The organism is Massilia solisilvae (assembly GCF_024753215.1).
Lineage (GTDB): Bacteria > Pseudomonadota > Gammaproteobacteria > Burkholderiales > Burkholderiaceae_D > Telluria > Telluria solisilvae.
In genome coordinates, this window is sequence record NZ_JANUGV010000001.1 from 1761640 (window position 1) to 1818318 (window position 56679).

The window sequence follows — 56679 nt, forward strand, 5'->3', positions numbered from 1 at the left end:
CCGACAGGTCGGGCAGCGCGTCCACAGGCGTGCGCCCGAGAGACCACGCGCCCCACCCGGCCAGCGCCACAGCGGCCAGCAGGACGAGCAGGCGGTTGATAATCGACCAGCGGATGATGCGGGCGATCATTGGTGCGCTCCGTGGTCATGGGGCGCATCTTCAAGCATGGCGTGTGCCCCATGCTCGCCGTGCGTGGCATCGCCCTGGCCGGTGGCGTGATCCACGCCGTGTTCGCTGCCGTGCCGCGCAGGTTCATGGGCAGGAGGCGGCGTTGCCTTCGCTTTGCGTTCGATCCCCGTGATCTGGTAGCGCCCATCGGGGCGGGCCTGCAGATCGAACGCTACGCTGTCGCCCACCCGGATCCCTGCCGGCAGGCCACCGGCCGGCGGCACGAAGCCCATCGTCATCGGCCCCCATCCGAGCGTTTGAATGGGTCCGTGCGAGATGGTGACTTCATCCGGGCCGATCTTTTCGATCTTGCCGATGCCATGGTGCGTGACCGGGGCAACCGTCGCGGGCCTGGTTTGCGTGGCCCCTTCCAGGCGCCGCACGGCGCCGCGCAAGCTGGCTTCGGAGTCGATCAGGAACTGGCCGGAAGCCACCACCCGCTGCCCTGCGGAGAGACCCGACAGGATTTCCGTGTCGCCGTTGGCCTCTGTGCCGACGCTCACTTCCATCGGCATGAATTTGCCGTCGCCCTGCGCCACGATGACGACGGTGCGGGTGCCGGTCTGGATTGCCGCCTCGGACGGAACGACCAGTGCCTGCCGGCGCCCGGCGCCGATCACGCCGATGTTGGCGAACATGCCGGGACTGAGCTTTCCGGCTGGGTTGGCGATCTCGATCCGTGCGACCAGGGTGCGCGTGCCTGGATCGACCTGAGGCAGCAAGGATTCGACCTTGCCGCTGAAACGCTCGCCGGGATATGCCGGCGTCGTGGCCTCGACCGCCGTACCGGGCCGCACCTGGGCCGCGGCGCTTTCGGGCACTTCGGCGTTGACCCAGACGCTGGCCAGTCCGCTGATCGTCATCATCGGCGCGCCGGCACTGACCGTCATGCCCTCGCGCGCCGGCAGTTCGCTCACCACGCCGGTTGCGGGGGCCGTGACGGTCACCCGCTTGATCACCTGGCCGCGCGCGGCCACCTGGCGGATCTGCTCGTCCGTCATGCCGGCCAGGCGCATGCGCTGCTGCGCCGCGTCCAGCAGGCCCGCGGACTGCGCGGCGCCCATGCGGCGGATCGACAGGTATTCCTCCTGCGCCGCCACCCAGTCCGGCACGTAGAGGTCCAGCAGCGCCTGCCCCTTGCGCACCCGCTCGAGCGGTGCACGCACAAACAGCCGCTCGACGAAGCCGCTGCTGCGCGCCTGCACCAGCACGCGTTCGCGCTCGTTGAACGCGATATTGCCGACCAGCCGAAGTCCGCCGCCCAGCTGGCCCTGGCGCACCTCGACCAGGCGGATGCCCAGGTTCTGCTGCACGTCGGGACTGACCTTGACCGTGCCTTCGGCGCCCTGCTCGTCCGCGTACACGGGCACGAGATCCATGTCCATGTACGGCGATTTGCCGGGCTTGTCGAAGCGTTTGCCAGGAGCCATGGGGTCCTGCCAGTACAGGACCTTGCGTCCCGATTCCGGCACGGCGGCCGGCACATGCGCGGCTGAACGCTGACCAAGGCGGTATGCGCCAAAGCTGGCGCCGGCCAGCACGAGTGCCGCGGCCGCGGCTGCAATCACGCGGCGATTCATGGCGCCTCCGGTTTGTTGAGGTTCGAAACGGTGTTCATCTGGCTGGTCGGGAATAGAAAGTTCAGGCGGGCCCACAGGCGCGCGGTGTCGGCCTCGAGCTGCAAGGACTGCAGGCGGGTTTCCAGTTCGTCGCGGCGCGCGGCGATGACGTCGGCCAGCGCGGCCTTGCCGCCCCGGTAGGCGGCGAGCAGCGCATCTGCCCGTTCGCGCGCGAGCGGCAGCAGTTCGGTGCGGTAGCGTTCCAGGCGTTCCAGGCCGGTGCGCCACTCGCCGACCTGGTTCGCGGTTTCGGCGGTGTGCATGCGCAGCGCCTCGTCGCGCTCGTCGCGCGCCTGGTCGGCTAGCGCCAGGCGCGCCGCGATTTCGCGGTCCTGGCGGTGCTTGCGGTCCCATTGCAGCGGCACCGCAACGCCGAACGAGACCATGTTCGGATAATCCGGGCCGCGCTGCTGGAACGCCAGTTCGACGCGCCAGTCCGGGCGGCTCTCTGCGTCCGCCAGGCGCGCCTCTGTGCTGGCCAGGTCCGCAGCGCGGTTCAGCACGCTCACCTCAGGATGGTGTTCGAGCTCGTGCGGCAGGGTGTCCGGGTTGTGGCGAATCTGCGTGAGGTCCGGGCTGCCCGTGAGCGCAAGACCAGGCAACTCACCAACCCAGCGCACCAGCGTCGTGCGGGCGCTCTGGCGCTGGCGCTCGATCGCGCTCGCGCGGTCGTGCACCATGGCCAGCGCGCTGCGGGCGGCCAGCAGGTCCGCGCGGCTGGAGCGCCCACCGCGATAGGCCGCGTCCACAGCCACCACGAGCGCCTCGGCCTGGTCGGCCTGCTCGGCCACCACCTGCGCCATCTGCTCGAAGTAATACTGGTCCAGCCAGGCCAGCGCCGTGTCGCGCTCGACCGCGCCGGCGGCGGCAACCTGCTCGGCGCGCGTCTTGTTGGCCAGATGCTCGTAGCGCCGGGCGCGCAGGTCGCGCTTGTCGCTACGTGTAAGCTCCTGTTCGATGCCGATGCGCCGCATCGTCATCGAGTCCCGGCCCAGCGAATACCTGTCGGGACCGCTCAGCGGGACATTCTCGACGCCCGCCTTGAGCATGGGGTCGGGCAGCTGGCGCGCGGCGGCTGCCAGCTCCTGCGACGCCTTCACCGCCGCGTCCTGCGCGCGCAGCTGCAGCGAGCGACCGAGCGCGCGCTGCTGCGCCTCGGGGAGCGTCAGGCCGGTGCCTGAGGCCATGGCTGGGCCGGCGAACGCCAACGCCAGCAGCGCCGGCGCAAGCATCGCCGGCGTAGTGCGGCGCCGCAGCGCCGCGAGTCGAATTCGGGAAAACATGACATCTCCAACTTGCAATGAACGACCGCAGTCCCGGTATCAGCGGGACCATGGGCTAGCGAGCAAGCCGGGATCTAATTGCGCAGGCAGCAGTTCCGGATCGGAATCGGAGGCGAACTGCTGGCGGTCTCCAGGAACGAAGCTGGCGCCTCGAGGTTGAGCGGGAGCGGCGTCTCGACAGCGGAGATGGCAAGGACGAGGGATGTGGGAACGAACGGCGCCACCGGCGGCTGCGCCGGCAGGTCGAGCGACTGCGCCTTGGACTGGCCATGCGCCTCGCACAGGTTGGGACTTTGCTGGTCGTGCGGGGTGCAGCAGTTGGAATGGGCGACTTGCATTGCCACCGGTTGTTCGAGCGCGCGCGCCACCTGCGGGCAGTCGTAGCCCGCCAGGGCCAGCTGCGTGAACAGCAGGCTCACCAGGGCCACCAGGGCGGCCAGGAAGCGAATGCGTCGTGTATATCTCATGGCGTTTACCGGCGCCACCTTAGCACTGTTGCAGCCTGCTGTCGAGCAGATTGCTGTTTCATTTACTCGCCGCAGTGCCGCGCAAGCGCAGCGCATTGGTTACGACCGAGACGGAGCTCAGGCTCATCGCAAGCGCGGCCAGCATTGGCGACAGCAACTGGCCGGTGACCGGATACAGCAGGCCCGCCGCGACCGGAATGCCCAGCGCGTTGTACACGAAAGCGAAGCCAAGGTTCTGGTGCATGTTGCGCACGGTGGCCACCGAAATGGCGCGCGCCCTGGCGATCGCCCTCAGGTCGCCCTTGACCAACGTGACGTGCGCGCTGTTGATCGCCACGTCGGTGCCGGTGCCCATGGCGATACCCACGTTGGCCTTGGCCAGCGCCGGCGCGTCATTGATGCCGTCGCCCGCCATGGCCACCACCCTGCCCTCCGCCTGGTAGCGCTCGACGAGGGTGAGCTTGTCCTGCGGCTTGACTTCGCCATAGACCTCGTCAATGCCAAGCCGCTCGCCCACCGAGCGCGCGGTGGTCAGGCCATCGCCGGTCGCCATCACGACCTTCATGCCTGCTTCGCGCAGGGCGGCGAGTGCTTCGGGCGTGGTGAACTTGATCGGGTCGGCCACCGCCAGCAGCCCGGCCAATTGGCCGTCGCGCGCCAGGTACATGACGCTTGCGCCTTCGTGGCGCAGACGCTCGGCCTGTTCGCGCAGCGGCTGCCAGGCCACGCCGGCGCTGTCCATCAGCACGGTATTGCCGAGCACGACAGCCGCGCCATCGACACTGCCGCGCACGCCGATGCCGCTGGACGACTCGAACGATCCCGGTTTCGACAGCGGCAGGTTGCGGCGCCGCGCCTCTGCCACGATCGCGTGCGCCAACGGGTGCTCGCTGCCCTGGTCGATGCTGGCGGCCAGGGCCAGCACCTGGTCCTCGGTCCAGCCGGGTGCGCCCACCACGGCCGAAAATGCCGGTTTGCCTTCTGTGAGCGTGCCGGTCTTGTCGACGATGAGTGTATCGACCTTGCGCAGCGCTTCGATGGCTGCCGCGTCCCGGAACAGCACGCCCTGGGTGGCCGCCTGCCCGGTCGCGGCCATGATCGACATCGGCGTGGCCAGGCCCAGCGCGCACGGGCACGCGATGATGAGGACCGAGACCGCGTTGACGAAGCCGAAGACCCAGCTCGGCTGCGGGCCGTAGATGCCCCAGACCAGCAGCGTCAGCACGGCCAGCGCCACCACGATCACGACGAAATAGCCGGCCACCACGTCGGCCAGCCGCTGCATCGGCGCGCGGGAGCGCTGTGCCTGCGCGACCATTTGTACAATCTGCGACAGCATGGTCTGGCCGCCCACCTTCTCGGCGCGCATGATAAGGCTCCCGCTGGCGTTGATGGTGGCGCCGATGACGCGGTCGCCCGGGCGCTTGGTCACCGGAACCGGCTCGCCGGTCAGCATCGACTCGTCCAGCGCGCTCTCGCCCTCCAGCACCACGCCGTCGACCGGCACCTTTTCGCCGGGCCGGATCCGCAGCGTGTCGCCGATGTGAACGTGGGCCAGCGGCACGTCCTCTTCGCTGCCGTCGGTGCGAATGCGGCGCGCGGTCTTGGGCGCCAGGCCGAGCAGGGACTTGATCGCGGCCGAGGTCTGCGAGCGGGCCTTGAGCTCAAGGATCTGCCCCAGCAGCGTGAGCGAAATGATGACCGCGGCGGCCTCGAAGTACACCGCCACGCGGCCGTGCATGACAAACGATGCCGGGAACAGGTGCGGTGCAAACGTGGCCACTACGCTGTAGCCATAGGCGGCCGTCACGCCGGTTCCGATCAGTGTCCACATGTTCGGGCTGCGCTGCGCGACCGAGGCGGCGCCGCGCCGCAGGAACGGCCAGCCGGCCCACAGCACCACCGGGGTGCCGAGCGCGAACTCGATGTAGCTTTGCCCGGCCAGGCCGCCGGGGAACAGGCGGTGCCCGGCCATTGCCAGCACGGCCACAATGATCGTGAGCGGCAAGGTCCACCAGAACCGGCGGCGAAAGTCGACCAGCTCGGGATTCGGCCCTTCCTCCAGTGTCGGCAGCTCCGGCTCGAGCGTCATGCCGCAGATCGGGCAGTTGCCGGGCATCGGCTGGCGCACCTGCGGGTGCATCGGGCAGGTGTAGATGGTGCCGGGCGGGGCCGGCGCCAGCTCCGGCGCCTGGGCCGCGGCACCCTGGTGATGGTGGTGGTGCTCAGCATGGGCGGGCGCGCTTGCTGTCGTCTGCTCGCCGGCGTGGTTGTGGTGGTGATGCTCGTGCTCGTTCATCGATCGGCTCGCCCAAGGGAGGTGATTGTGCAGATACTGTAAGCCAGATTGCCCTGTGATTGGGCGCGGCGGCACGGCTCAACTTTGCAGGTCGCATGGCTATGGTCTGCAATCCTATTGACCCAAGGAAACAAGTTCCTTGACTTGCATCAACCCCTGCCCAGCTTTTACGGGCGTGCCGGTGCCATGCTAGAATCAAATTGTGAACGTAATCGTCAAGGCATTTTTCGTTTGGCTGATGTTGCTCGCAGTGCCATTCCAAGGCTTTGCGGCGGCATCTGCGCTGCTGTGCGCGCCGCTTCCGGCGGCCGCAGTGCATGACATGGCCAAACCCGACACGGACCAGCATGGGACCGAGGCTGCCGGCGCCGCGAAAGCAGGCGCGGGCGTGCACGCGCACCACCATGCCGACGGCAAATGCGGCGCCTGCGCCAACTGCTGCACCGGCGCTGCCATCACACCGTCTTTCGTGCCGGCGCTGCCGGTCCACCCTGCCCGGCTGGTGTCCACACCGATGGCCGCGCACCGCCTCGTCTCTGTCGACCTCGCCCTGCCCGAGCGACCTCCCCGCGCCTGACCGTTCCCTCGGCACGATGCCGCAGCCGGGACAATTGGTCCCGCCGCGTCTGTTCGTCGTGCCGACATCTCCCGCAACACGGTCGCGTCGCCGCGGCCGTGAACCACGAACGTACCAAGCAAGGAGCTTCACATGACTCGTCTCTTTACCGTCGCCGTCGCCGCCGGCGGCCTCGTACTCGCCTCTGCCCAGGCCGGCGCCCGGATGCAGGACCACGCGCAGATGCATGCGCAGATGCACGCACAGCATCAGGCCGCGCCTGAACAAGCCGCGGCCGAGCTGTCGTCCGGCGAAGTGCAAAAAGTGGACAAGGATACCGGCACGCTGACCATCCAGCACGGGCCGCTCGTCAACCTGGGCATGCCGGGCATGACCATGGTTTTCAAGGCCAGGGACGCGGCGATGCTCGGCCAGGTCAAGGTTGGCGACAAGATCCGCTTTCGCGCCGAACAGGTGAACGGCGCGTTCACCGTCACCAGACTGGAACCGGTGCGCTGACGGGCTTGCGCGGCCCCGGTGGTGTTCTGTACGCTGCCGGGGTTGATCTGCGTTTTATCGATTTTGGTCCGGAGAAAAGATGTCCCTGAAACGACTGTCCATTGCTGCCGGCATTGCCGCCAGCGCCTTTGCTGCCACGGCCGCGCACGCCCACGCGAAGCTCGAATCGTCCGAGCCGCTGGCCGGCAGCGTCCTTGCCATTGCCCCGAAGCAGCTGCGGCTGGGCTTCAACGAAGCGCTCGAGCCTGCATTCAGCAAGATCCGGCTCGTCGACGCCAGGAATGCCGAAATCGCGCTGCCGCGCGCCCAGGTCGATAAGGCCGATCCGACCGCGATGATTGCGCCGCTGCCGGCGCTGCCGGCTGGCACCTACCGCGTGCAGTGGACGACCATGACCCATGACGGCCACAAGACCAAGGGAGACTTCACCTTCCAGGTCAAGTAACGACATGGGCGTTGACATCGCAATACTGCTGAAGGTGGTGACGGTCCTGCTGTACCTGTTTGCCGCGGTTGCCGCCGGCGCCAACATGGCCGTGTTCTGGCTGGCAGATGCGCGGTCGCCGTGGGCGCTCGCGCAGTTGCCGTCGCTGCGGCGCTGGGCCGCGGGCGGTGCGCTGCTGGCGCTGTCGGCGTCTTTTGCGGTGCTGTGCGCGGAAGCGGCCGAAATGGCCGAGCTGCCGTTGTCGGACGCCATGCCGGCGGTTGCGACAATGCTCGCGTCGACCCATTACGGGCTGGCGTGGTCCATTGGCGCGGGTGCGCTCGCGGCCGCTGTCGTGCTGCCGATCCTGCTGCGCGCCCGCGGCGGCGCCACCCTCGCTTTCGGCGCACTGGCGGTCTTCTGGTACAGCCGCAGCATGGTCAGCCACGCATCGGGCAATGGGGATGCCAGCCTGGCTGTGATGGCGGACTGGATGCACCTGGTCCTCGTCGGCCTCTGGCTGGGCGCGGTCGTCATCGCGGCCCTGGTCGCATTGGCGAACCGGCGCGACGTGCAGGAGACAGACAGGCGCGAACGGGCCGCGTATGTAGCCGCGCTGAGCGCCTGCGCCACGATCGCGCTCGTCGGCATCGTCATCACCGGGCTGGCCAGCGCCTGGCACAACCTGCGCAGCTTCCATGATTTGCTGGGCACCCCTTACGGCAACGCCCTGCTCGCCAAGCTGGCGCTGGTCGCGGTTGCCGTGGTGCTCGGCGGCGTGAACCGATTCGTCGTCATGCCGCCCTGGCTCCTGTCCGAAGGCGCGGGACGCCCGGTGGCGGCGACCTTGCCGTGCCGGTTCCGGCTCGTCTTGCAGATCGAAACCGTGATATTGATCGCCGCGCTGGTCATGGCGGTGATCCTTGCTGCTACGCCACCGCCGGGCGCGGCGACGTAGCCACACACATACACTTTAGGAGAAGGAAAATGTTTGCACGAACAATTCGCAAGACCCTGCTCGCAGCCCTGGTTGGCCTGCCGGTCCTGGCCTATGCCGCAACGCCGGTGATCGATGTGTACAAGAGCGCTTACTGCGGCTGCTGCGAGGCCTGGGCCAAGCACCTGCGCGACAGCGGCCTGAAGGTCGAGGTGCACACCGTCGCCAACCCGTCGGACGTGCGCGAGAAGATGGGCATCCCGAATAACCTCGGCTCCTGCCACACCGCGATCGTGGCCGGATACGCGATCGAAGGGCACGTGCCGGCGCAGGAGATCAAGCGCCTGCTGGCCACGCACCCGAAGGCGAAGGGGCTGGCGGTTCCCGCGATGCCGGCCGGCTCTCCTGGCATGGAAGGCCCGCGCAAGGACCCGTTCGACGTCCTGCTCGTGCAAAACGACGGGCGCACGACGGTGTACAAGCACTACAACTAGCACGCCGCCTGCTGCCCGCCCTGCCCGGCATTATCACAACTCATCCGGAGACTTCATGAAATTGGCGCTCACGATGCTTGCCCTGTCCATCCTTTCGACCACGGCGTCGGCCGCCGCGCTGCCCGAGCCGCAGGCTGCCGGCCTGACGCGCCAGTTGCAGGCCATCGTGAGCGATCCGGCGATGCCGCTGGCCAGCCTGTCCGTCGTGGCGATCCGTCACGGCGAAATCGTGTATGCCCAGCAGCTGGGCAGCAAGCGCCTGGCCACCGCGACGTCGCCCGCGCAGCCAGCGGATGCCAACACCATGTACCGGATCGCGTCGGTGTCCAAATTCGTCACGGCGCTGGGCACCATGAAGATGGTCGAGCAAGGCCGCCTGTCGCTCGACGCGGACATCAGCGACTACCTCGGCTACCGCCTGCGCAACCCGCACTTCCCGGACCGGCCGATCACCTTGCGCATGCTGCTCACGCATACCTCGTCTCTGCGCGACGAAGGCGGCTTCAAATGGGCGCCCGACGTGAACCTGAAGGACGTGCTGGTGCCCGGCGGGCGCTTCTACGGCAAGGGCGACATGTGGTCGGCCACGCAGGCGCCCGGCACCTATTTCGAATACGTGAACTTCAACTGGGGCGTCATCGCGACCGTCATGGAACGCGCCGGCGGCGAACGGTTCGACCGCCTGATGCGGCGCCTGGTGTTCGACCCGATGCGGCTCAAGGCCGGCTTCTACCTGGACGATTTCGCCCCGGCCAGCGTCAAGGATGTCGCAACGCTGTACCGCAAGCGCGAAAAGGATGGCAATGAGCTCTGGGACCCGAACGGCCCGTGGATCGCGCAGGCCGACGATTTCGGCAACGAGGCCCCGGCCGCGCCCGCGGGCCTGGACCGCTACGTGGTGGGCAGCAACGGCTCGATCTTCGGGCCGCAGGGCAGCCTGCGCATCTCCGCCAACGAGCTGGCGCAAATCATGCTGATGCTGATGAACGGCGGCCGCGACAAGGACACGCAAGTGCTCAAGCCAGACACCGTGGACCTGATGTTCAGCCGCCAGTGGACGCTGGGCGGCGCCGGCAACAAGGGCAACGGCGACAGCGACTACTTCCACGGCCTGTACCACGCCTGGGGCCTGGGCAACCAGCATTTCATCGACGTGAGCGAAGTGAAGAACGGCCGCGCGAGCGGGGACCGGCTGGTCGAAGGCGGCGGCTTTACGGGTGTGGGCCACCTCGGCTGGTCGTGGGGGCTGAACGCCTTGTTCGTGTTCGACCGGCAGGCGAAGAACGGCATGATCTACGTGAGCAGCGGCGTGGGCGCCAATCCCGAACTCCAGCCGGGCAAGTTCTCGTCGGAGGCACGCTTCCAGGAGCGCATCACCGACGTGCTTTATCGCGGTGCGATCATGGCGCGATAAGCGGCAGCGACGGGGCGCTAGCTCTGGCGCTGCGCGATCAGCGCCTGCAGCGACTCCTGCAGCCAGTCCACGCACACCCTGAGCTTGGCCGAGTTGCCCAGCTTTGACGGGTACACCGCCCACACGTTGGCCTCCTGCGTGAACTCCGGCAGCACGCGCACCAGCTTGCCCGATTCCAGCAGCGGCGCAATGTCCCACATCGACCGCAGGGCGATGCCGCGCCCGCCCACGGCCCACTGCACCACCACCTCGCCGTTGTTCGACGACAGCGGACCGGTTACCTTGATCACCTCCTCGCGCGTGCCGTCGCGCAGGCGCCAGACGCCGAACGGGTGGTCGCGCTCCTTGATGATCAGGCAGTCGTGGCTCGCCAGTTCGCCCAGGGTGCGCGGCGTGCCGCGCCGGGCCAGGTAGCCCGGGGCCGCGCACAGCACGCGGTGGTTCGGGGCCAGCCGCCGCGCGATCAGGTGCGGCGCGATCTCGTCGCCCACGCGCACGTCCAGGTCGAAGCCTTCGTTGGTGATATCGACCAGCCGGTCGAACACCTCGAAGCGGATCTTCAATTGCGGATAACGCGCCGACAGCTGCGAGATCGCCGGCGCGACGATGTTGCGTCCAAAGCCAAAGCTGCTGCAGATGCGCAGCGCGCCGCGTGGCTCGGCACGGCCGACGCTCACCTCCGCCACCATGCCGTCCACCGCATCGAGGATCTGCTGCGCCCACTGGTAGATGCGCTCCCCCTCTTCCGTCACCACCACCTTGCGGGTGCTGCGGTGGAACAGCTTGACCCCGAGGTTCTGCTCGAGCACCTGGATGCGCTTGGTGACGTAGGCCGCGGACGCGTCGAGGGCTTCGGCCGCACGCGTAAAGTTGGCACGGCGCGCCGTTTCGACAAAGACCCGGAGGTCCACAAGATCGGGCAGATTATTCACGTTACGTTGACGGTGGATTCACGGATGGACTGATTGTACACGCGCGATCGGGCGTATGATCTGCTGGTCGTTTTTGAAAGGTAAGCCATGACACGTAAATTCAAGATTGCCGCGATCGCCGGCGACGGCATCGGCAAGGAAGTCCTGCCGGAAGGCCTCAAGGTGCTGGAAGTGGCCGCGCGCCGCTTTGGCCTGGATCTCGAGTTCACCCATTTCGAATGGGCGAGCTGCGACTACTACCTGAAGACCGGCACCATGATGCCGGACAACTGGAAGGAGCAGCTGTCCGGCATGGACGCGATCTATTTCGGCGCGGTCGGCTGGCCGGCCACGGTGCCGGACCACATTTCGCTGTGGGGTTCGCTGCTCAAGTTCCGCCGCGAATTCGACCAGTACATCAACCTGCGCCCGGTGCGCCTGTTCGACGGAGTACCCTGCCCGCTGGCCAACCGCAAGCCGGGCGACATCGACTTCTACGTGGTGCGCGAGAACACCGAAGGCGAATACACCAACCTGGGCGGCATCATGTTCCCGGGTACCGAGCGCGAGATGGTGATCCAGGAGTCGGTCTTCACGCGCACCGGTACCGACCGCGTGCTCAAGTACGCCTTCGAGCTGGCCAATTCGCGCAAGCGCAAGCACCTGACGGTGGCCACCAAGTCGAACGGCATCGCGATCAGCATGCCGTGGTGGGACGGCCGTGCCGATGCCATCGGCAAGGACTACCCCGACGTGGCGACCGACAAGCAGCACATCGACATTTTGACCGCGCGCTTCGTGCTGCAGCCAACGCGCTTTGACGTGGTGGTGGCATCGAACCTGTTCGGCGACATCCTGTCCGACCTGGGCCCGGCCTGCACCGGCACCATCGGCCTGGCGCCGTCGGGCAACCTGAACCCGGACCGCAACTTCCCATCGCTGTTCGAGCCGGTCCATGGCTCGGCGCCGGACATTGCTGGCAAGGGCATCGCCAACCCGATCGCGCAGATCTGGTCGGGCGCGATGATGCTGTCCTTCCTCGCCGATACGCCGGGCGTGGACGGCCAGCGTTACCGCGAAGCGCATGACGCCATCCTCGCGGCGATCGAGCAATCGCTCAAGGACGGACCGCGCACCGCGGACCTGGGCGGCAACGCCAACACCGTGCAAGTCGGTGACGCGATCGCGCAACTGCTGCAAGGCTAAGCCAGCGGCCAGCCGTCCCGCAGCGCGGGGCGGCATCAAGGACACCAACGGCCCGGGACACGAGAAGCGCCGTGCGGTATGTATGTTGCCATGTTGAAAATGCGTTGCTAGGATGCCAGCCTCTTACAACACGAGGAGACGATATGCCCAGCATCCGCAACACCCTGGTATTGCTCGCCGCGCTTTGCGTTGGCGCCGCCGCGCACGCTGCCGACAAGGTCCCCGCGCCAACGGAAGACCTGATGGGCGCCAACGATGCGGCGTTCACCGCGCAGTTTCGCGACATGTACGCCACCACTTGGGGCGAAGGCGCGATCCCGAAAAAGTACAAGGAACTGTCCGGCGTCTCGATCTCGGTGGTGGAGCGCTGCGAGACCTGCTTGCGCTTTCATGTGCGCAACGCAAAGAACGCCGGCGCCTCGGGCAAGGAAGTGATCGAGGCGCTGCGCATCGGTCTGCTCACCGGCGGCTCCATCACGCTGCCGACGGTGCGGGCGGGCTATGACGAGCTCAAGGCGCTCGGCGCCATCTGAGCCGTCCACCACATGGCGGTTGCGCAGCTGCCACTGACATTAAGTGGTTGATTTCGCTATAATTCCGCGCTTCTCCCGAGGAACCCGCCATGTCACTGCTCGACCACCAGCTAGAACTCCTGTCGCCCGCCAAAACCGCTGAGATCGGCCGCGAGGCGATCCTGCACGGCGCCGACGCGGTGTACATCGGCGGGCCGGCGTTCGGCGCGCGCCACAATGCAAGCAATACGCTGGAGGATATCGCCAGCCTGGTCGAGTTCGCGCACCGCTACCGCGCCCGCATCTTCGTCACCCTGAACACGATCCTGCACGACGCCGAGCTCGAAGCGGCGCGCAAGCAGATCTGGCAGCTGTACGAGGCTGGCGTGGACGCGCTGATCGTGCAGGACATGGGCCTGCTGGAGATGGACCTGCCGCCGATCCAGCTGCACGCCAGCACCCAGTGCGACATCCGTACCGTGGACAAGGCGCGCTTTTTGGGCCAGGTCGGCTTTTCGCAGCTGGTGCTGGCGCGCGAACTGTCGCTGGAACAGATCCGCAAGGTGCGCGAGGCGGTGGACACGCCGCTCGAATACTTCATCCACGGCGCGCTGTGCGTGGCGTTCTCGGGCCAGTGCTACATTTCGCACGCCGACACCGGGCGCAGCGCCAACCGCGGCGACTGCTCCCAAGCCTGCCGCCTGCCCTACACCCTCACCGACGCTCAGGGCCGCGTGGTGGCTTACGAAAAGCATCTGCTGTCGATGAAGGACAATGACCAGAGCCGCAACCTGGAAGCCCTGGTCGATGCGGGCATCCGCTCGTTCAAGATCGAGGGGCGCTACAAGGACATGGGCTATGTGAAGAACATCACGGCCCACTACCGGCTGCTGCTGGACGAGATCCTGGAGCGCCGTCCCGAATTTGCGCGCGCATCGAGTGGCCGCACGCGTGTGCTGTTCACACCGGATGTGGACAAGAACTTCCACCGCGGGCATACCGACTACTTCGCCAACGGCCGCCAGGACGATATCGGCGCTTTCGATTCGCCCAAGTACGTAGGCGTGCTGCTGGGGACGGTGAGCCGCACCGGCGCCGATCATTTCGAGCTCGTCACCAACGCGCCGATGGCCAATGGCGATGGCCTGAACTACATGCACAAGCGCGCCACCGTCGGCATCCAGGCCAACAGCGTGGAGCTGCTCGGCGACAGCGAGGAAGGCCAGCGCTGGCGCGTGTACCCGAACGAGCCGATGGCGACGCTCGCGGGCCTGAAGGGCGGGACCGAGGTGCACCGCAACCGCGACCACCAGTGGGAAGGCGCGCTGCAGAAGAAGTCGTCCGAGCGGCGCGTGGCGCTGGACCTGGTCTTGTCCGAGCACGCGGGCGGCCTGTCCCTTGCGCTCGTTGACGAGGACGGCATCGAGACGGTGACGCATGCCGCCATCGAGCTGCAGCCGGCGCGCGAGGCCGTCCAGGCCGAGTCCGCGCTGCGCGCGAGCCTGGGCAAGCTGGGCAACACGATGTTCGAGGCTCGGCAGGTCGAGCTGGCGCTGTCGCAGCCATGGTTTGTGCCGGCGGGCGTGATCAACGCGCTGCGCCGCGACGCGATCGCGGCCCACGAGGCGGCGCGGCTGGCCGCCTGGGAGCGCCCGCAGCGCAAGGCGCCGGCCGAGCCGCGCGCGGTGTACCCGGAGACCCAGCTGAGCTACCTGGCCAACGTGTACAACGAGAAGGCGCGCGCGTTCTACCACAAGCACGGGGTGCAGCTGATCGACGCCGCCTATGAGGCGCACGAGGAGCCGGGCGAGGTGTCGCTGATGATCACCAAGCACTGCCTGCGCTTCGCGTTCAACCTGTGTCCCAAGCAGGCTAAGGGTGTGCAGGGCGTGCAGGGACAGGTGCGCGCCGAGCCGATGACGCTGGTGAACGGCGGCGAACGCTACACGCTGCGCTTCGATTGCAAGCCTTGCGAAATGCACGTGGTCGGCGCGATGAAGCCTGGCATCCTCAATTCCCCTCCCCCGTCCGCGATACCGTACAGCCCGCTGGTGTTCCATCGCCAGCGTCCACGCTGACGGCCTGGTCGTCGTGAACGCGTGGGCGGGAGACCCGCCTACGCGTTCAGCTACAGCGCGCGTCCGCCCGCCGCTCCCTCTCTGCGGCCGAGCGAGGGCGCGACTTTGAGCGCAATCAAGCCCCCCTCGGCGGGTGGCGCGAGACTGTTCGTCGATGCCGCCGCCCGCCCGTCGCCGCGCGGTGGCGGCGGGCCGCCTGTGCGGCATGGATAATCGAGGAGCCATCATGTTCAAGCAAATCCTGTTACCCACGGACGGTTCCGACCTGTCCGAGCGCGCCGTGCTGGCTGGGATCAGCTTCGCCAAGGAGATCGGGGCGCAGGTGGTCGGCCTGACCGTGCGGCCAGAGTTCCACACGTTCACGTACAAGACCGAGATGCTCGAGGACACCGAACCCGAGTTCGAGGCCGCCACCGGCAAGCAGGCCGACAAGTACCTGTCCTTTGTCACCGATGCCGCGCGTACGGCCGGCGTGCCGTGCACCGTGGTGCAGGTGGTCTCGGACGATCCGTACGAAGCGATCCTGCAGACAGCCAAGGAACGCAAGTGCGACCTGATCATCATGGCCTCGCACGGCCGGCGCGGCCTCAAGGGCGTGCTGCTGGGCAGCGAGACGCAGAAGGTGCTGGTGCACAGCGACATCCCGGTGCTGGTCTATCGCTAGTGCCGGGCGCAACCGGTTCGCGCCCGCCGGCCATCTGCTAAACTGGCATCCAACTCAGGCATTGGAGGCGTGGCGCGACGGCCAGATGGAAAGCACAGAATACGAAGAAGGGCTGAGCCCGGACGAAGCTGGCCAGCGCCTGGCCACGGAAGGACCAAACGCATTGCCGGCAAGCGCGCGGGGCGGCGCCTGGGCGCTGGTGCGCGAGGCTGTTACGCAGCCGATGTTCCTGTTGCTCACGGGCGGCGCCCTGCTCTACCTGCTGCTTGGCGACGCGCGCGAAGGCGCGCTGCTGGCGACCATGGTGCTGCTGACCGTCGCCATCGACCTGTACCAGGAAGGCAAGTCCGAACGTGCGCTGGAAGCGCTGCGCGAGCTGTCGAGCCCCAAGGCCACCGTGCTGCGCAATGGCCAATGGGAACTCATCGACAGCCGCGAGGTCGTGCGCGGCGACCTGTGCCTGCTGCGCGAGGGCGACCGCGTGCCGGCGGACGGTGTGCTGGTGCGCGCCGAAGGCATGGCCGTGGACGAATCGCTGCTCACGGGTGAGTCGGAAACCGTGGCCAAGTCCACGCAACCCTGCACGGCGGTGCAGGCGCTGCTGCAAGGCGCGGTCGGTCCCGCCGGTGGCCAGGATACGCCGTACGCCTTTTCGGGCACCACGGTCGTGCAAGGCCACGGCCTGCTGCGCGTAACGGCGATCGGTCCGGCAAGCCACATCGGGCGCATCGGCGCGGCACTGAGCGATGTCGGGCGCGGCCGCTCGCCGCTGGAGCGCCAGGTCGGGCGCCTGATCACCGTGTTTGCGACCGCCGGCGCCGCGGTCAGCGTGTTCCTGGTCGCCTATTACCGCGGAACCGGCGGCAGCTGGCTCGATTCCCTGCTGGCCGGCATCGCGCTGGCGCTGTCGCTGCTGCCAGAGGAATTTGCCCTGGTGCTGGCCGTGTTCCCTGCGCTCGGTGCGTGGCGCCTGGCCCGCGTGAATGTGCTCACGCGGCGCCTGTCGGCCATCGAAACGCTGGGCACCACCTCGGTGCTGTGCGTCGACAAGACCGGCACGCTCACCGAGAACCGGATGAGCGTTGCCGCCCTCTTGGCCGATGGCGAGATGCTCCGGGTGAACGAGGCCACCGACGCGCTGCCGGAGCCCTACCATCGCCTGCTCGAATTCGCCCTGCTGGCCAGCCCCGCCGACTCGGCCGAGCCGATGGACAAGGCGGTGCAGCGGCTCGGCCAGCGCGCGCTGCGCGCCACCGAACACCTGCACCCGGAATGGACCCAGGCGGCGGAATTCGGCATGACGGCCGGCATGCGCGCGGTGTCGCACGCCTGGGTCGGCGACCCGGAGGGCAGCGCGGCGGTCGGAGCCAAGGGTGCGCCGGAAGCCATCATCGACCTGTGCCACCTGCCCGCCGACGAACGCGACCGCGTGCTGGCGCAAGTGGATGCGCTCGCGGCCGAGGGGCTGCGGGTGCTGGCGGTGGCGACCGCGGCCTACGATGGCCCGCCGTGGCCGAGCGAGGCGCACGCCTTCGACTTTTCGTTGCTGGGGCTGGTCGGGTTTGCCGACCCGCTGCGTCCGGGCATTGCCGCCGCCACCGCCGAGTGCCAGCGAGCCGGCATCCGCGTGGTGATGATTACCGGCGACTATCCGGCCACGGCGCGCCACATCGCCCGTGACGCCGGCCTTGGCGACAGCGAACCGGTCACCGGGGACGAACTCGCCGCGCTGGCCCCCGCCGCCCTGGCCGAACGTTTGCGCACAACCAACGTGTGCGCCCGCGTCGCGCCCGAGCAGAAGCTGGCCATCGTGCAGTCCTTGCGTGCCAGCGGCGAGGTGGTGACCATGACCGGTGACGGCGTGAACGACGCGCCGGCCCTGCGCGCGGCGCATGTCGGCGTGGCGATGGGCCAGCGCGGCACCGACGTGGCGCGCCAGGCGGCCTCGCTGGTCCTGCTGGACGACCAGTTCTCGTCCATCGTGGCGGGCGTGCGCCTGGGCCGCCATATCTTCGCGAACATGCGCAAGGCGATGATCTACATCGTCTCGGTCCACGTGCCTACCGCCGGCATGGCGCTGCTGCCCGTGCTGCTGGGCTGGCCGATCTTCCTGTACCCGGTGCACATCGTCTTCCTGGAGCTGCTGATTGCGCCCACCTGCGCGCTCGCGTTCGAAAACGAGCCGCCGGAACGCGACCTGATGCGCGAAAAGCCGCGCCGGCCCGACGCGCCCCTGCTCGGGCCGGGCGCGCTGGCCTACGGCTTTGCCCAGGGCGTGGTGGTGCTGCTCACGGTGCTGCTTGCCTACGGCTGGGCGGTGCGGCACCTGGAGCCGTCGCAGGCGCGCGCATTCGGCTTTTGCGCGCTGGTGCTGGCCGATGTGGGGCTGATCTTTTCCAACCGTTCGCGCAGCCGTACCAGCATCGGCGCCATGTTCACGCCCAACCCGATCGCCTGGGCGGTGTGCGTGGCCGCCTGCGCGATCCTGGCGCTGGCGGTGCTGGTGCCCTTCCTTGCCGAACTGTTCTACTTCGGCCCGGTGCCGCTGGCGGCGCTGGGCACGGCCTGCGCGATCGGCGCCAGCAGCGTGCTCTGGTTCGATTTGCTCAAGCTGGCACGGCGGGGCGCGCGACGCCTGGGCCTTGCAGGTTGAGGCACATGCTGACGATTTCCTCGCCGGGCAGCTGGGTCTTGTGGAAACCCAGCCGCGCCGCGAGGCGCAGGATCGCCACGTTCTCGGCCAGCGCCTCGCCAACCAGTTCGCGGATCCCCTTGTCGCGACAGTAGTCGACCAGCACCTGCATCAGGAGCGTGCCCAGCCCCTGCCCTTTCAGGTCCGAGCGTATCGTCACCGCAAACTCCGCCTTCACGTTGTCGGGGTCGGCCACGGCGCGCGACACGCCCAGCGTTTCCGGTTCGCCGTCCGGGCCCACGCGGGTGGCGATGAACGCCATCTCGCGGTCGTAATCGATCTGGGTGAAGCGCGCCAGCTGCGCGGGCGACAACTCGCGCAGGCGCACGAACATGCGCAGGCGCACGTCCTCGGGCGTGAGGCGGTTGAAGAACGCGACGTGGGCCGGTGCGTCTTCCGGCCGCACGGGGCGGATCGTCAGCGGCTGTCCCTGCCAGGTTACGGTCCGTTCCAGCTCCTGCGGATAGGGCCGGATCGCCAGCCGGCTGTACGGGTCGACGTCCGGCGCCGGGGCCACCCGCACGCGCGCATCGAGCGCAATGACGCCATTGTGATCCACCAGCAGCGGATTGATGTCCAGCTCCAGCACCTCGGGTATGTCGGTCACCAGGTGCGACAGGCGAATCAGCACGGCGCACACGGCTTCGGTGTCCACCGCCGGGCGGTTGCGGTAGCCGCCCAGCAGGCGCGACACCCGGGTGCGGCGCAGCAGGTCGTGCGCCAGCACCATGTCCAGCGGCGGCAAGGCGAGCGCGCGGTCGGCCGTGATGTCCACCGTAATGCCGCCCTGGCCGAACACGATCACCGGCCCGAACACGGGATCGGTCGCGGTGCCCGCCAGCAGCTCGAGGGCGTCGGGCCGCCGTGCCATCGCCTGCACGGTGTAGCCCAGCAGGCGTGCACCGGGCTTGAAATGCGCCAGGCGATCGGCCATTGCCTGCGCGGCCGCCTGCACCGCGGCGGCGTCCGGCAGGTCGAGCTCCACGCCGCCGACGTCGGTCTTGTGGGTCACGTCGGGCGACAGAATCTTGAGCGCTACCGGAAAGCCGATCGCATGCGCTGCCTCGACGGCGCCGGCGACGGTTTCCACGCTGCGCGTGTCGACCACCGGGATGCCGTAGGCCGCCAGCAGCGCTTTTGACTCCGGCTCGGTCAGCATCTGGCGCCCCGACGCGAGCGCGGCGCGCACCAGGGCGCGGGCGACACCGGGCTCGGGCTGCTGGCCGGCGGGCGCTGCCGGCGGCACTTGCATCAGCAATTGCTGGTTGTGCCGGTAACGCACGATCTGCAGGAAGGCATGGATGGCGTCCTCCGGCGTATCGTAGGCAGGCAGCCTGGCGCTCGCCCATATCCGCCGCGCGTCCGCCAGCGCGTCCCCGCCCAGCCAGCAGCCGAACACGTTCCTGGACGTGTTCCTGGTCAGCGGCACGACGGCGCGCGCGATCTCTGCGCTGGACACAATCGCGGTGGGACAATGGATCAGCAGCACGGCATCGACCTCGGGCGCTTCGAGCAGTACCTGCAGCGCGTCGCGGTAGCGCTCGGGCGGGGCGTCGCCGATGATGTCGATCGGGTTTGCGCGCGGCCACGATGGCGGCAGCAGCGCATCCAGCCGCGCGAGCGTGTCGGTGGACAAGGTGGCGAGCGTGCCGCCGCCGCATACCAGCTCGTCCGTCGCCATCACGCCCGGGCCGCCGCCGTTGGTCAGGATCGCCAGCCGCTCGCCGTGGCCGCGGCGCGCATGGGCCAGCGTTTCGGTGGCGTCAAACAATTCCTCGGTGCTCATCACGCGCAGCATGCCGGCGCGGCGGAAGGCGGCCTCGTACACGGCGTCGCTGCCCGCCAGCGCGCCGCTGTGCGAGGCTGCGGCGCGCGCCCCTTCGGCCACCCGGCCGGCCTTGAGCACGACGGTGGGCTTGCTGCGCCCGGCCGCGCGCGCGGCCGACATGAACTTGCGCGCGTGGCGCACGTCCTCGATGTACAGCAGGATCGACTGGGTGAGCGGGTCGCCGGCGAGGTAATCGAGCACGTCGCCAAAATCGACGTCCGCCCCCTCGCCCAGCGAAATGAAGCGCGAAAAGCCGATGCCGCGCGACTTGGCCCAGTCGAGCACGCCGGTCACGAGCGCGCCCGATTGCGAGACGAAGGCCGTGCGGCCGGACAAGGCGTTGGTATGGGCAAAGCTCGCGTTCAGCCCGATCGCCGGCACGATCAGGCCGATGCAGTTGGGGCCGAGGATGCGCAGCAGCCTGGGCCGCGCCGCGGCGAGCGCCGCCTGCAGCCAGGTGACGCCAGGCGTTCCCGACGCGGCGCCAAGCCCGGCCGAGATGATGATGGCTGCCCGCGTGCCGCGCGCGGCCAGCGCCGCAATAATGCCGGGCACCGTGGGCGCGGGGGTGCAGATGACGGCCAGTTCGGGCGCGGCCGGCAGCGCCGCCACGTCGGGATAGGCCTGGCGGCCGGCGACGGTGCGGTGCCTGGGGTTGACCGCGTACACCGGCCCGCGGAACGAACCGGCCAGCAGGTTACGAAACACGGTGGCGCCGACGCTGTGCGGCCGATCGGAAGCGCCGATGACGGCCACCGAGTGCGGGTCGAACAGGTACTGCAGGTTGCGTACACTCATGCATTCTCCTCCGTCCGGCCGAAGCTGACAGCGTAAGGGCGCAGGCCGGCGCGCCAATGAGCTACATCAAACGGCGCATCGCGCCCGGAGCGATCATCTTACCCGCTCAGTGAATGCGGAAGGAAGCCTCATGCGCTACAAAACCATCGCTGTGCACGCCGACACGTCCGTGCACGCGCCAGCCCGGGTTCTGCTGGCGTGCGCGCTGGCCCGCGCGGAGGGCGCGCACCTGGTCGGCGTGGCGGCCACCGGGGTGTCGCGCTTCATCTATCCCGCTTCCACGGCGGCGCTTGCCCGTAACGTCGTGTCGCCGTACGCGGCGTCGCTGCACGAGCACGCGCACCGCGCGCTGGACGAGTTCGAGGCAATCGCTGCCGCCGAGGGCGTCGCCTCGCGCGAGCCGCGCCTGGTCGCGGACGACCCCGAGGGCGCGCTGGTGCTGATGTCGCGCTACGCCGACCTGCTGGTCCTGAGCCAGACCGCCCCCGCGCACGAGGTGGCCGGCGCCGTGCGCGAGTTGCCGGAATTCGTCATGCTCAACACTGCGCGGCCGTTGTTGCTGGCGCCGTACGTCGACCGGCCGTGGTCGCCGGGCGGCAAGGCGCTGGTGGCGTGGGACGAAAGCATCGAGGCAACGCGCGCGCTGGGCCATGCGCTACCGCTGTTGTGCCTGGCCGCTGCAGTCACCGTGGTGCAGTTCGGGCGCGGCGCTGCGGGCAGCCTGGCCGCGCATGCCACCGACCTGGTCGCCTGGCTCGGCCGGCACGGCGTGCGCGCCAACGTGCTCGAGGAACGCCTGGACATCGGCGACGGCAATGCCTTGCTGTCGCTGGCTGCCGACCAGCAAGCCGGCCTGCTGGTGATGGGGGGCTACGGCCACGCACGCTTTCGCGAACTGCTGCTGGGCGGCGTCACCCGCACCGTGCTCGATGCAATGACCGTGCCGGTGCTGATGGCCCATTAGGCGTCGGGTCACACGATTGATGGCCGTCAAACGTGCTCCTTGCGGCGAGGGTGCACACTGGTCGGAGTTCTCGGGCAAAAGGAAAAACCGTGTTCAAGCACATCCTCTTTCCGACAGACGGGTCCCCGGCATCGGTGGTGGCGGCCGCTCACTGCGTCCGCTTCGCCGCCGACATCGGCGCGCGCCTGACCATCCTCCATTCCAGCGCGCCCTTGCACCTGTTCAGCTACGAACCCATCGTGGTGGACGAGGCGTACGAGGAATACCGGCGCAGCCGCGACCGGCTTTGCGCCGAATGCCTGGCGCCGGTGGAAGAGCTGGCGCGCAATGCCGGCATCCCCTTTGACAGCGTCACGGTGGAAGCGGACGAACCCTACACCGCCATCATCACCACCGCGAACAACAAGGGATGCGACCTGGTCGCTATGGCCTCGCACGGGCGCAAGGGCATCAAGGGCGTGCTGCTCGGCAGCCAAACCCAAAAGGTGCTCACGCACAGCGCCTTGCCCGTTCTGGTCTTCCGTTAGCGGCCGGGGCGAACAGCGCGGTCCAGGCACGCGCCTGGGGCTGCAGCCTGAGCGCGTGAATCCTTGCGCAACCAGGTGCCCGCCGACGGCCCGCCGGCGGCGTCCTGAACCCGCTGGCTAACCCGGCACGAGCACGGCGGCACCGTCGAAGCGGCCCGCGCGCAAGTCCTCCAGTGCCTGGTTCGCCTGGGCCAACGGATACACGACGGGCGCGGTCCGGATGGGCACCTGCGCGGCGAGCGCCATGAAGGCCGTCCCGTCCGCGCGCGTCAGGTTGGCGACCGAGCGCACACAGCGTTCGCCCCACAGCAAAGAATACGGAAACGACGGGATATCGCTCATGTGGATGCCCGCGCAGACCACCGTGGCGCCCTTGTTGCTCGCGGCAAGCGCCTGTGGCACCAGCTCACCGGTGGGCGCGAACAAAATGGCCGCGTCCAGCGGTTTCGGCGGTGCATCCCCCGACGCCCCCGCCCAGCTTGCGCCTAGCGAGCGGGCAAACTGCTGCGAGTGCTCGTCGCCAGGCCGGGTAAAGGCAAACACCTCCCGGCCCTGCCCGACCGCGAGCTGGGCGATGATGTGCGCGGCCGCCCCGAAGCCGTACAGGCCCAGCCGCCGTCCCTGCCCTGCCATCGCATACGCCCGGTACCCGATCAGCCCGGCGCACAGCAGCGGCGCCGCGTGGCGGTCGTCGTAGAGGCCGGGCAGCAACAGGCAAAAGTCGGCCCGGGCGACCGTGTACTCGGCGTAGCCGCCATCGCGGTCGTAGCCGGTGAAGCTGGCCGACTCGCACAGGTTCTCGCGCCCGCTCGTGCACCACTCGCACTGGCCGCAGGCGCCGCCCAGCCACGGAATGCCGACGCGCTGGCCCACGCGCAAGTCTTGCACCTGCGCACCCGCCGCTGCAACGATGCCGACGATCTCGTGCCCGGGAACCAGCGGCAGCCGGTGCGGCGGCAGCTCGCCGTCAACGATATGCAGGTCGGTCCGGCACACGCCACAGGCCAGCACGCGCACCAGCACCTCGTCCGGGCCGGGCGCGGGAATCGGCAGCCTGGTTGCCTTCAAGGGCGCCCCGGGCCGCTCCAGCACCATGGCCAGCATGGTCGAGTCCGTATCGCGTGTGTCGCTCATGCGCGCACCGTGGCCAGCGTCAGGTCGTGCGTGCGCGCGGTGACGTCGAGGATGAAGTTCTTGTGAGCGTGGTCCATACCCGCCTTTCGGAAAATCGTCGGAGCCGAAGCCACGAACCGGCTGCGTTGGCTCCGGCGCAGCGGCCGATGGACCATTCTACCCGTCGCCGCGCGCGGGATGTCCCGCGCCGGGGTTCAGATCCAGTAGATAAGGGCGGCCAGGCCGACGATGAGGGCGACTTTGGTCAGCTTGTACGCGGTCTTGTTCCAGGCCTTGTAGCGGCGGCGGTACTGGCCCATCACGTAGGAGATGCGGAACAGCTTGCTGACCAGGCCCGTCTGGTCGCCGCTTTCGTTGGGCGAGGCGGCAGCCGTCATCATCGTGCGGCCGAGCCAGCGGTTGATCGCCTGCATCCAGCCAAAGCGCATCGGACGCTCGACGTCGCAGAACAGGATGATGCGGTCGCGCTCGCTGCCGTTGATTGCCCAGTGGATGAAGGTTTCGTCGAAGATCACCCCCTGGCCGTCGCGCCAGCTGTACGGCTGGCCATCGACGTCGATGAAGCAACGGTCGTCGTTGGGCGTGGCCAGGCCCAGGTGGTAGCGCAGCGATCCGGCGAACGGGTCGCGGTGCGGATTGAGCTTGCCGCCGGGCGGCAGCTCGGCAAACATCGCCGCCTTGACCGACGGAATGCTCTGCAGCAGCTTGTAGGTCTCCGGGCACAGACGCTCGGCAGACGGGTGGCTGGCGTCGTACCACTTCAGGTAGAAGCGCTTCCAGCCGTTCTTGAAGAAGGAGTTGAAGCCGGCGTCATCGTTCTTTTCGGCGGCCTTGATCTTTTGCAGCGCGACCAGGTTCTCGGCCTCGGCGCGGATCACTTGCCAGTTCTGCTGCAGCGGCGCCAGCTCGGGAAACTCGGAAACGGGAATGAACGGCGTGTTCGGCACCCGGGAGAACAGGTGCATCCAGATATTGATTGGCGCCATGAACGACGAATGGTCGAACAGCTGCCGGCCGAACGGCAGGCGCACCCTGCCGCGAAAGTGAATGTGCAGGATCGAGAGAATGAGAAAACCTACTACCGCCCACTTCATCGCGCCCCCAATTGCAGCCCGCCAGGTACGGCTGGCCTCTTCATTAATCGAGGCGCAAGGATACCACAACCGCCTGCGCCCAAGCGGGGCCGGGGGCCGTTCCGGCGGGAGCCGTACGGCGCGCCGCCGGCCGCGTCGGGCCGGCGCAACAGGCGCGGGGGCGCGAGTCGGGTCAGTGGAAGGTCGAGGTGACGGCGTAGCCTTTCTCGCGGATCTGGCCGTTGAGGTTGTCGATATCGTAATCGGGAATCTGGTCCGCGTTGTCATCCACTTCGATGGCGCGCGCCTCCACCTCCCAGTCGGTGTTGGTGGCCTCTTCGGGGATGTTGCGCGCTTCCGGCACTGCCAGATACGAGAATTTGCCGTCCTGTTCGGCCCTGCGGTAAATGTCCAGTCGCATTGTCGGTTCCTGTGTTAAAGGAGAGAACGATCACAGTAGGCGATCGCGACCCGACCGTCTGTTAATTGGACCACACTGCTGGGAGGCACTACTTAGCGGACAGAACCGCCACCCAGCACGCGCGCCGGCAGCATCACGATCGAGCGCAGCAAGGCGAACACAGCCTCGACGCCGATGCCGACCAGGCGAAACGGCAGGCAGACCAGCCAAGCCACAGGATACAGCACGAGCGCCAGCAGCGCGATCGGCCAGCACAGGAACAGCAACAGCAGCCACACGAGGAAACCCAGCATCATTCGCTCCCTGACTTGATCAACATCGGTAGCGTGACTGTACGGGCGCGGCCGACGCGTTTCAATCGCGGTGCGACGAATGGCGTCCCGGGCCGACCGGCGGTGGAAAACGGGGGGCGAACGGGAGCGCTCGCCCCGCCTGCTTAAGCGAAGGCCACCTGCGGCAGACAAGCGGCCGAATGCACCACCTCGGCGCGGATCGATGCCTGCAGCGACGGGATCGAGCCCCCGGCGCGGTAGCGGAACGAGAGCTGGACGATGTCGCCCTCTTCCACCCGCAGCGGCTGCGCCAGCGGCAGGCACATGTAGTGGTTGAGCCAGTCGATGGTGCTGCCGCGCTCCTGCACCACGGACAACACGTTCTTGGTGATGAAGCGCAGCGCGTTCAGCTCGCCGGCCTGCTCGATCAGCAACTGGCCGTCGAAACCGATCATCGGGTCCACCGCCGTCGTAAAGTCCAGCACGCTGTAGATGACCGGCTGGCCCAGCTGCACGGTGCCCGACTGGAACACGGTCGTTTCCTCGAACTGGATGATGGGCGCGACGTAGCCTTCGAAGTTGTAGTCTTTCTGCAGCGGCTGCACGGCCATCAGCACCGCTTCGGGGATGAACATCGGCAGCGGGCCGCCGAAGCGTTCGAAATAGCGCTGCTTGAAGGCCTCGATCACGTCCACCTGCTTCTCGCGCAGCATGCCCACGTGGATCATCTCGCAGATCACCACATCCACCGGCTCCGGCGGCAGGTAGTCGAACGCGTCGGCGTGGATCACCTCCACGCGGTCGCCGCGCGCGTTCTGTGCCAGGAAGCGCCGGGCTTCCTGCACCAGGTCGGGATTGAACTCGACGCAGTACACCTTGTCCGCCTTTTGGGCAGCGAAGAACGACAGCACGCCGGTGCCGCCGCCCAGTTCCAGGACCTTGGCGCCGGGGAATACCACATGGTCGATGGCGCACTTGAATGCGTGCATGCGGTTCTGGTCCATCAGCATGTTGTGATGGTAGTGCACCGGGATGAACTGCCCCAGGTAGCAGCTCTCGATCTCTCGCTCATTGAGCATTGGCTTCCCCTTTGTCTGCGCGTCATGCGCTTGTGTGTTTGCTATCTTGGATTATCCAAGGCAATGCACGCGGGGTATGCGCCGAGGTGGCACGGTTTTCCGTGCCATTTCCTCGATTGGCGGCGACGGCCGCTTTTCAGTGGTGCGCGGCGCGCGCGGTGATGGCGGCAGCCACCTGGGTCTTGCCGGCGCGCTCGGCCAGCTGGGCAGGCGTCAGGCCTTCGGAATTGGTCAGGCCCGGGTTGGCCCCGCTGTCGATCAGGAGCAGCGCGGTACTGTCGTGGCCTTCGCGCGCGGCCATCATCAACGGGGTGTAGGCGCCGCTCGCTCGCGGCGAGAGCGCATCGACCTTCGCGCCGTGATCGAGCAGCAGGCGGGCGATCTCGTTGTCGCCGCCGGCCGCCGCGTAGTGCAGCGGGGTCCAGCCGTCGCGGTTGACGGCGGCGCCCTTGGCCAGCAGCGCCTGCGCCGCCGGCATGTTGTGCTTGAAGGCCGCCATCATCAGGGCGGTATTGCCGTTGACGGCGGGCGTATCGATCCTGGTGCCAGGATGGGCCAGCAAGGTGTCGAGCACCTGCATCGAGCCCTCGCGCGCCGCCAGCACCAGCGCCGGCTCGCCGCCGATCGGGTTCAGGCTGTTGGCGTCGAAGCCGCCGGCCAGCATCGACTTGACGGTACGCGCATCGTCCGTCTGCACCGCCCGGAAGAACTCCGCCACCTGGGCACTGGTGGCGGCCTGCGCCGCGCCGACAAGCATGCAGACCGAGAACAGGAAGCTGCGGAAGATCGCGCGGCGCGGTGTGGTCATGGTCAGTCCCTTGGCACGTTGAACAGCTTGAAGAAGTTATCCGTCGTCTGCCGCGCCACCTCGCGCAGCGGCACGTCCTTGAGCGTGGCGATGAACTCGGCCACATGCGGCACGAAGCCGGGCTCGTTCATTTTGCCACGGTACGGCACCGGCGCGAGATACGGCGAGTCGGTTTCGATCAACATCCGTTCAAGCGGAACGGCTCTGGCGACCGCCTGCAGCTCCTTGGCGCTCTTGAAGGTGACGATGCCGGAAAAGGAGATGTAGAAGCCCATCTGCATGGCCGCCTGGGCCACTTCCAGCGACTCGGTAAAGCAGTGCATCACGCCGGCCACGCCGCCCTTGTCCGGCGCCGCGCCCTCTTCCTGCAGGATGCGGATCGTGTCGCTGCTTGCCGATCGGGTATGGATGATCAGTGGTTTCCTGGCGATGCGCGAGGCCCGGATGTGAGTGCGAAAGCGCTCGCGCTGCCATTCCAGGTCGCCTTCCAGCCGGTAGTAGTCCAGGCCGGTCTCGCCGATGGCGACGATGCGCGGGTGTTTGGCCAGCTCGACCAGTTGCTCGACCGTAGGCTCGGGCGTGTCCTCGTAGTCCGGGTGCACGCCGACCGAGGCGTAGATGTGGGGATATTGCTCGGCCAGCGCGAGCACCTGCGGGAAATCCGGCAAGTCCACCGAGACGCACAGCGCGTGGCTGACCTTGTTCTCGGCCATTTTGGCCAGCACCTCGGGCATGCGCGCGGCGAGCTCGGGGAAATTGATGTGGCAGTGGGAATCGATGTACATCCGCACATTGTACGGCGCGGGGGCAAACCGCGCCAAACGCTGCCAGGACAACGTAGGGTGGGCAGCTTGCTGCCCACGCGTTCAACCAGCCCCAGCACTGCCTGCCGCCCACGCGTGAGGCACTTTGACGCTGGCTGAACGCGTGGGCAGGAGAACCTGCCCACCCTACGATCGGTCAGGCCACCCGCTTGCCGAGGATGTCCAGGTCGCGCTCGATGCCGTCCAGGTTGGCCACGCGCGGGAAATGCGCCCAGGTCTCGAAGCCGAACTTTCGGAACAGTTCCAGGCTCGGCTTGTTGTGCCCGAAGATGAATCCCAGCAAGGTGTGCACCTTGACCTGCGGCGCGAACGCAATCGCCTCTTCCAGGCAATAGCGGCCCACGCCCTTGCCGCGCCATTTCTCCGCGACATAGATCGACAGCTCGGCCGTGCCCGAATACGCCGGCCGGCCATAGAAGTTCGAGTACGACAGCCAGCCCACGATTTCCGGCTCCGCCGCGGTATCGTCGGCACGATGGATGACCCACAGCGGGCGCCGGTCCGGCGTGTGGTCGGCAAACCAGCCCTCGCGCGACTGCACGGTGATCGGCTCGGTATCGGCGGTCACTTCACGCGAAGCAATGGTGGAATTGTAAATATCGACGATGACAGGCAGGTCTTCGATGCGGGCGGTGCGGTGAACGTAGGACGGCATAAAGCGAAAAGACTAGAGGGTATGCGTGGCGCGCGACGAACGCAGCGCGGCGCCGAGGATTTCTTCGATGCGCAGGCGGGCACGCTGACCCGATTCGTCGGCCGGGAAATGTACCCCGACGCCCTGCGCCTTGTTATTGTTGGCTCCCGCCGGCGTGATCCAGGCGACGCGGCCGGCAATCGGGAACTTGGTCGGGTCCTCCATCAGCGTCAGGATCAGGTAGATCTCGTCGCCGATCTTGTACGGCTTGTTGGTCGGCACGAAGATGCCGCCATTCTTCAAGAACGGCATATAGGCCGCGTACAGCGCCGCTTTTTCCTTGATGGCAAGCGACAACACCGACGGCCGTGGCTGGTTGGCTGGGCTGCTGGTGTCGTTCCGGTTGCCGCTCATCGGTATCCTTTCATGTGCAGCAGAGAGTGTACTCAAGCAGCATATCTTCGACAAACAATTTTGGCGACAGCGGGTGGTCCGCCACGGCCCGGCGCTCGGTAACGCCCTTGATCGCCTTGAGCACGCCGGCAGTGTGCACGCTGGCGGCCAGGGCCGCAAGCTCCCTCTGATAACGGGGATAGTAGCGCACGGTGCCCGAAAGTTTACAAGAGAGCAAGTCATACAGCCAGCGCTGCTCCCACGCCACCAGCGAGGCCAGCGGCGCCTTGGACAGCCGTTCGGCGGCCTTCAGGGCGGCGTCCGCGCTCGGACGGGCCAGCAGGTGCAGCAGCACGTCCAGTTCCTCGCGGTTGCCGGACTCGGCCTGGGCCAGCGCAAGCAGCGGCGCCCCGCCCTGCTCGCGCAGCCAGCTGTCGGCGTCCTGCACGCCCTGCGCCTGCAGCCATGCCAGCGCTTCGTCGTGCGCCGGCATCGGCAGCGCAAACTTGCGGCAGCGCGACAGGATGGTCGGCAACAGCCGGTCGATGCTGTTGGACGAGAGCAGGAACACGGTGCCGGGGGGCGGCTCTTCCAGCGTCTTGAGCAGCGCGTTGGAGGCCGGCATGTTGAGCGCCTCGGCCGGGTACAGCACGACCACGCGCAAGCCCTGCCGGTGGGTCGAGATGTTCATGAAGTCGGCCAGCGAGCGGATCTGCTCGATCCTGATCTCTTTCGATGCGCTCTTGGCGGACTTCTTCTTGTCGCCGTCCGCGTCCTCGCCCTCGGCGGCGGCCGCCTCGTCTTCCAGCGCCTCGGGGCGCACGCGCCGGTAGTCGGGATGATTCTGCTGCGCGAACCAGCCGCACGAGGCGCATTCGCCGCAGGCGTGCCCATCCGGCCGCACGTTCTCGCACAACAGCGACTGGGCGAAGGCCTCGATGAAGCCGGTCTTGCCGGTGCCTTCGGCGCCGTAGAACAGGATCGCGTGCGGCAGCCGCTCGCGCATGTGCTGCAGCTGCTCCCACGCGGCCTGCTGCCACGGATGGATCGCGGTCACAGCAGCCGCTCCAGCGCCGCGGCAATGGCGGCGCGCGTCTCGTCGATGCTCCTGGTCGAATCGATCACGACGATGCGGCCGGGATGCTCGCCGGCCAGCCGCAGGTACTCGTTGCGGCAGCGCGAGAAGAAGTCGGCCTTCTCCTGTTCGAACTTGTCGAGCGTGCGCTCGGCGTCAAGACGCTGGCGCGCCACCTCGACCGGCACGTCGAACAGCAGCGTCAGGTCGGGCCAGCGCCTTGCGTGCACCCACTGCGCCAGCGCCATGATCTTGTCGCGGTCCATGCCGCCCGCCGCCGACTGGTAGGCGAAACTGGCATCGGTGAAGCGGTCCGACAGCACCCAGTCGCCACGCTCGATGCCCGGCTCGATCACCTGCGCCAGGTGCTCGCGGCGGCTGGCGAACATCAGGAGCGCCTCGGTCTCCACGTGCATCTTCTCGTGCAGCAGCAGCTCGCGCAGCTGTTCGCCCAGGCGCGTGCCGCCCGGCTCGCGCGAGGACACGACGGTCTTGCCGCGCGCGGCCAAAAAGTCGACGACAAAGCCGATGTGTGTCGACTTGCCTGCGCCGTCAATGCCTTCGAAAGTGATGAATTTGCCCGGCACTGCCGTGGTCTGCTGCGTCATGGGGCCTGCCGCTGGTATCGGTTGACGGCCTTGTTGTGGTCCGTCAGGTTGTCGGAAAACTTGCTGGTGCCATCGCCGCGCGAGACGAAGTACAGCGCTTCGGTGCGGGCCGGCGACAGCGCCGCCTGCAGCGACTGCACGCCCGGCAGCGCGATCGGCGTGGGCGGCAGGCCGGCACGCACGTAGGTATTGTAAGGGGTGTCCGTTTCCAGGTCCTTCTTGCGGATTTTACCCTCGTACTTCTCGCCCATGCCGTAGATGACGGTGGGGTCGGTCTGCAGCAGCATGCCGGCCTTCAGGCGGTTCACGAACACGCCCGCGATCATCGGGCGCTCCGACTTCTGCCCGGTCTCCTTCTCGACGATCGAGGCCATGATCAGCGCTTCGTACGGATTCGCATACGGGAGGTTGGGGTCGCGCTTTTCCCACGCCGCTTTCAGCCGGTCCATCATCGCCTGGTGTGCCTGGCGGAAGATCTGCAGCTCGCTCGAGCCTTTCGCGAACAGGTAGGTATCCGGGAAGAACAGCCCTTCGGGCGACTTGTACGACAGTTGCGGCGCGATCTTTTGCAGCAGTTCCTTGTCCGACAGGTCGGCCGCGTCATGTTTGAGACTGGGCGCGGCGGCGATCACCTGGCGCATCTGGCGGAAGGTCCAGCCTTCGATGATCGTGACCGATTCCTGCGCGAACTCGCCGCGCACCAGTTGGGTGAGCAGCGTGCGGGGCGAGGTGTTGGGCTTGAGCTCGTAGCTGCCGGCCTTGATGCGCGAGCTCTTGCCCGAGATGCGCGCCAGCGTCGCAAACAGGAAAGGGTTGATCGGCACGCCTGCCTTGGCGATCTGCTGCGCCGCAGCACCCGCGCCGCTGCCTGGTTCGACGGCGAAGGGAATCACCGCATCGGCCGTGCTGATCGGCTGCTTGGCCCACCAGGAAAAGCCCGCGGCCGCCGCGACCGACACGATCACGCCGGTCACGATGAGTTTTTTTATTAGTGCCATTCGGGTAGTAGGGGTATTACGCCGGGTCCGGCGCGAAATTCTCGACAACTCTATAATGAGGCCGTAATGATAAAGCCTAAACGCAAAAATAACCGAGTTTATGAGTAACTGGACAGAATACCTTGCGTCCCACGGCGCCCGCTTCCATATCGACGAAGCCACTCAGGTCGAAGACTTTGGCCGCGCCCTCGGCGCCGCCGAGCTGGCCGATGGTTTCGTGGCATCGGTCACCGACCTGGGACTCATCTCCGTTGCCGGCCTTGATGCCGCCAGCTTCCTCCACAACCAGCTGACCAACGACGTCGAACACCTGGCGCCTGGCGAGGCGCGCCTGGCCGGCTACTGTACGCCCAAGGGCCGCCTGCTGGGCAGCTTCCTGATGTGGCGCGACGCCGAAGCCATCTATTTGCAGCTGCCGCGCGCGCTGCAGGCGCCGCTGCAAAAGCGCCTGTCGATGTACGTGCTGCGCGCCAAGGCCAAGCTGGCCGATGCCACGCAAGATCCCGCCAACGAGGCCGTGATCGGCATCGGCGGCGGCAAGGGCGAAGCGGCCCTGCGCGAGCAGTTCGGCACGCTACCGGTGGCGCCCTACGCAACCGTGGCTGGCGACGCTGGCACCGTGATCCGCGTGGCCGACGCATTCGGCGCGCCGCGCTACCTGTGGCTGGCGAGCGCCGAGCGCGCCAGCGCCGCGCTGCCGGCATTGAAGGAAGCGCTGGCACTGGGCGGCAACCAGGCCTGGAACCTGGCGTCGATCCACGCTGGCGTGCCGCAGGTGACGGCCAGCACGCAGGAGCAGTTCGTGCCGCAGATGATCAATCTCGAGCTCCTTGGCGGCGTCAACTTCAAGAAGGGCTGCTATCCGGGCCAGGAAATCGTGGCGCGCAGCCAGTACCTGGGCAAGCTCAAGCGCCGCACCGCGCTCGCGACCATCGACAACGCCGCCGCGCAGGCCGGGCAGGAAGTGTTTTCGACGGCCGATCCCGACCAGCCCTGCGGCATGGTGGTGAACGCCGCCGCCAACGGCGCCGGCGGCGCGGATGCCCTGATCGAGATGAAGCTCGCCGCGCTGGAAGAGGACGTACACCTTGGCGCGGCCAGCGGCGCGAAGGTCCGCTTCCTGCCCATGCCCTACCCGCTCGACGCGCTCGACCTGTAAGCCATGATCGACCTGTACGTGTATTACAAGGTGCGCGCGGAGAACGCCGCGCGGCTGGAACCTGTCGTTCGTGCCATGCAGGCGCGCGTGGAGGCCAACCTGGGCGTGGCCGGACGGCTGCAGCGCCGGCCCGCGGAGTGCAACGGCGTGCAGACCTGGATGGAAGTGTATTCATCCGTGACCGACGAATTCGCAAAGAGCCTGGAACAGGCCGCGCGTGACGCCGGCGTGCACCACCTGGTTGAAGGCGGCGCGCGTCACGGCGAAGTTTTTACGGATTTCACAGCATGTGCCTGATTGTCTTTGCCTGGCGCGTGATCCCGGGCGTGCCCTTGATTGCGGCAGCCAACCGTGACGAGTATTACGACCGCCCGGCCACGCCGGCGGGTCCCTGGCCCGAAAATCCCAACGTGATCGCAGGCCGCGACTTGCGCGGCGGCGGCAGCTGGATGGGCGTGACGCTCGATGGCCCGGGCGGGCCGCGGTTCGCCGCGCTGACCAACATCCGCGGGCCACAGGAAAAGCGCCCCGATGCGCCCACGCGCGGCGCGCTGGTGGCGGACTTTCTGCAGGGCGAGCAAAGTGCGGCCGACTACATCGAACGCATCGCCCCCGGCTCTGGCGTGTACAACGGCTTTAACCTCGTGCTCGGCGACCGCGACGGCCTGTACTGGTTTTCGAACCGGGGGCTGGACGACCCGCGCAACGGCAAACCGCTGGAGCCCGGCATCTACGGGATTTCGAACGGCCTGCTGGACGATCCGTGGCCGAAGGTGATGCGCACCAAGGCGCAGTTTGCCAGCCTGCTGTGCCAGGGCGCGCCCGAGGAAGCCTATTTCGAAATGCTGGCCGACACCACGCGTGCGCCGGACATGCGGCTGCCGGCCACCGGCGTGCCGATCGAGATGGAGCGCATGCTGTCGGCCGTGTGCATCGAATCGCCGGGGTATGGAACGCGCACTTCGACGGTGGTGCGCTTGTATGCGGGCGCGCCGCCGGAATTGAGCGAGCGCGTGGTGCAGCCGCTGTGCCCGGAGCAGGCAGAAGCCAGCTAGTTAGCAGTAAAACCGTCGTCCCCGCGGAGGCGGGGACCCATGCTGAGCGTCGGGGCACGCGGTCTATGGGTCCCCGCCTTCGCGGGGACGACGGTTTCAGGCGTGTGGGAAATAGCTAGATCGCCGACACGCCGCCATCCACCGCCAGGATTTGCCCCGTGATGTGCTTGCCCGCATCCGACGCGAACAGCACCACGGCGCCCTTCAGGTCCTCGTCGTCGCCCAGCCGCCCGAGTGGCGCAGCATCGGCCAGTTCCTCGCCCATCGTGGACAGCACCCCTTTCGTCATCTTGGACGGAAAGAAGCCCGGCGCGATCGAGTTCACGGTGATGCCATAGCGGCCCCACTCCGCCGCCAGCGCACGCGTGAAATTAACCACCGCACCCTTGGAGGTGTTGTAAGCCAGCGTCTGCATCGTCCCCGGCGCATTGCCGGCCAATCCCGCGATCGACGAGATGTTCACGATGCGCCCATACCGGCGCGGAATCATCGACAGCTTGCCCACCGCCTGGGTCAGCAGGAACATGCTGCGCACGTTCAGGTTCATCACCTTGTCCCACGCGTCCAGCGGGTGATCCTCGGCCGGCGAACCCCAGCTGGCGCCGGCGTTGTTGACGAGGATGTCGACCTGCCCGAGCCGCGCCACCGCTTGTTCGGCAAAGGGCCGCACCTGCGCCTCCTGCCCCAGGTCCACCGCGATCGCCTGCGCTTCGATGCCGCGTTGCGCCAGGTGGGCCACGGCCTCGTCCAGTTCGTCCTGCTTGCGCGCCGAGATCACGAGGCGCGCCCCCTGTTCTCCCAGCGCCTGGGCCATCTGCAGGCCCAGTCCACGCGAGCCGCCGGTCACGATGGCGGTTTTGCCCTGCAAGGAGAACAGCTCCCGGGTGGTACGCATGCGGCCTCCGCGGAAAAGATCAGGCTTCGTAATCCATGCACTGGCGCGCTTCGCGCACCGCGCCGATGAACGGCACCACTGCCTGGTGGGTCGGGTGCGCGGCGTAGGCGGCCAGCGCTTCCTTGCTGTCGAATTCCGAGTACAGCACCACGTCGTAAGTCGCCTCCAGCCCCGGCTGCGCCAGCGCCACCTCGAACTTGCGCATGCCCGGCACGATGTTGGCGCAGGCATCGAGACGGCGTTTCATCTCCCGGGCATTGGTGGCGCGGTCGGCGCCTTCGGCCTGGTCCTTCAGTTTCCACATGACGATGTGCTTAATCATATATTTCTCGTATCACAGGGGCTCCAACTGAGCCGTTTGCATATGTAGGGTGGGCAGGTCCTCCTGCCCACGCGTTCGGACAGAGCAAGCACTGGCTGGACGCGTGGGCAGGAAACCTGCCCACCCTACGGAGGTTTGCAGAATAGCATGGGGTACCGCCTCAAGGGGCAAGCCCCACCGCGAAAAAGGTGGTTTGAGTAAGCTCAATGTTAGATCGCCGTAAGGTTCCAGTAAGCCTGGAGCAAGACTCGTGTAAGTTTTACATTCCACACTGCGAGATAGCTGACGAAGGATCGGCTATATCCAAACCGGATAATTACTACACGGAGACAACACAATGGCTATCACACCTGGCATGACCGCCGGTGGAAAGGCAATGCCTACCACTGCGGGGCTCACCAAGGAAGAGCGGAAAGTCATCTTCGCATCGTCCCTCGGTACCGTTTTCGAATGGTACGACTTTTACCTGTACGGCTCGCTTGCACCGATCATCGCCAAGCAGTTCTTCATTGGCGACCCGACCGTCACCTTCATCTTTGCGCTCCTGGCATTTGCGGCCGGCTTCATCGTGCGCCCGTTCGGCGCGCTGGTGTTCGGCCGCCTGGGCGACCTGATCGGACGTAAGTACACCTTCCTGATCACCATCCTGATCATGGGCGGTTCGACCTTCATCGTGGGCCTGTTGCCAAGCCACGCCTCCATTGGCGTTGCCGCGCCGATCATCCTGGTCAGCCTGCGCATCCTGCAAGGCCTGGCGCTGGGTGGCGAGTACGGCGGCGCCGCGACTTACGTGGCCGAGCACGCGCCGGAAGGCCGCCGCGGCTTCTTCACCTCGTGGATCCAGACCACCGCGACGCTGGGCCTGTTCCTGTCGCTGCTGGTGATCCTGGGCACTCGTACCGCCATGGGCGAGAAGGACTTCGCCGAATGGGGCTGGCGCGTGCCGTTCCTGGTGTCCGTGCTGCTGCTGGCCGTCTCGGTGTGGATCCGCCTGTCGATGAACGAGTCGCCGGCCTTCGCCAAGATGAAGTCCGAAGGCAAGACCTCGAAGGCGCCGCTGACCGAGTCCTTCCTGCACTGGAAGAACGCCAAGATCGTCATCCTGGCCCTGGTCGGCCTGACGATGGGCCAGGCCGTGGTCTGGTACACCGGCCAGTTCTACGCCTTGTTCTTCCTGACGCAGACGCTGAAGATCGACGGCCCGACCGCGAACATCCTGATCGCGATCTCGCTGGCGCTGGCCACCCCGTTCTTCATCTTCTTCGGCTCGCTGTCGGACCGCATCGGCCGCAAGTGGATCATCCTGGGCGGCTGCCTGATCGCCGCGCTGACCTACTTCCCGATCTTCAAGGCCATCACCCACTACGGCAACCCGCAGCTGGAAACGGCGCTGAAGAACTCGCCGGTGGTGGTCGAAGCCGATCCGGCATCGTGCCACTTCCAGTTCAACCTGACCGGCACCTCCAAGTTCCCGTCCTCGTGCGACATCGCCACCGGCATGCTGACCGCGTCCTCGGTGAGCTACACGCGCGTCGATGCCGCCCCGGGCTCGATGGCCACGATCAAGGTGGGCGACAAGGTCCTGCCGTCGTTTAACGCGGCCATGACCCCGGACGGCCTGAACTTCGACCAGGCGTCGAAGGACAAGGAAGCCGCGCTCAAGAAGGACGTGAGCGGCGCCATCAAGGCCGCGGGCTACCCGGCCAAGGCCGATCCGGAGCAGATCAACAAACCGATGGTGGTGCTGTTCCTGTTCATCCTGGTGCTGTACGTGACCATGGTGTACGGGCCGGTGGCCGCGATGCTGGTCGAGATGTTCCCGACCCGGATCCGCTACTCGTCGATGTCCCTGCCCTACCACATCGGTAACGGCTGGTTCGGCGGCCTGCTGCCGACCACCGTGTTCGCGCTGGTGGCGTTCAAGGGTGACATCTACTACGGCCTGTGGTATCCGATCGTCATCGCTGCCATCACCTTCGTGATCGGCGCGCTGTTCGTGCGCGAGACCAAGGACAACGACATCTACGCTGCGGACTGAGATCCTTTGCCTGCAGTGCCCAAAGCCCCGGCGTGCCGGGGCTTTTTTGTTGGTCCACACAGACCGATCGCTCAGTGGCGAACGACGCTCAGGCTCTTGCTCGGGAAGAATTAGCCAGCTTCGGAAGGGAAAGTCGCTTATGTCGCCACAAACTCAGCACGCATCCTCTGGCATGACGCGCCATTGAACCTGACACGTCACAAGTCCCCGCTCGATCTGCTTGGTGCACAGCAAGGCAAGCACGGCGGCGACAGGCCGCGCAATGCGCTGCGGGTCGCAGCCCGCGGCATTCCGTGCATGCAACGGTCATGATTCAGCCGCGTTGCTTGCAGGGACATGCGCTTCCTGCCAGCGCCACGCACGCATGCGATATGCGGCCCACGCACTCAGGCCGGCGCCGGCCAGCAGGATCAGCCGGGTGTCGAACAGGGTCAACACGGCGCCGCCGAGGGCCATGACGATATTGGCGAAGCAGAACGTGGTCGACAGGAGCCCCATCACCGCGCCCTGGCCGTGGCCGCCGAAGCGATCCGCCGCCCAGCCCTGGATAGTGGCGTTATAGAACGCGTGCGGCAGGCCGAAGAGGACGATCCCGGCCATGCCGACCCACAGGTTGCCCAGCGCAACGCTGGCGATGAGGATGGCGACCAGGATCGCGTGAAAGCTCGCACGGCGCAGCGGATCGAGTTTGCTCGGCCCACCCGCGAAGGCTGCCGACAGCGTCATCACGCCGCACAGCCCAACGTTGACGAGCGAGATGCCGCGGGTGTCGAAATGGCCCACTTCCACCAGCCACAGCGGATAGAACTCGTAGAAACCGGTCACGCCGCAGGTGTAAGCCAGCTGCATGATGAACAGCAGGCGCAGCTGGTCATGGCGCAGCAGGTTGAACGCATGGCGCTCGCGCGCCACCGACCACCACGAACCGGCCGCGCCGTGTGGTTTTTCCTTGTTCAGCGCCACCGCGCAAAAGGTCGCGCCCAACAGCAGCGCGCCTGCGGCAACGTAGAACGGCACCGACAGGCCAAAGCCGATGGTTACGCCGGCCAGCAGCGGGCCCACCAGCCAGCCCAGATGCAGCGCGCCGTTAAACCATGACATCGCCCGGTTGCGCAGGTCGCCCTCGAGCCGCTCGGCCAGCAACGCGCGCACCACCGGGGCCTGCCCTTCGAGCAAGCCGGTGCCAAAGCGCGCAGCGAGAAACAGCGGATACGACTGCATCGCCAGCGCGCCTGCCGTCAGCACGTGGCCGACCGCGGCGCCGGCGGCGGTGACCAGCACCACCTTGCGGCGCCCGAAGCGGTCCGACAGCGGGCCGAGCACGGCGTTGCCGATCAGAAGCCCGAGCGGGTTGATCAGCAAGGCGACACTGAACAGCAGTTTCGGCGGCAGGCCGAGGAAGTGGTTCAGGTTGTCGGCGGCGCCGGCCGCGAACAGCGGCGGCAGGATCGGGTACGGCAGCGAGGCGCCGGTCGTGGCCAGCAGTCCCAGCAGGCAGGCTGTTGCAATCAGCAGGTGATTTTTCACGCGTACAACCAGTTATATAAAGATAACGAACTGTAGCGTGGAAGGCCACCAAAGTAAATGCAGGGCGGGTACTTGTCGGGTGGGCAGATTTCTGCCCACCGACGATGGTCGCCCGCGGGCGGTCAGCCGTTGAAGCGCTTGCCCTCGACCGCCAGGCGCACCAGCAGCGGCGCCGGGGCCCACGCCTCGCCATGCCGCCCGCGCCCGTACTTCTCGATCGCTTGCAGCACGTTGGGCAGGCCCACACAGTCGGCGTAAAACATCGGGCCGCCGCGCCAGCTCGGGAAGCCGTAGCCGGTCAGGTACACCATGTCGATGTCGGAAGCGCGCAGCGCGATGCCCTCTTCCAGGATCTTCGCGCCTTCGTTCACCAGCGCGTACACCAGCCGTTCGATGATCTCCTCGTCGCTGATCTTGCGGCGCTCGATGCCCTGCTCGCGCGCATACTCGACGATCATGTCGTTGACCAGCTGCGAGGGGTAGGCATGGCGGTCGCCCGGCTTGTAGTCGTACCAGCCGGCGCCGGTCTTCTGGCCGAAGCGGCCCTTTTCGCACAGCAGGTCGGCCGTCTTTGAGTACACCAGCTCGGGCGACTCGATTGCGCGGCGCTTGCGGATGTACCAGCCCACGTCGTTGCCCGCCAGGTCGCTCATGCGGAACGGCCCCATCGCAAAGCCGAACTTCTCGATGGCCTTATCCACCTGCTCGGGCGTGCACCCTTCGTCAAGCAAAAAGCCGGCCTGCCGCAGGTACTGTTCCAGCATGCGGTTGCCGATGAAGCCGTCGCACACGCCGGCCACCACGCCCGTCTTCTTCAGCTTTTTTGACAGCGCCATCGCGGTCGCGAGCACGTCCTTGCCGGTCTTTGCGCCGCGCACGATCTCGAGCAGCTTCATCACATTGGCCGGGCTGAAGAAGTGCAGGCCGATCACGTCCTGCGGACGGCCGGTCACGGCCGCGATCTTGTTCACGTCCAGCGTCGAGGTGTTGGTGGCGAGGATCGCGCCGGGCTTCATCACCTTGTCGAGCTGACGGAACACCTCGGTCTTGACCGCCATGTCCTCGAACACGGCCTCGATCGTGATGTCGGCCTGGGCGATGTCTTCGTACGCCAGCGTGCCGGTGACCAGCTGCATGCGCTGCTCCAGCTTGTCCTGCGTGAGCTTGCCGCGCTTGACCGAGGTTTCGTAGTTCTTGCGGATCGTGGCCAGGCCCTTGTCCAGCGCCTCCTGCTTCATCTCGAGGAGCGTCACCGGGATGCCGGCGTTGGCAAAGTTCATCGCAATGCCGCCGCCCATGGTGCCCGCGCCAATGACGGCGGCCGAGGCGATCTTGCGGGTCGGCGTGTCGGCCGGCACGTCCGGAATCTTGCTGGCCGCGCGCTCGGCGAAGAATGCGTGGCGCAGCGACTTCGATTCGTTCGTTTCCTTTAGCTTGAGGAACAGTTCGCGCTCGACCTTCAGGCCTTCCTCGAACGGCAGGGTCAGGGCCGCGATCAGGGCCTCGACGCAAGCCACCGGTGCCGGGAACGGGCCGGCCGCCTTTTTGATGCCTTCGCGCGCCTGGCTGATGAACAATTCAGGCTGGGCATGCTCGACCTTGCGGTCGCGCACCTTCGGTAGCGGGCGCAGGTCCGCCACCTTGTTGGCGAATGCAATCGCGGACGCCAGCAGGTCAGCCCCCGGCCGATACACTTCGTCGAACAGCGCAGTGCCCGCAAGGGCCTCGGCCGGGACCGGGGTGCCGGTGGTGATCATCTGCATCGCTTGCTCCAGGCCGACCAGGCGCGGCATGCGCTGGGTACCGCCGGCGCCAGGCAGGATGCCGAGTTTGACCTCCGGCAGCGCAATCTGGGCCTCGGGCGTGGCGACGCGGTAGTTGCAGCCAAGGGCCAGTTCCAGCCCGCCGCCCATGGCGACCGAGTGGATGGCGGCGACGACCGGCTTTTCGCTGCTTTCCACCGTGCTGATCAGCGTGTGCAGGGTTGGCTCGGTGAGCGCTTTGGGAGAGTTGAATTCACGAATGTCCGCGCCGCCCGAAAAGGCCTTGCCGGCGCCGGTCAGCACGATCGCCTTGACGGCGGGGTCCATGCCAGCCTTGCGGACAGCTTCGACGGCGGCGCTGCGGGTCTCCAGCCCCAGCCCGTTCACCGGCGGGTTGTTCAGCGTGATGACGGCGACGTTGCCGCGCACTTCGTAGTCGGCGCTCATGTCTCTTCCTCTTCTGGTTGGATGTGCAATCGCTGAACTATAACCGATAAAAGTACGGTCGTATTATTTTTGATGAAACGTACCCACCAACTTTACCGGTCGTTCCGGCGTCCGCCGGAACGACGTTGGTCGGTGAAGTTTCAGTTCAGATCGTCGGCAGCTTGTGCTCGCGATACGCTTCGCGCAGCCGGTTCTTCTGGATCTTGCCGGTCGCGCCCAGCGGCAGGCTGTCCACGAACACCACGTCATCCGGCATCCAGAACCTGGCCACTTTCCCGGCAAAGAAGGCCAGCAGCTCTTCACGGGTCAGCTGCGCCTCGGGCCGCCTGACCACCACCAGCAGCGGCCGCTCGTCCCATTTCGGATGCACCACGCCGATGCACGCAGCCTGTAACACCGCGGGGTGCGACATCGCAATGTTCTCCAGATCGATGCTGCCGATCCATTCGCCGCCGGACTTGATCACGTCCTTGCTGCGGTCGGTGATCTGCATGTAGCCGTCGGGGTCGATGGTGGCCACGTCGCCGGTCGGGAACCAGCCGTCCTCGAGCACGTCGCCGCCTTCGTCGCGGAAGTAGCGCTTGATGATCCACGGCCCCTTCACCAGCAAATGCCCGGAGGTCTCGCCATCCCACGGCAGCTGGGCGCCCGCGTCGTCCACGATCTTCATGTCCACGCCGTAGATCGCGTGGCCTTGCTTGCGCAACACGGCGCGCTGCGCTTCGGTCGGCAGCGCGTCGTGCTTCGCCAGCAGATTGGCGGTCGTGCCCAGCGGCGACATCTCGGTCATGCCCCAGGCATGCACCACCTCGACATTGAAGCGGTCGATCAGGGTGTCCATCATTGCGGGCGGGCAGGCCGCGCCGCCGATCACGGTGCGGCGGAAGGTGGAGAACTGCAAATCGTTCTGCAGCGCGTAGTTGACCAGGCCCAGCCATACCGTGGGCACGCCGGCCGAGAATGTCACGCGCTCGGCCTCGAACAGCTCGTAGAGCGACTTGCCGTCCAGCGCAGGCCCCGGGTACACCATGCGCGCGCCGGACAGCAGCACCGAATACGGCAATCCCCATGCGTTCACGTGGAACATCGGCACCACCGGCAGCACCGAGTCGCGCGCCGAGATGTTCAGCGCATTCGGCATGGCCGACGCATAGGCGTGCAGCACCGTCGAGCGGTGCGAATACAGCGCGCCTTTCGGGTTGCCGGTGGTGCCCGAGGTGTAGCACAGCGCGGCGGCCGAGTTTTCGTCGAATTGCGGCCAGAGGTAGCCGTCGTCGGTGGCGTCGATCAGTTCCTCGTAGCACAGCAGGTTGGCGATGCTGGTCTTGTCCGGCATGTGCGCGCGGTCGCTCATCAGCACGAAATGGCGGATCGTGGGGCAGCGTGCGGCCACGATCTCGGCCAGCGGCAGGAAGCTCAGGTCGAAGAACAGCACCTTGTTTTCGGCGTGGCCGATGATGTAGGCCAGCTGGTCCGGATGCAGGCGCGGGTTAATCGTGTGCAGCACGGCGCCCGAGCCGGACACGGCGTAGTAGAGCTCCATGTGGCGGTAGCCGTTCCAGGCCACCGTGCCCACCCGGTCGCCCATGTCGACGCCCAGCGTTTCAAGCGCGCGCGCCAGCTGCCGGGCGCGGCGGGCGCAGTCGCGGTAGGTGTAGCGGTGCATGTCGCCCTCGACGCGGCGCGAGACGATTTCACTGCCGCCGTAATGCCGGGCGGCGAACTCGATGATGCTGGAGATGAGCAGGGGCTGGTCCATCATCTGCCCCATCAGCGGGCTCATCGGGAATGCGGTCATGGGCGCTCCTGTGAACAGATTGATAACGTAAGCCGAGTGTCATGCCGAGCGGCACAGGCGTCAACCGCTTTCGATGCTGCGCCGCAGCAGACGGCTGTTTCAGGGTGTAACGCACGTTTGAAGCAGGGGCATCGACCAATAAAATCGGCCCCGTACGGTAAAATCCTGACATCAAACGTTTGCAATCACCTGTACTGGAATCGCCATTACCGCCGACGACCTACCGCTCGACAATTCGTTCGCCCAGTTGCCGCCCGCGTTCTACACGCGCCTGATGCCCACTCCCCTGCCCGATCCTCACTTCGTGGCGGCCAGCGCTCCGGCCGCGGCGCTGGTGGGACTGGATGCGCAGCAGCTCGCGAACGAAGACTTCGTTGCCGTTTTCAGCGGCAACCGGGTGCCTGCGCGCGCCCAGCCGCTGTCGGCCGTGTATTCGGGCCACCAGTTCGGCGTGTGGGCCGGTCAGCTTGGCGACGGCCGCGCGATCCTGTTGGGCGACATTCCGTCGCCGGCTGGCCCGATGGAATTGCAGCTCAAGGGTTCCGGCCGCACCCCGTACTCGCGCATGGGCGACGGGCGCGCCGTACTGCGCTCGTCGATCCGCGAATTCCTGTGCTCCGAGGCCATGGCCGCGCTCGGCATTCCAACGACGCGCGCGCTCATGGTCACCGGCTCGCCCCAGCCAGTGGTGCGCGAATCGGTAGAGACCGCGGCGGTGGTGACGCGGATGGCGCCCTCCTTTGTGCGCTTCGGTTCGTTCGAGCATTGGTACTACCGCGACAAGCAAGACGAGTTGCGCACGCTGGCTGACTACGTGATCAAGGCGTTCTACCCGGAACTGGCGGGCGAACCGAATCCGTACAAGGCGCTGCTCAAGGAGGTCACGCTGCGTACCGCGCGCCTGATCGCGCAGTGGCAGGCGGTCGGCTTCATGCATGGCGTGATGAACAGCGACAACATGTCGATCCTCGGCCTGACGCTGGACTACGGCCCGTTCGGCTTCATGGAGGCGTTCGACCCGAACCACATTTGCAACCACACCGACCAGCACGGCCGCTATTCGTACGCCAACCAGCCGCCCATCGGCCACTGGAACTGCTACGCGCTGGCCAACGCCCTGCTGCCGCTGGTGGGCACCGTCGAGGACGCGCAGGAGGCGCTGGACGCATACCAGCCCGAATTCGCACGCAGCATCGACGCGCTGCTGCATGCGAAACTGGGGCTGGCGAGCAACCGGGACGGCGACCGCGAATTCCTCGACGATACGTTCAAGCTCATGCAGGACAACCACGTCGATTTCACGCTGTTTTTCCGGCGCCTCGGCAAGCTCCAACTGCAGGCACCGGAAACCGACGCGCCGCTGCGCGACCTGTTCATCGATCGCGCCGCCTTCGATGCGTGGGCCGCCAGGTACCGCGAGCGGCTGCGCGCGGAAAACAGCGTTGACGTGGCGCGCCGCGAGGCGATGATGCGCACCAATCCCAAGTACGTGCTGCGCAACTACCTGGCGCAAGTAGCGATCGAGCGCGCGCAGAACGGCGATTTTTCCGAGGTCGACAAGCTGCTGTCGGTACTGCAGCAGCCTTATGACGAACAACCCGACAACGAGTCTTACGCGGCGCTGCCGCCCGACTGGGCCAGCCACCTCGAAGTGAGCTGCTCCTCCTGACCCCCTGGAACCACCATGACCGACAAAGTAACCAAGACCGACGCCGAGTGGCGCGCCCAGCTCGACCCGATGCAGTACCAGGTGACGCGCCATGCCGCCACCGAACGCGCTTTCACCGGCAAATACTGGGACCACCATGAACACGGCATCTACCACTGCGTGTGCTGCAATACCCCATTGTTCGAATCGGATGCCAAATTCGAATCGGGCTGCGGCTGGCCGAGCTATTTCCGCGCCATCGATCCGGCCAATGTGATCGAAAAGGTCGACCGCAGCCATGGTATGCTGCGCACCGAAATCATTTGCGCGGTGTGCGATGCCCACCTGGGTCACGTCTTCGAGGACGGGCCGCCGCCGACCGGCCTGCGCTACTGCATCAATTCGGCCGCACTGCGCTTCGAACCTGCTTGAGAATGACGCTGCACCAGTTATGAAATTCCTGTTCGATCTTTTCCCCGTCATCCTGTTCTTCCTCGTCTTCAAACTGGGCGAGGGACACCAGGAGGCGGCGCACGCGCTGGTGGCGCAATACCTCGGCGGCCTGATCAGCGGCGGCCACGTGACCCCGGCGCAATCGCCTATCCTGCTGGCCACCGCCGTCGGCATCCTCGCCACTGCCCTGCAGATTGCCTACCTGCTCGTGCGCGGCCGCAAGGTGGATGGCATGCTGTGGCTCTCGCTCGGCGTCATTGCCGTCATGGGCGGGGCGACCATCTACTTCCATGACGAGACCTTCATCAAGTGGAAGCCCACCATCCTGTACTGGGCATTCGCGCTGGCGCTGTCGGTGGCGCAGTTCGGCTTTCGCAATAACCTCATGCGCAAGGTCATGGAGGCCAACATCCAGCTGCCGGACGCGGTGTGGGACCGCGTCGGCTACGCGTGGATGGCCTTCCTGGCCGCGATGGGCTTGCTGAACCTGTTTGTCGCCTTTGTCCTGTTCAAGGCCGACACCAGCGCGTGGGTGAGCTTCAAGCTGTTCGGGTTCACCGCGATCTTCTTTGTCTTCATCTTCGTGCAGATGCTGTTCCTGTCCAAGCACATCAAGGAGGACGCATGAACCTCGACACCCGTATCGACCGCATGCGCGCACGCCTGCAGGCGGCGCTTTCGCCCTCGCACCTGGAACTGGGCGACGACTCGGCCAGGCACGCCGGCCACCCCGGCGCTGCCTCTGGCGGCGGGCATTACACCGTGAAGATCGTGTCGAGCCGCTTCGAGGGGCTCAAACTCGTCATGCGCCACCGACTGGTGTATGATTCCGTGCACGATATGATGCCTACCGAGATTCACGCACTGGCGATTACCGCGCTGGCTCCGTCAGAGCTGGCGTGAGGGCGAATTCAGTCAGGTTTAAGAAATCTCGTCCAGAATTGAAACACGAAGTTAAAAACGTAATCTAACCCCGTCCAAGCTAACCTCCCCTCAACAGGAATCAATAATGACTTTTAAGCCAGCTCGCTTGCTGTTAGCCCTGATCGCCGTTGCCGCAGCACCCGCCTTCGCACAGAACCTCGCCGTCGTGAACGGCAAGGCGATTCCGTCGTCGCGCGTGGATGCCATCGTCAAGCAGGTCGTGGCCCAGGGCCAGGCGCAAGACACCCCGCAACTGCGCGACCAGATCAAGAAAGAAGTCATCGCGCGCGAAGTGCTGATGCAGGAAGCGATGAAGGAAGGCTACGACAAGAAGCCGGAAGTGAAGGCAGCGCTGGACAACGCCCGCCAGACCATCGTCATCAACGCGCTGGCGCGCGAGTACATCACCAAGCACCCGGTCACCGACGCCGAAGTGCAGGCCGAGTACGACAAGTTCAAGGCGCAGACCGGCGACAAGGAATACCATGTGCGCCACATCCTGGTGGACAGCGAGCAGGCAGCCAAGGACATCATCGCCAAGATCAAGGGCGGCGCCAAGTTCGAAGATCTGGCCAAGCAGTCCAAGGACCAGGGCACGGCCAGCAACGGCGGCGACCTGGATTGGGCCGTCCCGGCAGCCTTCCCGCCCGAGTTCGCCAATGGCTTCAAGAACCTGCAAAAAGGCCAGGTCACCGAAACCCCGGTCAAGACCGCCAACGGTTTCCACGTGATCAAGCTGGACGACGTGCGCGCCGCCAAGCTGCCGTCGCTCGAAGAAGTGAAGCCGCAAATCCAGGAAGAGCTGGCTCAGCGCAAGCTGGCCGCCTACCAGGCGGAAATGGTCAAAAAAGCAAAGGTGCAGTAAGATGAAGCGTTGCCGGCGGCGGGTGCCGCCGGTGTTCGTCGCGAGCAGCGACACGTCTCGTGTTTTTATAGGATCCGAAGAATGATTTTGAAGCCAGCCCGCCTGTTGTTAGCCATGACCGCGATGGTTGCCGCGCCCGTGTTCGCGCAAAACGTTGCGACTGTCAACGGCAAGCCCATTCCCGCGGCCAAGGTCGACCAGCTGGTCAAGCAGGTGGTCGCCCAGGGCAAGGCCACCGATTCGCCGCAACTGCGCGAGATGATCAAGAAGGACCTGATCGGCCGCGAAGTGCTGATCCAGGAAGCCGACAAGCAAGGCGTCGGCAACCGCGCCGACGTGAAGGCTGCGATCGACAACGCCCGCCAGAGCATCATCATCAACGCGATGCTGGCTGACTACGTCAAGAAGAACCCGGTCAAGGATGCCGACATCAAGGCCGAGTACGACCGCTACAAGTCGCAAGTGGGCGACAAGGAATACCATGCCCGCCACATCCTGGTGGACAGCGAGCAGCAGGCCAAGGACATCATCGCCAAGCTGAAAGGCGGCGCCAAGTGGGACGACCTGGCCAAGCAGTCGAAAGACTCGAGCGCCAACAACGGCGGCGACCTGGACTGGGCAAGCCCGGCTTCGTACGTGCCTGAGTTCTCCAAGGCCATGGTAGCGCTGCAAAAAGGCGCCATCACCGAAACCCCGGTCAAGAGCCAGTTCGGTTGGCACGTGATCAAGCTGGAAGACGTGCGCGCCGCCAAGATCCCGCCGATGGAAGAAGTCAAGGGCCAGATCGCCGAGGCACTGCAGCAGCGTCAGCTGGCCCAGTTCCGCGAGACCCTGATGAAGAAGGCCAAGATCCAGTAATCCTGGTTTCCCTTCCCTGAAAAGGCGCCCTCCCCGACGGCGCCTTTTTTATTTTTCGTTCCCGCCAGGAGCGCGCGCACCGGGATTTGGCCGGTTCATATCCGCATGAGCGGAGGTTATGCGTTTCACACTGCCTGCACGATCTCCGGTCTATTTCGCGGCTATTTGTATGTATCTTGACGTAGAACATCCCCCACCCGTGGTGTAATTACAATTTTCGGACGGATTTCCTGTTGCCGCTTCTTTACTATTGCTTCACGGCAATAACCAAAAGGAGCTGACCACATGAAATTCAAACTCAAATCTCTCGCGGCCGCGACACTGTTGTCGATCGCCGCCACCGCGCCCTGGGCCGCCCAGGCCCAGACCGGCAAATGGGTGACCGGCTACTACGGTGGATGGTTCGCCGGCAGCACGATGTACCAGGCGCCGCAACACGTCGACATGACCGCCATGACGCACTTTGTCTTCGGGCGCATCGGCCCGGGCGGCGGCGGCCAGGGCAACCCGGGCGACGTCATCCTGGGTGGCGGCAATTCGCAAACCGACATCGACCACGGCCCGGGCGTCCCCTGGGAGAAGACGGTCGAGGATTACCTGGTCATGCGCGCCCACCAGGTCGGCACCAAGGCGCTCATCATGCTGGGCGGCGAAAACGAAAACGCGGCCTTCCACGCCTCGTGCCTGCCGGGCGTGCGCGCCACCTTCGTCAAGAACCTGGTCGACTACATGGTCAAGCACGACTACGACGGCATCGACGTGGACTGGGAAGGCATCGATTCGAAGGACACCGAAAACCAGGCCCTGCTCGAAGCGTTGATCAAGGACCTGCGCGTTGAGGCGAACGCGCGTCCGCGCTACCAGGACAAGCCGGTGATCATCACCTTCCCGGGCGGCGTGCTGAACCCGAACTACGAAAAGGTCTCGGACCACGTCAAGCGCCTGGCTGCTCTGGTGGACCAGTACAACATCATGAACTACACCGGCACGTGGTTCAACTACGGCTGGGAGACCAGCACCTTTGCGCCCCTGACCAGCGCTGCCAGCAAGGCGCGCCCCACCTCGGTGGCCAGCACGATCCAGATGCTGGAAGACGCCGGCGTGCCGCGCTCGAAGGTGGGCATGGGCATCGGCTTCTACGGCCTGAACTACAAGCCGCCGTTCGCCAAGCCGGGCCAGCCGACCGACGGCTACCCGATGAGCGATTTCTCGTTCACCGACACCGTTTGGAGCTGGACCCTCCTGAACAAGCTGGGCTACCTGGACAACGGCACCTACGTGTGGGAGAACGAGACCCAGACCAGCTACCGCACCTACCCGGGCGGCTACACGCCGGCCGCGCGTACGGACACCACCAGCGGCTACATCTCGTACGAGGAGCCGGCCACCATCGCCGCCAAGGGCGCGTGGGCGCTGTCGAACCGCCCGGGCGAAGGCGCCGCCGGCACCATCATCTGGCTGGTCAACTACGGCACCACCGATGGCGTGAACAATCCGCTGCTGACGGCGACCAAGAAGGCCTTCCTCGACCCGAACGCGACCGAGCCGGGCCCGAACCCGAACCCGCTCGATCCGCCGCCGCCGCCGGTGATCACCGCGCAGAAGACCATCACCTCGGACTGGGGCACCGGTTATTGCGCCGACATGGTGCTGACCAACACCGGCCCGAGCGCCGGCCCGTGGACCTACACCGAGACGCTGGCCGACACCGTCACCTCGCTGTGGAACGGCACCTGGTCGCAGTCGAACGGCCAGCTGTCGGTCAGCGGCCCGAGCTACAGCCCGAACCTGCACATTGGCCAATCGACCAAGGTGGGCTTCTGCGCGACCCGTCCGGCCAAGCCGGTGGAAACGCCGCCCCCGCCGCCGCCGGGTGCGCTGACCTCGACGGTGAAGATCACGGCTGACTGGACCAGCGGCTACTGCGCCAACATCGCCGTCACCAACACCACGACCAGCAAGGTGGTCAGCTGGGCGGTGGACGTGCCGAACATTCAGGGCACGATCACCAGCCTGTGGAGCGGCAAGTACACGATGAACGGCACCACCATGCACCTGTCCGGCCCGGACTGGAACAAGGACCTGGCCGCTGGCGCGACCAACAGCGACGTGGGCTACTGCGCCACGCGTTGATTCGAACTAGCGTCGTCCCGGCGAAAGCCGGGATGACGTTGGCGCGTCGCATAGTTCAATCGGGGCAATGCGGCGGACCACCCGGGTAGTTGCCGTTGTTATAGACGTCCAGCGTGGCGGCCCAGGTCTTCTGCAGCTCGCACGTACCGGGCGAACAGGTTTGCAGCGTGGTTCCGCTGGCGAACCAGTCGCGCGCCGCCGCCATCACGTCCTGCACGCCCTGCGGAGCCGAGGCGCCCGCGTTGCGGTTGAGCACCGCTGCGATGAACTGGTCGGCCAGGATGATGTAGGCGTTGCCACGCGGCGGCGTATCCAGGATCTGCTGCCAGGTCAAGCCGCTGGAGTAGAAGTTCATCTCGCGATACCAGCCGTTCGGCCAGACGACGCCGGGCTTGTTGCCCCAGTAACCCTGGGTGCGCGTGCAGCCTTTGGGACCGCAGCCACAGACCGGGGCAAGCACGTCATTTTCTGCCGTGAACAGCGCGCCCAGTTTCGGATCGGTGGACTGGGCGTAGAACTGGACGCGTACTGCATTCCTCAGGGAGCCCAGCGTCAGCGGCGCCGCATTGATGCTGAACGGAACCACCCGCACATCGCCCGAGCTCAGCGCGCCATCGGTCCCGCTCAGCGTATTGACCTTGTAGACGTCCTGATAGCCGGTGCGCTCAGTTCCGTTTTGCACCGCATAGTCCACGCTGTAGCTTGTCTGCGTGGTGCTCGGCGGCAGGACCGAGACGACGCCGCTGTAACGCCAGTTGCCGGTGGCGCTGTCTTCGCACACGTCCAGCGTCGACGTCACAGCGGGTTTGGCAGTCTGTGCGAGCGCCGGGCTCGCGTGGATGGCGGCAATGGCCATCATGGCCACAGCCAACCGCATGGGGGAACGACAAAACGCAGCAAGATAACTCATGGCAAATCTCCTGATTGGGGGCGCGCGGCGACGTGCTGGCGCTCCCAGCCATGATGAAGCGTGATCAATCAGCTAATTTTGTGGGAACTCAGCAATGCAAGTCGTTGAATTTCAACGGAAAAAGCTTTCCACCGAACACTCGCTTGCCGAAAAAAAAGCGCTTCCGAAGAAGCGCTTTCTGGCTTAGCCAACCCACTTGCGGGCATTGCGGAACATCCGCATCCACGGGCCGTCCTCGCCCCAGGAATCCGGCGCCCACGAGTGCTGCACCGTGCGGAACACGCGCTCGGCGTGCGGCATCATCACGGTAAAGCGCCCGTCCGGGGTCGTCACCGAGCTGATCCCCTGCGGCGAACCGTTCGGGTTGAACGGATAGGTCTCGGTGGCCTGGCCGCGGTTGTCCACATAGCGCAGCGCCTTGATGGCGGCGTTGATGTCGCCGGTCTGCGAGAAGTCCGCATAGCCTTCGCCGTGGGCGATCGCGATCGGCGCCTGCGTGCCGGCCATCCCGGCGAAGAAGATCGACGGCGAATCGAGCACTTCGACCATGCCGAAGCGGGCTTCGAACTGCTCCGACTTGTTGCGGGTGAACTTGGGCCAGGCATGCGCGCCCGGGATGATCGACTTCAGGTTGCTCATCATCTGGCAGCCGTTGCACACGCCAAGGCCAAAGGTATCGGTGCGCGCGAAGAACTTCGCGAACTGGTCGGCCAGCTGGGTGTTGAACAGGATGGTCTTGGCCCAGCCCTCGCCCGCGCCCAGCACGTCGCCATACGAGAAGCCGCCCACCGCGATGATGCCGTGGAAGTCGTCCAGGCTGGCGCGGCCGGCGATCAGGTCGCTCATGTGCACGTCCACCGCGGTGAAGCCCGCCTGGTGCATGACCCACGCCGTCTCCACGTGCGAGTTCACGCCCTGCTCGCGCAGGATCGCCACGCGCGGGCGCACGCCGGTCGCCAGGAACGGCGCGGCCACGTTATCCAGCAGGTCGAACGTGACCTTGGGCGCCATGCCCGGATCTTCCTCGTCCAGCAGGCGGTCGTATTCCTGGTCGGCGCAGACAGGGTTGTCGCGCAGTTTGGCGATGCGCCAGCTGGTTTCGCTCCACAGGCGGTGCAGCGCGCTGCGCGGCTGGTTGTAGATCACCTTGGCATCGCGCATGAATTCGACCACGCCGCGATCGTTGTGCTTGCCGATGATGTGGCTGCACGCGCCCAGGCCGAATTCGCGCAGCACGTTCATCACTTCGCTGCGCTCGCCATGGCGTACCTGGATCACGGCGCCCAGCTCCTCGGCAAACAGCGCGCGCAGGGTCAGGTCGTTGCGGCGTTCGCCCACCTGGGTGGCCCAGTTCTTGGCGTCGCCCTGGTCGGCCGCGTGCTCGCTTTCCATGGTCAGGATGTCGAGGTTGACCGACACGCCGGTGCGGCCGGCAAAGGCCATCTCGCACAGGGTAGCGAACAGGCCGCCGTCCGAACGGTCGTGGTATGCCAGCAGCTTGCCCTCGTTGTTCAGGCGCTGGATGGCTGCAAAAAAGGCTTTCAGGTCGTCCGGCGAGTCCACATCCGGTACCGCGTCGCCGAGCTGCTGCGTTACCTGCGCGAGCGCCGACGCGCCCAGGCGGTTCTTGCCGCGGCCAAGATCCACCAGGATCAGCGCGCTGTCGCCAAGGTCGGCGCGCAGCTGCGGGGTAAGCGAACGGCGCACGTCGGGCACCGGCGCAAACGCGGACACGATCAGCGACACGGGCGATACCACTGCCTTCGCTTCGCCTTCGTCCTGCCAGGTGGTGCGCATCGACAGCGAGTCTTTGCCGACCGGGATCGACACGCCGAGCGCCGGGCACAGCTCCATGCCCACCGCCTTCACGGTGTCGAACAGCGCCGCGTCCTGGCCCGGCTGGCCGCAGGCGGCCATCCAGTTGGCCGACAGCTTGATGTCGGAGATGTCCGCAACGGGCGCGGCGGCGATGTTGGTGATCGCCTCGCCCACCGCCATGCGGCCCGAGGCAGCGGCGTCGATCACGGCCAGCGGGGTGCGCTCGCCCATCGACATCGCCTCGCCCACGTAGCCGTCAAAGCTCATCGCCGTGACCGCGCAGTCTGCGACCGGCACCTGCCACGGACCGACCATCTGGTCGCGCACGCTCATGCCGCCCACGGTGCGGTCACCGATGGTGATCAGGAAGCTCTTGTCGCCCACGGTCGGGAGCAGCAGCACGCGGCGCGCCGCTTCTTCCAGCTCGATGCCGGTCAGGTCCACCGGCGGGAATGCGCGCGCCACGTGCTCCACGGTGCGCAGCATCTTGGGTGGTTTGCCGAGCAGGACTTCCATCGGCATGTCCACCGGCGCGTTGTCGTGCAGCGGATCGATCAGGCGCAGCTGGCGCTCTTCGGTGGCCACGCCCACGGCGGCAAACGGGCAGCGCTCGCGCGCGCAGATGTCCGCGAACGCCTGCAGGTCGCCAGGGGCGATCGCGAGCACGTAGCGCTCCTGCGATTCGTTACTCCAGATTTCCTTGGGCGCCATCCCGCTTTCTTCGAGCGGAATCTTGCGCAGGTCGAAGGTGGCGCCGCGTTTGGAATCGTTCACCACTTCGGGGAAGGCATTGGACAGGCCGCCCGCGCCCACGTCGTGAATCGAGATGATCGGGTTCGTCGCGCCCAGCGCCCAGCAGGCGTTGATCACTTCCTGCGCGCGGCGCTCCATTTCCGGGTTGCCGCGCTGGACCGAGTCGAAGTCCAGGTCGGCGGTGTTGGTGCCGGTCGCCATCGACGAGGCGGCGCTGCCGCCCATGCCGATGCGCATGCCGGGGCCGCCCAGCTGGATCAGCAGGCTGCCCGGCGGGATATCGTTCTTGTGCGTGTGCCCGGCCGAGATGTTGCCGATACCGCCCGCGATCATGATCGGCTTGTGGTAGCCGAACACCGCGCCGGCCGCGCCCACGTTCTGCTCGTAGGTACGGAAGTAACCGCCCAGGACCGGGCGGCCGAATTCGTTCGAGAAGGCGGCGCCGCCGAGCGGGCCGTCGATCATGATCTGCAGCGGCGAGGCGATGCGCTCCGGCTTGCCGTACACGGCTTCAGTGCGCTCGCCGGTGCGGGCGGTCACGTCCGATGCGTTCTCCCACACGCGCTCCGCGCCGGGAATCAGCAGGTTGGACACGGTAAAGCCGGTCAGGCCCGCCTTTGGCTTGGCGCCGCGGCCGGTCGCGCCCTCGTCGCGGATCTCGCCACCGGCGCCGGTCGAGGCGCCTGGGAACGGGGAGATGGCGGTCGGGTGGTTGTGGGTCTCCACCTTCATCAAGGTGTGGGTCAGCTCGCTGGACGGCGCGTATTCGTGGCCGGCGCCGCGCGGGTAGAAGCGGGTGACGCTTGCCCCTTCCATGATCGACGAGTTGTCGCTGTACGCCACCACGGTGCCCTTCGGCTGCAGCTGGTGGGTGTTTTTGATCATCTGGAACAGCGACTTGTCCTGCTTGACGCCGTCGATGATCCAGTCGGCGTTGAAGATCTTGTGGCGGCAGTGCTCGCTGTTGGCCTGCGCGAACATCATCAGCTCGACGTCGGTCGGGTTGCGCCTGGCCCTGGTGAAGGCGTCTTCCAGGTAGTCGATCTCGTCGTCCGACATGGCCAGGCCCAGCTCCGCGTTGGCTGCAACCAGCGCCTGCTTGCCCTTGCCCAGCACGTCGATCGATTCGAGCGGACGGCTTTCGAGTTCGCTGAACAGTCCGGCCGCGTCGGAGGCGCTGCGCAGCACCGTCTCGGTCATGCGGTCGTGCAGCAGGGCCGCGACCGCGGCCGCATCGTGCTCTGCCAGTTTTTTCGCGCCGCCGATGCCGAGCACGCCGCTCTTGAGCGAGACCGTGTAGCCCACCCCGCGTTCGATGCGGTGGATGTGCGCCATGCCGCAGTTGTGCGCGATGTCGGTGGCCTTCGACGCCCAGGGCGAGATGGTGCCCAGCCGCGGGATCACGAAGAACTCTTCGGCCGCGCCTTCCTGCTGGGCGCTTGCCGGCTCGCCGTAGGTCAGCATCGCGGTCAGGCGCGCTGTGTCGTCGGCAGTGAGCGGGCTGCTTGCGTCGATGAAGTGGTAGAACCTTGCGCTCACCGCCGTGATCGCGGGGGCGACGGCTTGCAGTTGGCTGAGGAGGCGTTGGCTACGAAATGCGGACAGGGCGTTGGAACCCGGCAGAATCAACATGGCTTGGAAGTCGGTTGATGCAGCTGTGCTGCGGGTGTGGATGAAGCCCACTATTATACAACGCCCGCCCCTGCCCGACCCCTTGTGCCGCTCGAATAGTTGCCCGCAAACAAAGGAATGGGTATTGTAACGTCTGACAAGAAGCCGGACGCGCCCCGCGTTACCGGCCAAGGGGGCAACGAGAGAGATGCAAGGACACAGCAATTTGTCGGTGCTGGTGGTAGACCCGAACCCGGGTATGCGCAGCAGCCTGCAGAACATGCTCAACCAGGCTGGCATCAGCAAGGTCGAGTACGCGGTCAATTCCGGGACCGCGATCAAGCAGCTGATGAAGAAGTCGTACGACATCATCCTGTGCGAGTACGACCTCGGCGTGGCCGATGGCCAGGACGGCCAGCAGCTGCTGGAAGACCTGCGCCACCACAAGCTGATCGGCCTGCTCACGATCTTCATCATGCTTACCTCCGAGGCGGTGTACAGCAAGGTCGTCAGCGCGGCCGAACTGACCCCGACCGACTACATCCTCAAGCCCTTTACGGTGGAGACGCTGGTGCAGCGCATCGGCCGCGCGGTCGAGCGGCGCATGGCCTTCCTGCCCACCTTCCAGCTGATCGGCCAGGGCAACCTGCGCGAGGCGATCCGTTCCTGCATCAAGGCCGAGGCCGAGCACCCGCGCTACGCCACCGATTTCGCACGCCTGCGCGCCGAGATGCTGGTCAGCCTGAAGCAGTACGACGAGGCCGAGAAGGTGTACCGCGAGATCCTCGACACCCGCCCGCTCGGCTGGGCGCACCTGGGCCATGCACGCGCCGTGTTTGCGCTGGGCCGCGTGGACGAGGCGCGCGCCGCGCTGGAAGAACTCATCAAGGCCAACCCGCAGCTGATGAGCGCCTACGACCTGCTGGCGCGCTGCCACGAAGCCGAGGGCCAGCACGCCCGCGCCAAGGAGGTGCTGGAAAACGCGGTGGCCATTTCGCCCCACATGGTGCGGCGCCTGCGCAAGCTGGGCGAAGTGGCGCTGGATGCGGGCGACGTGGCCGCCGCCGAGAAGTCGTTCAAGCAGGTGGTGAGCAAGGCGCGCTATTCCGAGTTCCGCAATCCGGAGGACCACGTCAACCTGGTCAAGGCGCTGGTGAAGAAAGGCGACAGCCAACAGGCCGGCGGCGTGGTGCGCGACCTGGAGCGTTCGCTGCGCGGCAGCCCCGGGCTGGATGCGTGCAAGGCCTATGCGACCGCGATGCTGCACGAGGCGGCCGGCAACCCCACCGCCGCCGCCGCCGAACTGAAGGCCGCGTCCAACGCGCTGAAGGCGGCGAGCGGCCTGTCGTCCGGCATGAAGATGGCGTTGGTGCGCTCATGCCTGGACCACAAGCTCGATGCCGAAGCCTCCGATGTCATGCTATCGGTCGTCAACGACGTCAACAGCGAGGTCACGACCGACCAGGCGGTGGCCGTGTTCGAGCGCGCCGGACGGCACGACCTGGCGCGCGGGATCGGCGAGCAGCTCAGCGCGCAGGCGCAGGTGCTGCTGGGCGTGGCGGACGAGAAGCGCAACATGGGCGACGTGCGCGGCGCGGTGCAAAGCCTGCTGGAGGCTTACCACATCGCGCCGGACAACCTCAAGGTTATCCTCGCGCTCACCGGCGGCATCCTGCGCCAGATGAACGAACTGGGATGGGACCACCCGCTGGGCGAACTGTGTCACGAACAGATCGAGAAGATCCGCAAGCTCGATCCGCAGCACCCGCGGCTGCAGCCGATCACGGACGAATACAACGCGACACGGCGCAAGTACGGTATCGCCGTTTGAGCCCCTCGCGGCAAAGCCGTCGTCCCCGAGGAGGCGGCGACCCATGCTGAGTGTGATGGGTTGCTGCCTCTGCAATCCTGCGTGCTGTCCATGGGTCCCCGCCTCCGCGGGGACGATGGGTCAGCTTTCGCCGAAGCCTCCACCGCCCGGGGTCTCGATCACGAACACATCTCCCGGCGCCATGTCGGTCT

At 66.5% G+C, this 56679-nt stretch carries 52 protein-coding genes (2 of these 52 cut by a window edge); 25 read left to right on the plus strand and 27 right to left on the minus strand.

The window, feature by feature from the left end; translation table 11 throughout:
• The 5 genes from NX773_RS07915 to NX773_RS07935 form a co-directional block, all read right to left on the minus strand.
• On the minus strand, positions 1 to 130 hold the 5' end (the start) of the coding sequence (locus NX773_RS07915) for an efflux RND transporter permease subunit (RefSeq protein WP_258855758.1). 2999 nt of this gene lie to the left of the window's left edge; the window shows 130 of its 3129 coding nt (coding positions 1-130); it begins with the start codon at positions 128 to 130; the stop codon falls past the left edge of the window.
• Positions 127 to 1749: an efflux RND transporter periplasmic adaptor subunit gene (locus tag NX773_RS07920; protein ID WP_258855759.1), complete on the minus strand. Its 1623-nt coding sequence runs from the start codon at positions 1747 to 1749 to the stop codon at positions 127 to 129. The genes NX773_RS07915 and NX773_RS07920 overlap by 4 nt, the downstream gene beginning before the upstream one ends.
• Positions 1746 to 3071 carry a TolC family protein gene (locus tag NX773_RS07925; RefSeq protein ID WP_258855760.1) on the minus strand — a complete coding sequence of 442 codons (1326 nt, stop codon included), beginning with the start codon at positions 3069 to 3071 and terminating at the stop codon, positions 1746 to 1748. Before NX773_RS07925 ends, NX773_RS07920 begins: the two co-directional genes overlap by 4 nt.
• 74 nt (positions 3072 to 3145) lie before the next feature.
• Positions 3146 to 3538 carry a hypothetical protein gene (locus NX773_RS07930; RefSeq protein WP_258855761.1) on the minus strand — a complete coding sequence of 131 codons (393 nt, stop codon included), beginning with the start codon at positions 3536 to 3538 and terminating at the stop codon, positions 3146 to 3148.
• A gap of 58 nt (positions 3539 to 3596) precedes the next feature.
• On the minus strand, positions 3597 to 5837 hold the full coding sequence (locus NX773_RS07935; RefSeq protein ID WP_258855762.1) for a copper-transporting P-type ATPase: 2241 nt from the start codon (positions 5835 to 5837) through the stop codon (positions 3597 to 3599).
• A 202-nt stretch (positions 5838 to 6039) separates the two neighbouring features.
• Here NX773_RS07935 and NX773_RS07940 point away from each other — a divergent pair, with 202 nt between their 5' ends.
• The 6 genes from NX773_RS07940 to NX773_RS07965 all read left to right on the plus strand — a co-directional run bounded on the left by NX773_RS07940 (position 6040) and on the right by NX773_RS07965 (position 10181).
• Positions 6040 to 6414 carry a hypothetical protein gene (locus tag NX773_RS07940; RefSeq protein ID WP_258855763.1) on the plus strand — a complete coding sequence of 125 codons (375 nt, stop codon included), beginning with the start codon at positions 6040 to 6042 and terminating at the stop codon, positions 6412 to 6414.
• Between the two features lie 132 nt (positions 6415 to 6546).
• A complete protein-coding gene (locus tag NX773_RS07945) occupies positions 6547 to 6912 on the plus strand; it encodes a copper-binding protein (protein ID WP_370662225.1) in 366 nt (121 codons plus the stop codon).
• Positions 6913 to 6991: 79 nt separating this feature from the next.
• Positions 6992 to 7357 (plus strand): copper homeostasis periplasmic binding protein CopC, encoded by a 366-nt coding sequence (gene copC / locus NX773_RS07950; RefSeq protein WP_258855764.1) that lies wholly within the window; start codon positions 6992 to 6994, stop codon positions 7355 to 7357.
• 4 nt (positions 7358 to 7361) lie between these two features.
• Positions 7362 to 8294 (plus strand): CopD family protein, encoded by a 933-nt coding sequence (locus tag NX773_RS07955; protein ID WP_258855765.1) that lies wholly within the window; start codon positions 7362 to 7364, stop codon positions 8292 to 8294.
• Between the two features lie 29 nt (positions 8295 to 8323).
• Positions 8324 to 8767 carry a DUF411 domain-containing protein gene (locus NX773_RS07960; RefSeq protein ID WP_258855766.1) on the plus strand — a complete coding sequence of 148 codons (444 nt, stop codon included), beginning with the start codon at positions 8324 to 8326 and terminating at the stop codon, positions 8765 to 8767.
• A 55-nt stretch (positions 8768 to 8822) separates the two neighbouring features.
• Positions 8823 to 10181, plus strand: a complete 1359-nt coding sequence (locus NX773_RS07965) for a serine hydrolase domain-containing protein (protein ID WP_258855767.1) — start codon at positions 8823 to 8825, stop codon at positions 10179 to 10181.
• A 17-nt stretch (positions 10182 to 10198) separates the two neighbouring features.
• Here NX773_RS07965 and NX773_RS07970 read toward each other — a convergent pair whose 3' ends face one another.
• Positions 10199 to 11104 (minus strand): LysR substrate-binding domain-containing protein, encoded by a 906-nt coding sequence (locus tag NX773_RS07970; RefSeq protein WP_307728507.1) that lies wholly within the window; start codon positions 11102 to 11104, stop codon positions 10199 to 10201.
• A 96-nt stretch (positions 11105 to 11200) separates the two neighbouring features.
• Between NX773_RS07970 and NX773_RS07975 the strand changes: the two genes are divergently transcribed.
• From NX773_RS07975 to NX773_RS07995, 5 genes are all read left to right on the plus strand, one after another.
• Positions 11201 to 12298, plus strand: a complete 1098-nt coding sequence (locus tag NX773_RS07975) for a tartrate dehydrogenase (RefSeq protein WP_258855769.1) — start codon at positions 11201 to 11203, stop codon at positions 12296 to 12298.
• Between the two features lie 143 nt (positions 12299 to 12441).
• Entirely contained in the window at positions 12442 to 12831 is a 390-nt protein-coding gene (locus tag NX773_RS07980) for a carboxymuconolactone decarboxylase family protein (protein WP_258855770.1), read from the plus strand.
• Between the two features lie 89 nt (positions 12832 to 12920).
• Positions 12921 to 14888, plus strand: a complete 1968-nt coding sequence (locus tag NX773_RS07985) for a peptidase U32 family protein (RefSeq protein WP_258855771.1) — start codon at positions 12921 to 12923, stop codon at positions 14886 to 14888.
• 226 nt (positions 14889 to 15114) lie between these two features.
• The gene (locus NX773_RS07990; protein ID WP_258855772.1) at positions 15115 to 15552 is read left to right on the plus strand and encodes a universal stress protein; all 438 of its coding nucleotides are present in this window, start codon (positions 15115 to 15117) and stop codon (positions 15550 to 15552) included.
• An 85-nt stretch (positions 15553 to 15637) separates the two neighbouring features.
• The gene (locus NX773_RS07995; protein WP_258855773.1) at positions 15638 to 18205 is read left to right on the plus strand and encodes a cation-translocating P-type ATPase; all 2568 of its coding nucleotides are present in this window, start codon (positions 15638 to 15640) and stop codon (positions 18203 to 18205) included.
• Here the strand turns inward: NX773_RS07995 and NX773_RS08000 are convergent.
• The gene (locus NX773_RS08000; protein ID WP_258855774.1) at positions 18159 to 20870 is read right to left on the minus strand and encodes a bifunctional acetate--CoA ligase family protein/GNAT family N-acetyltransferase; all 2712 of its coding nucleotides are present in this window, start codon (positions 20868 to 20870) and stop codon (positions 18159 to 18161) included. The two genes, NX773_RS07995 and NX773_RS08000, sit on opposite strands and share 47 nt — an antisense overlap.
• A gap of 130 nt (positions 20871 to 21000) precedes the next feature.
• Between NX773_RS08000 and NX773_RS08005 the strand changes: the two genes are divergently transcribed.
• Positions 21001 to 21834 (plus strand): universal stress protein, encoded by an 834-nt coding sequence (locus NX773_RS08005; protein WP_258855775.1) that lies wholly within the window; start codon positions 21001 to 21003, stop codon positions 21832 to 21834.
• An 89-nt stretch (positions 21835 to 21923) separates the two neighbouring features.
• Complete coding sequence (locus NX773_RS08010) at positions 21924 to 22361, plus strand: universal stress protein (RefSeq protein WP_258855776.1); 438 nt, start codon at positions 21924 to 21926, stop codon at positions 22359 to 22361.
• A 117-nt stretch (positions 22362 to 22478) separates the two neighbouring features.
• On the opposite strand, the gene NX773_RS08015 is transcribed toward NX773_RS08010, so the two are convergent.
• The 12 genes from NX773_RS08015 to mltG all read right to left on the minus strand — a co-directional run bounded on the left by NX773_RS08015 (position 22479) and on the right by mltG (position 31680).
• Positions 22479 to 23465: a zinc-dependent alcohol dehydrogenase family protein gene (locus NX773_RS08015; protein ID WP_258855869.1), complete on the minus strand. Its 987-nt coding sequence runs from the start codon at positions 23463 to 23465 to the stop codon at positions 22479 to 22481.
• 224 nt (positions 23466 to 23689) lie between these two features.
• Positions 23690 to 24589: a lipid A hydroxylase LpxO gene (gene lpxO, locus NX773_RS08020; RefSeq protein WP_258855777.1), complete on the minus strand. Its 900-nt coding sequence runs from the start codon at positions 24587 to 24589 to the stop codon at positions 23690 to 23692.
• A gap of 172 nt (positions 24590 to 24761) precedes the next feature.
• Complete coding sequence (locus NX773_RS08025) at positions 24762 to 24989, minus strand: DUF6139 family protein (RefSeq protein ID WP_258855778.1); 228 nt, start codon at positions 24987 to 24989, stop codon at positions 24762 to 24764.
• A 92-nt stretch (positions 24990 to 25081) separates the two neighbouring features.
• Positions 25082 to 25282 carry a hypothetical protein gene (locus NX773_RS08030; RefSeq protein WP_258822711.1) on the minus strand — a complete coding sequence of 67 codons (201 nt, stop codon included), beginning with the start codon at positions 25280 to 25282 and terminating at the stop codon, positions 25082 to 25084.
• A gap of 143 nt (positions 25283 to 25425) precedes the next feature.
• On the minus strand, positions 25426 to 26340 hold the full coding sequence (locus tag NX773_RS08035; protein WP_258855779.1) for a class I SAM-dependent methyltransferase: 915 nt from the start codon (positions 26338 to 26340) through the stop codon (positions 25426 to 25428).
• A gap of 136 nt (positions 26341 to 26476) precedes the next feature.
• On the minus strand, positions 26477 to 27148 hold the full coding sequence (locus NX773_RS08040) for an ankyrin repeat domain-containing protein (protein ID WP_258855780.1): 672 nt from the start codon (positions 27146 to 27148) through the stop codon (positions 26477 to 26479).
• A gap of 2 nt (positions 27149 to 27150) precedes the next feature.
• The gene (locus NX773_RS08045; RefSeq protein ID WP_258855781.1) at positions 27151 to 27933 is read right to left on the minus strand and encodes a TatD family hydrolase; all 783 of its coding nucleotides are present in this window, start codon (positions 27931 to 27933) and stop codon (positions 27151 to 27153) included.
• A gap of 175 nt (positions 27934 to 28108) precedes the next feature.
• Positions 28109 to 28627, minus strand: coding sequence for a GNAT family N-acetyltransferase (locus tag NX773_RS08050; RefSeq protein ID WP_258855782.1), 519 nt, complete (start codon positions 28625 to 28627; stop codon positions 28109 to 28111).
• A 12-nt stretch (positions 28628 to 28639) separates the two neighbouring features.
• Entirely contained in the window at positions 28640 to 29020 is a 381-nt protein-coding gene (locus NX773_RS08055; protein ID WP_258855783.1) for a PilZ domain-containing protein, read from the minus strand.
• Positions 29021 to 29030: 10 nt separating this feature from the next.
• Positions 29031 to 30056, minus strand: a complete 1026-nt coding sequence (locus NX773_RS08060; RefSeq protein ID WP_258855784.1) for a DNA polymerase III subunit delta' — start codon at positions 30054 to 30056, stop codon at positions 29031 to 29033.
• The gene (gene tmk, locus NX773_RS08065; RefSeq protein WP_258855785.1) at positions 30053 to 30682 is read right to left on the minus strand and encodes a dTMP kinase; all 630 of its coding nucleotides are present in this window, start codon (positions 30680 to 30682) and stop codon (positions 30053 to 30055) included. The genes NX773_RS08060 and tmk overlap by 4 nt, the downstream gene beginning before the upstream one ends.
• Complete coding sequence (gene mltG / locus NX773_RS08070; RefSeq protein ID WP_258855786.1) at positions 30679 to 31680, minus strand: endolytic transglycosylase MltG; 1002 nt, start codon at positions 31678 to 31680, stop codon at positions 30679 to 30681. Before mltG ends, tmk begins: the two co-directional genes overlap by 4 nt.
• Positions 31681 to 31780: 100 nt before the next feature.
• Between mltG and ygfZ the strand changes: the two genes are divergently transcribed.
• From ygfZ to NX773_RS08085, 3 genes are read left to right on the plus strand one after another with little or no spacing between them, the layout of a single operon-like run.
• A complete protein-coding gene (ygfZ, locus tag NX773_RS08075; protein WP_258855787.1) occupies positions 31781 to 32839 on the plus strand; it encodes a CAF17-like 4Fe-4S cluster assembly/insertion protein YgfZ in 1059 nt (352 codons plus the stop codon).
• A gap of 3 nt (positions 32840 to 32842) precedes the next feature.
• Entirely contained in the window at positions 32843 to 33136 is a 294-nt protein-coding gene (locus NX773_RS08080; protein ID WP_258855788.1) for a DUF4936 family protein, read from the plus strand.
• Entirely contained in the window at positions 33127 to 33894 is a 768-nt protein-coding gene (locus tag NX773_RS08085) for an NRDE family protein (protein ID WP_258855789.1), read from the plus strand. Before NX773_RS08080 ends, NX773_RS08085 begins: the two co-directional genes overlap by 10 nt.
• 115 nt (positions 33895 to 34009) lie before the next feature.
• Here NX773_RS08085 and NX773_RS08090 read toward each other — a convergent pair whose 3' ends face one another.
• Positions 34010 to 34789: an SDR family oxidoreductase gene (locus NX773_RS08090; RefSeq protein ID WP_258855790.1), complete on the minus strand. Its 780-nt coding sequence runs from the start codon at positions 34787 to 34789 to the stop codon at positions 34010 to 34012.
• 19 nt (positions 34790 to 34808) lie between these two features.
• Entirely contained in the window at positions 34809 to 35111 is a 303-nt protein-coding gene (locus tag NX773_RS08095) for a Dabb family protein (protein ID WP_258855791.1), read from the minus strand.
• A 337-nt stretch (positions 35112 to 35448) separates the two neighbouring features.
• On the opposite strand from NX773_RS08095, the gene NX773_RS08100 reads away from it, so the two are divergent.
• Entirely contained in the window at positions 35449 to 37149 is a 1701-nt protein-coding gene (locus NX773_RS08100) for an MFS transporter (protein WP_370662226.1), read from the plus strand.
• A 306-nt stretch (positions 37150 to 37455) separates the two neighbouring features.
• Here the strand turns inward: NX773_RS08100 and NX773_RS08105 are convergent, their stop codons facing one another.
• The 3 genes from NX773_RS08105 to NX773_RS08115 all read right to left on the minus strand — a co-directional run bounded on the left by NX773_RS08105 (position 37456) and on the right by NX773_RS08115 (position 42684).
• On the minus strand, positions 37456 to 38676 hold the full coding sequence (locus NX773_RS08105; protein WP_258855793.1) for an MFS transporter: 1221 nt from the start codon (positions 38674 to 38676) through the stop codon (positions 37456 to 37458).
• Positions 38677 to 38798: 122 nt separating this feature from the next.
• Positions 38799 to 40886 carry a 3-hydroxyacyl-CoA dehydrogenase NAD-binding domain-containing protein gene (locus tag NX773_RS08110; RefSeq protein WP_258855795.1) on the minus strand — a complete coding sequence of 696 codons (2088 nt, stop codon included), beginning with the start codon at positions 40884 to 40886 and terminating at the stop codon, positions 38799 to 38801.
• A 145-nt stretch (positions 40887 to 41031) separates the two neighbouring features.
• Positions 41032 to 42684 (minus strand): 3-(methylthio)propionyl-CoA ligase, encoded by a 1653-nt coding sequence (locus NX773_RS08115; protein ID WP_307728449.1) that lies wholly within the window; start codon positions 42682 to 42684, stop codon positions 41032 to 41034.
• Positions 42685 to 42868: 184 nt separating this feature from the next.
• Here NX773_RS08115 and NX773_RS08120 point away from each other — a divergent pair, with 184 nt between their 5' ends.
• The 7 genes from NX773_RS08120 (at position 42869) to NX773_RS08150 (ending at position 49565) form a co-directional block, all read left to right on the plus strand.
• Complete coding sequence (locus tag NX773_RS08120; protein ID WP_370662232.1) at positions 42869 to 44353, plus strand: protein adenylyltransferase SelO; 1485 nt, start codon at positions 42869 to 42871, stop codon at positions 44351 to 44353.
• Positions 44354 to 44368: 15 nt separating this feature from the next.
• Positions 44369 to 44764, plus strand: a complete 396-nt coding sequence (gene msrB, locus NX773_RS08125; RefSeq protein WP_258855796.1) for a peptide-methionine (R)-S-oxide reductase MsrB — start codon at positions 44369 to 44371, stop codon at positions 44762 to 44764.
• A gap of 19 nt (positions 44765 to 44783) precedes the next feature.
• Positions 44784 to 45413: a septation protein A gene (locus NX773_RS08130; RefSeq protein WP_258855797.1), complete on the plus strand. Its 630-nt coding sequence runs from the start codon at positions 44784 to 44786 to the stop codon at positions 45411 to 45413.
• Positions 45410 to 45688 (plus strand): BolA family protein, encoded by a 279-nt coding sequence (locus NX773_RS08135; RefSeq protein WP_258855798.1) that lies wholly within the window; start codon positions 45410 to 45412, stop codon positions 45686 to 45688. The genes NX773_RS08130 and NX773_RS08135 overlap by 4 nt, the downstream gene beginning before the upstream one ends.
• A gap of 106 nt (positions 45689 to 45794) precedes the next feature.
• Positions 45795 to 46574, plus strand: a complete 780-nt coding sequence (locus NX773_RS08140) for a peptidylprolyl isomerase (RefSeq protein WP_258855799.1) — start codon at positions 45795 to 45797, stop codon at positions 46572 to 46574.
• Positions 46575 to 46655: 81 nt separating this feature from the next.
• Positions 46656 to 47432 carry a peptidylprolyl isomerase gene (locus NX773_RS08145; protein WP_258855800.1) on the plus strand — a complete coding sequence of 259 codons (777 nt, stop codon included), beginning with the start codon at positions 46656 to 46658 and terminating at the stop codon, positions 47430 to 47432.
• Positions 47433 to 47717: 285 nt separating this feature from the next.
• Positions 47718 to 49565 (plus strand): glycosyl hydrolase family 18 protein, encoded by a 1848-nt coding sequence (locus NX773_RS08150; protein ID WP_258855801.1) that lies wholly within the window; start codon positions 47718 to 47720, stop codon positions 49563 to 49565.
• Between the two features lie 55 nt (positions 49566 to 49620).
• Here NX773_RS08150 and NX773_RS08155 read toward each other — a convergent pair whose 3' ends face one another.
• Together NX773_RS08155 and purL are read right to left on the minus strand one after the other, a co-directional pair.
• Positions 49621 to 50475, minus strand: a complete 855-nt coding sequence (locus tag NX773_RS08155) for a hypothetical protein (RefSeq protein WP_258855802.1) — start codon at positions 50473 to 50475, stop codon at positions 49621 to 49623.
• Between the two features lie 183 nt (positions 50476 to 50658).
• On the minus strand, positions 50659 to 54678 hold the full coding sequence (gene purL, locus NX773_RS08160) for a phosphoribosylformylglycinamidine synthase (RefSeq protein ID WP_258855803.1): 4020 nt from the start codon (positions 54676 to 54678) through the stop codon (positions 50659 to 50661).
• Positions 54679 to 54865: 187 nt separating this feature from the next.
• Between purL and NX773_RS08165 the strand changes: the two genes are divergently transcribed.
• On the plus strand, positions 54866 to 56488 hold the full coding sequence (locus NX773_RS08165) for a tetratricopeptide repeat protein (protein WP_258855804.1): 1623 nt from the start codon (positions 54866 to 54868) through the stop codon (positions 56486 to 56488).
• A 120-nt stretch (positions 56489 to 56608) separates the two neighbouring features.
• Here NX773_RS08165 and NX773_RS08170 read toward each other — a convergent pair whose 3' ends face one another.
• Positions 56609 to 56679 carry the end of a hydantoinase B/oxoprolinase family protein gene (locus NX773_RS08170; protein ID WP_258855805.1) on the minus strand. It continues 3529 nt past the right edge of the window, so only the last 71 of its 3600 coding nucleotides appear in the window; the start codon falls outside the window, past its right edge — the gene reads right to left on this strand; the stop codon is at positions 56609 to 56611.

What these genes read in the sequence shown, in the direction of transcription:
- NX773_RS07920 (WP_258855759.1), bottom strand. Translation starts at nt 1,749, where the DNA reads ATGAATCGCCGCGTGATTGCAGCCGCGGCCGCGGCACTCGTGCTGGCC.
- NX773_RS07925 (WP_258855760.1), bottom strand. Translation starts at nt 3,071, where the DNA reads ATGTTTTCCCGAATTCGACTCGCGGCGCTGCGGCGCCGCACTACGCCG.
- NX773_RS07930 (WP_258855761.1), bottom strand. Translation starts at nt 3,538, where the DNA reads ATGAGATATACACGACGCATTCGCTTCCTGGCCGCCCTGGTGGCCCTG.
- NX773_RS07935 (WP_258855762.1), bottom strand. Translation starts at nt 5,837, where the DNA reads ATGAACGAGCACGAGCATCACCACCACAACCACGCCGGCGAGCAGACG.
- NX773_RS07945 (WP_370662225.1), top strand. Translation starts at nt 6,547, where the DNA reads ATGACTCGTCTCTTTACCGTCGCCGTCGCCGCCGGCGGCCTCGTACTC.
- copC (WP_258855764.1), top strand. Translation starts at nt 6,992, where the DNA reads ATGTCCCTGAAACGACTGTCCATTGCTGCCGGCATTGCCGCCAGCGCC.
- NX773_RS07955 (WP_258855765.1), top strand. Translation starts at nt 7,362, where the DNA reads ATGGGCGTTGACATCGCAATACTGCTGAAGGTGGTGACGGTCCTGCTG.
- NX773_RS07960 (WP_258855766.1), top strand. Translation starts at nt 8,324, where the DNA reads ATGTTTGCACGAACAATTCGCAAGACCCTGCTCGCAGCCCTGGTTGGC.
- NX773_RS07965 (WP_258855767.1), top strand. Translation starts at nt 8,823, where the DNA reads ATGAAATTGGCGCTCACGATGCTTGCCCTGTCCATCCTTTCGACCACG.
- NX773_RS07975 (WP_258855769.1), top strand. Translation starts at nt 11,201, where the DNA reads ATGACACGTAAATTCAAGATTGCCGCGATCGCCGGCGACGGCATCGGC.
- NX773_RS07980 (WP_258855770.1), top strand. Translation starts at nt 12,442, where the DNA reads ATGCCCAGCATCCGCAACACCCTGGTATTGCTCGCCGCGCTTTGCGTT.
- NX773_RS07985 (WP_258855771.1), top strand. Translation starts at nt 12,921, where the DNA reads ATGTCACTGCTCGACCACCAGCTAGAACTCCTGTCGCCCGCCAAAACC.
- NX773_RS07990 (WP_258855772.1), top strand. Translation starts at nt 15,115, where the DNA reads ATGTTCAAGCAAATCCTGTTACCCACGGACGGTTCCGACCTGTCCGAG.
- NX773_RS07995 (WP_258855773.1), top strand. Translation starts at nt 15,638, where the DNA reads ATGGAAAGCACAGAATACGAAGAAGGGCTGAGCCCGGACGAAGCTGGC.
- NX773_RS08000 (WP_258855774.1), bottom strand. Translation starts at nt 20,870, where the DNA reads ATGAGTGTACGCAACCTGCAGTACCTGTTCGACCCGCACTCGGTGGCC.
- NX773_RS08005 (WP_258855775.1), top strand. Translation starts at nt 21,001, where the DNA reads ATGCGCTACAAAACCATCGCTGTGCACGCCGACACGTCCGTGCACGCG.
- NX773_RS08015 (WP_258855869.1), bottom strand. Translation starts at nt 23,465, where the DNA reads ATGCTGGCCATGGTGCTGGAGCGGCCCGGGGCGCCCTTGAAGGCAACC.
- lpxO (WP_258855777.1), bottom strand. Translation starts at nt 24,589, where the DNA reads ATGAAGTGGGCGGTAGTAGGTTTTCTCATTCTCTCGATCCTGCACATT.
- NX773_RS08025 (WP_258855778.1), bottom strand. Translation starts at nt 24,989, where the DNA reads ATGCGACTGGACATTTACCGCAGGGCCGAACAGGACGGCAAATTCTCG.
- NX773_RS08030 (WP_258822711.1), bottom strand. Translation starts at nt 25,282, where the DNA reads ATGCTGGGTTTCCTCGTGTGGCTGCTGTTGCTGTTCCTGTGCTGGCCG.
- NX773_RS08035 (WP_258855779.1), bottom strand. Translation starts at nt 26,340, where the DNA reads ATGCTCAATGAGCGAGAGATCGAGAGCTGCTACCTGGGGCAGTTCATC.
- NX773_RS08040 (WP_258855780.1), bottom strand. Translation starts at nt 27,148, where the DNA reads ATGACCACACCGCGCCGCGCGATCTTCCGCAGCTTCCTGTTCTCGGTC.
- NX773_RS08045 (WP_258855781.1), bottom strand. Translation starts at nt 27,933, where the DNA reads ATGTACATCGATTCCCACTGCCACATCAATTTCCCCGAGCTCGCCGCG.
- NX773_RS08050 (WP_258855782.1), bottom strand. Translation starts at nt 28,627, where the DNA reads ATGCCGTCCTACGTTCACCGCACCGCCCGCATCGAAGACCTGCCTGTC.
- NX773_RS08055 (WP_258855783.1), bottom strand. Translation starts at nt 29,020, where the DNA reads ATGAGCGGCAACCGGAACGACACCAGCAGCCCAGCCAACCAGCCACGG.
- tmk (WP_258855785.1), bottom strand. Translation starts at nt 30,682, where the DNA reads ATGACGCAGCAGACCACGGCAGTGCCGGGCAAATTCATCACTTTCGAA.
- mltG (WP_258855786.1), bottom strand. Translation starts at nt 31,680, where the DNA reads ATGGCACTAATAAAAAAACTCATCGTGACCGGCGTGATCGTGTCGGTC.
- ygfZ (WP_258855787.1), top strand. Translation starts at nt 31,781, where the DNA reads ATGAGTAACTGGACAGAATACCTTGCGTCCCACGGCGCCCGCTTCCAT.
- NX773_RS08080 (WP_258855788.1), top strand. Translation starts at nt 32,843, where the DNA reads ATGATCGACCTGTACGTGTATTACAAGGTGCGCGCGGAGAACGCCGCG.
- NX773_RS08085 (WP_258855789.1), top strand. Translation starts at nt 33,127, where the DNA reads ATGTGCCTGATTGTCTTTGCCTGGCGCGTGATCCCGGGCGTGCCCTTG.
- NX773_RS08090 (WP_258855790.1), bottom strand. Translation starts at nt 34,789, where the DNA reads ATGCGTACCACCCGGGAGCTGTTCTCCTTGCAGGGCAAAACCGCCATC.
- NX773_RS08095 (WP_258855791.1), bottom strand. Translation starts at nt 35,111, where the DNA reads ATGATTAAGCACATCGTCATGTGGAAACTGAAGGACCAGGCCGAAGGC.
- NX773_RS08100 (WP_370662226.1), top strand. Translation starts at nt 35,449, where the DNA reads ATGGCTATCACACCTGGCATGACCGCCGGTGGAAAGGCAATGCCTACC.
- NX773_RS08110 (WP_258855795.1), bottom strand. Translation starts at nt 40,886, where the DNA reads ATGAGCGCCGACTACGAAGTGCGCGGCAACGTCGCCGTCATCACGCTG.
- NX773_RS08115 (WP_307728449.1), bottom strand. Translation starts at nt 42,684, where the DNA reads ATGACCGCATTCCCGATGAGCCCGCTGATGGGGCAGATGATGGACCAG.
- msrB (WP_258855796.1), top strand. Translation starts at nt 44,369, where the DNA reads ATGACCGACAAAGTAACCAAGACCGACGCCGAGTGGCGCGCCCAGCTC.
- NX773_RS08130 (WP_258855797.1), top strand. Translation starts at nt 44,784, where the DNA reads ATGAAATTCCTGTTCGATCTTTTCCCCGTCATCCTGTTCTTCCTCGTC.
- NX773_RS08135 (WP_258855798.1), top strand. Translation starts at nt 45,410, where the DNA reads ATGAACCTCGACACCCGTATCGACCGCATGCGCGCACGCCTGCAGGCG.
- NX773_RS08140 (WP_258855799.1), top strand. Translation starts at nt 45,795, where the DNA reads ATGACTTTTAAGCCAGCTCGCTTGCTGTTAGCCCTGATCGCCGTTGCC.
- NX773_RS08145 (WP_258855800.1), top strand. Translation starts at nt 46,656, where the DNA reads ATGATTTTGAAGCCAGCCCGCCTGTTGTTAGCCATGACCGCGATGGTT.
- NX773_RS08150 (WP_258855801.1), top strand. Translation starts at nt 47,718, where the DNA reads ATGAAATTCAAACTCAAATCTCTCGCGGCCGCGACACTGTTGTCGATC.
- NX773_RS08155 (WP_258855802.1), bottom strand. Translation starts at nt 50,475, where the DNA reads ATGAGTTATCTTGCTGCGTTTTGTCGTTCCCCCATGCGGTTGGCTGTG.
- purL (WP_258855803.1), bottom strand. Translation starts at nt 54,678, where the DNA reads ATGTTGATTCTGCCGGGTTCCAACGCCCTGTCCGCATTTCGTAGCCAA.
- NX773_RS08165 (WP_258855804.1), top strand. Translation starts at nt 54,866, where the DNA reads ATGCAAGGACACAGCAATTTGTCGGTGCTGGTGGTAGACCCGAACCCG.